This window comes from Microcoleus sp. T3_B1, from assembly GCF_036700445.1.
In the GTDB taxonomy this organism is placed as follows: Bacteria; Cyanobacteriota; Cyanobacteriia; order Cyanobacteriales; family Microcoleaceae; genus Microcoleus.
This window is the reverse complement of sequence record NZ_JAUBOX010000024.1, coordinates 1-57,671: the sequence shown is the minus strand read 5'-3', so window position 1 is coordinate 57,671 and position 57,671 is coordinate 1. Positions and strand designations below refer to the sequence as shown.

Annotated in this window: 43 protein-coding genes and 1 tRNA gene (1 of these 44 running past the window's edge); 17 read left to right on the top strand and 27 right to left on the bottom strand. The window is 46.2% G+C overall.

The genetic code is table 11. The features are described 5' to 3' along the window. From QT990_RS15300 to QT990_RS15280, 5 genes are all read right to left on the bottom strand, one after another. Positions 1–648, bottom strand: partial view of a ribonuclease III domain-containing protein gene (locus QT990_RS15300; protein ID WP_333465426.1) — the 5' portion only. 360 nt of this gene lie to the left of the window's left edge; only the first 648 of its 1,008 coding nucleotides appear in the window; its start codon is at positions 646–648; its stop codon lies beyond the left edge, outside the window. 350 nt (positions 649–998) lie between these two features. Beyond that, positions 999–1,691: a hypothetical protein gene (locus tag QT990_RS15295; RefSeq protein WP_333308490.1), complete on the bottom strand. Its 693-nt coding sequence runs from the start codon at positions 1,689–1,691 to the stop codon at positions 999–1,001. A gap of 151 nt (positions 1,692–1,842) precedes the next feature. Then, the gene (locus QT990_RS15290; RefSeq protein WP_333143202.1) at positions 1,843–2,511 is read right to left on the bottom strand and encodes a hypothetical protein; all 669 of its coding nucleotides are present in this window, start codon (positions 2,509–2,511) and stop codon (positions 1,843–1,845) included. A 167-nt stretch (positions 2,512–2,678) separates the two neighbouring features. Further along, complete coding sequence (locus QT990_RS15285) at positions 2,679–3,452, bottom strand: PP2C family serine/threonine-protein phosphatase (RefSeq protein WP_333143203.1); 774 nt, start codon at positions 3,450–3,452, stop codon at positions 2,679–2,681. A gap of 274 nt (positions 3,453–3,726) precedes the next feature. Then, the gene (locus tag QT990_RS15280) at positions 3,727–4,389 is read right to left on the bottom strand and encodes a VWA domain-containing protein (protein WP_333143204.1); all 663 of its coding nucleotides are present in this window, start codon (positions 4,387–4,389) and stop codon (positions 3,727–3,729) included. Positions 4,390–4,636: 247 nt separating this feature from the next. Here QT990_RS15280 and QT990_RS15275 point away from each other — a divergent pair, with 247 nt between their 5' ends. Together QT990_RS15275 and QT990_RS15270 are read left to right on the top strand one after the other, a co-directional pair. Further along, complete coding sequence (locus QT990_RS15275; RefSeq protein WP_333465425.1) at positions 4,637–5,239, top strand: Uma2 family endonuclease; 603 nt, start codon at positions 4,637–4,639, stop codon at positions 5,237–5,239. A 52-nt stretch (positions 5,240–5,291) separates the two neighbouring features. After that, entirely contained in the window at positions 5,292–5,546 is a 255-nt protein-coding gene (locus tag QT990_RS15270; RefSeq protein ID WP_333046688.1) for a DUF6737 family protein, read from the top strand. 547 nt (positions 5,547–6,093) lie between these two features. On the opposite strand, the gene carB is transcribed toward QT990_RS15270, so the two are convergent. Then, positions 6,094–9,405, bottom strand: a complete 3,312-nt coding sequence (gene carB / locus QT990_RS15265) for a carbamoyl-phosphate synthase large subunit (RefSeq protein ID WP_333143206.1) — start codon at positions 9,403–9,405, stop codon at positions 6,094–6,096. Positions 9,406–10,181: 776 nt separating this feature from the next. Between carB and QT990_RS15260 the strand changes: the two genes are divergently transcribed. The 5 genes from QT990_RS15260 (at position 10,182) to QT990_RS15240 (ending at position 15,184) form a co-directional block, all read left to right on the top strand. Next, positions 10,182–10,376 (top strand): hypothetical protein, encoded by a 195-nt coding sequence (locus QT990_RS15260; protein ID WP_333143207.1) that lies wholly within the window; start codon positions 10,182–10,184, stop codon positions 10,374–10,376. A gap of 1,347 nt (positions 10,377–11,723) precedes the next feature. Further along, on the top strand, positions 11,724–11,981 hold the full coding sequence (locus tag QT990_RS15255; RefSeq protein WP_333040861.1) for a hypothetical protein: 258 nt from the start codon (positions 11,724–11,726) through the stop codon (positions 11,979–11,981). After that, complete coding sequence (locus QT990_RS15250; protein WP_333143209.1) at positions 11,974–13,197, top strand: murein transglycosylase A; 1,224 nt, start codon at positions 11,974–11,976, stop codon at positions 13,195–13,197. The genes QT990_RS15255 and QT990_RS15250 overlap by 8 nt, the downstream gene beginning before the upstream one ends. Positions 13,198–13,350: 153 nt before the next feature. After that, positions 13,351–14,073: a tetratricopeptide repeat protein gene (locus tag QT990_RS15245; protein WP_333143210.1), complete on the top strand. Its 723-nt coding sequence runs from the start codon at positions 13,351–13,353 to the stop codon at positions 14,071–14,073. Positions 14,074–14,296: 223 nt separating this feature from the next. Then, on the top strand, positions 14,297–15,184 hold the full coding sequence (locus QT990_RS15240) for an ROK family protein (protein WP_333308486.1): 888 nt from the start codon (positions 14,297–14,299) through the stop codon (positions 15,182–15,184). A 205-nt stretch (positions 15,185–15,389) separates the two neighbouring features. On the opposite strand, the gene QT990_RS15235 is transcribed toward QT990_RS15240, so the two are convergent. From QT990_RS15235 to QT990_RS15225, 3 genes are all read right to left on the bottom strand, one after another. After that, a complete protein-coding gene (locus QT990_RS15235) occupies positions 15,390–15,812 on the bottom strand; it encodes a hypothetical protein (protein WP_333465424.1) in 423 nt (140 codons plus the stop codon). Between the two features lie 614 nt (positions 15,813–16,426). Next, positions 16,427–18,085 carry a CTP synthase gene (locus QT990_RS15230; RefSeq protein ID WP_333143212.1) on the bottom strand — a complete coding sequence of 553 codons (1,659 nt, stop codon included), beginning with the start codon at positions 18,083–18,085 and terminating at the stop codon, positions 16,427–16,429. 105 nt (positions 18,086–18,190) lie between these two features. Then, on the bottom strand, positions 18,191–19,147 hold the full coding sequence (locus QT990_RS15225) for an Rpn family recombination-promoting nuclease/putative transposase (protein ID WP_333143213.1): 957 nt from the start codon (positions 19,145–19,147) through the stop codon (positions 18,191–18,193). Positions 19,148–19,395: 248 nt separating this feature from the next. Here QT990_RS15225 and QT990_RS15220 point away from each other — a divergent pair, with 248 nt between their 5' ends. The 3 genes from QT990_RS15220 to cutA all read left to right on the top strand — a co-directional run bounded on the left by QT990_RS15220 (position 19,396) and on the right by cutA (position 23,612). Beyond that, entirely contained in the window at positions 19,396–21,960 is a 2,565-nt protein-coding gene (locus QT990_RS15220; RefSeq protein ID WP_333465423.1) for a VIT domain-containing protein, read from the top strand. A gap of 362 nt (positions 21,961–22,322) precedes the next feature. Continuing rightward, positions 22,323–23,219, top strand: coding sequence for a pentapeptide repeat-containing protein (locus QT990_RS15215; protein WP_333143215.1), 897 nt, complete (start codon positions 22,323–22,325; stop codon positions 23,217–23,219). A 72-nt stretch (positions 23,220–23,291) separates the two neighbouring features. Next, on the top strand, positions 23,292–23,612 hold the full coding sequence (cutA, locus tag QT990_RS15210) for a divalent-cation tolerance protein CutA (protein WP_333465422.1): 321 nt from the start codon (positions 23,292–23,294) through the stop codon (positions 23,610–23,612). A 67-nt stretch (positions 23,613–23,679) separates the two neighbouring features. Here cutA and QT990_RS15205 read toward each other — a convergent pair whose 3' ends face one another. Together QT990_RS15205 and QT990_RS15200 are read right to left on the bottom strand one after the other, a co-directional pair. Continuing rightward, entirely contained in the window at positions 23,680–24,219 is a 540-nt protein-coding gene (locus QT990_RS15205) for a DUF2231 domain-containing protein (RefSeq protein WP_333286056.1), read from the bottom strand. Between the two features lie 50 nt (positions 24,220–24,269). Continuing rightward, a complete protein-coding gene (locus QT990_RS15200; protein WP_333143218.1) occupies positions 24,270–24,548 on the bottom strand; it encodes a hypothetical protein in 279 nt (92 codons plus the stop codon). 211 nt (positions 24,549–24,759) lie between these two features. On the opposite strand from QT990_RS15200, the gene QT990_RS15195 reads away from it, so the two are divergent. Next, entirely contained in the window at positions 24,760–25,932 is a 1,173-nt protein-coding gene (locus QT990_RS15195; RefSeq protein WP_333465421.1) for an FAD-binding oxidoreductase, read from the top strand. 279 nt (positions 25,933–26,211) lie between these two features. Here the strand turns inward: QT990_RS15195 and QT990_RS15190 are convergent, their stop codons facing one another. The 7 genes from QT990_RS15190 to QT990_RS15160 form a co-directional block, all read right to left on the bottom strand. Next, a complete protein-coding gene (locus tag QT990_RS15190; protein WP_333286062.1) occupies positions 26,212–27,330 on the bottom strand; it encodes an ATP-binding protein in 1,119 nt (372 codons plus the stop codon). Positions 27,331–27,334: 4 nt separating this feature from the next. After that, complete coding sequence (locus QT990_RS15185; protein ID WP_333465420.1) at positions 27,335–31,042, bottom strand: PAS domain S-box protein; 3,708 nt, start codon at positions 31,040–31,042, stop codon at positions 27,335–27,337. An 83-nt stretch (positions 31,043–31,125) separates the two neighbouring features. Then, positions 31,126–33,912, bottom strand: coding sequence for an adenylate/guanylate cyclase domain-containing protein (locus tag QT990_RS15180; RefSeq protein WP_333143222.1), 2,787 nt, complete (start codon positions 33,910–33,912; stop codon positions 31,126–31,128). A gap of 168 nt (positions 33,913–34,080) precedes the next feature. Continuing rightward, positions 34,081–35,637 (bottom strand): PAS domain-containing sensor histidine kinase, encoded by a 1,557-nt coding sequence (locus tag QT990_RS15175; RefSeq protein ID WP_333143223.1) that lies wholly within the window; start codon positions 35,635–35,637, stop codon positions 34,081–34,083. Continuing rightward, complete coding sequence (locus QT990_RS15170) at positions 35,634–36,170, bottom strand: Rab family GTPase (protein WP_333305700.1); 537 nt, start codon at positions 36,168–36,170, stop codon at positions 35,634–35,636. The genes QT990_RS15175 and QT990_RS15170 overlap by 4 nt, the downstream gene beginning before the upstream one ends. 2 nt (positions 36,171–36,172) lie before the next feature. Beyond that, the gene (locus QT990_RS15165; RefSeq protein ID WP_333465419.1) at positions 36,173–38,872 is read right to left on the bottom strand and encodes an OmpA family protein; all 2,700 of its coding nucleotides are present in this window, start codon (positions 38,870–38,872) and stop codon (positions 36,173–36,175) included. Positions 38,873–38,878: 6 nt separating this feature from the next. Then, a complete protein-coding gene (locus QT990_RS15160) occupies positions 38,879–39,487 on the bottom strand; it encodes a hypothetical protein (protein ID WP_333143226.1) in 609 nt (202 codons plus the stop codon). 1,309 nt (positions 39,488–40,796) lie between these two features. Here QT990_RS15160 and alaS point away from each other — a divergent pair. The 5 genes from alaS to QT990_RS15135 all read left to right on the top strand — a co-directional run bounded on the left by alaS (position 40,797) and on the right by QT990_RS15135 (position 49,105). Further along, entirely contained in the window at positions 40,797–43,448 is a 2,652-nt protein-coding gene (gene alaS / locus QT990_RS15155) for an alanine--tRNA ligase (RefSeq protein ID WP_333465418.1), read from the top strand. A 403-nt stretch (positions 43,449–43,851) separates the two neighbouring features. After that, positions 43,852–45,660: a tetratricopeptide repeat protein gene (locus tag QT990_RS15150; RefSeq protein WP_333305692.1), complete on the top strand. Its 1,809-nt coding sequence runs from the start codon at positions 43,852–43,854 to the stop codon at positions 45,658–45,660. Continuing rightward, positions 45,587–46,939 carry a CHAT domain-containing protein gene (locus QT990_RS15145; RefSeq protein ID WP_333305712.1) on the top strand — a complete coding sequence of 451 codons (1,353 nt, stop codon included), beginning with the start codon at positions 45,587–45,589 and terminating at the stop codon, positions 46,937–46,939. The genes QT990_RS15150 and QT990_RS15145 overlap by 74 nt, the downstream gene beginning before the upstream one ends. 251 nt (positions 46,940–47,190) lie before the next feature. Beyond that, positions 47,191–47,562 (top strand): hypothetical protein, encoded by a 372-nt coding sequence (locus QT990_RS15140; RefSeq protein ID WP_333305690.1) that lies wholly within the window; start codon positions 47,191–47,193, stop codon positions 47,560–47,562. Then, positions 47,549–49,105, top strand: a complete 1,557-nt coding sequence (locus tag QT990_RS15135; RefSeq protein ID WP_333465417.1) for a hypothetical protein — start codon at positions 47,549–47,551, stop codon at positions 49,103–49,105. Before QT990_RS15140 ends, QT990_RS15135 begins: the two co-directional genes overlap by 14 nt. A gap of 47 nt (positions 49,106–49,152) precedes the next feature. On the opposite strand, the gene moeB is transcribed toward QT990_RS15135, so the two are convergent. From moeB to QT990_RS15090, 9 genes are all read right to left on the bottom strand, one after another. After that, complete coding sequence (gene moeB / locus QT990_RS15130) at positions 49,153–50,313, bottom strand: molybdopterin-synthase adenylyltransferase MoeB (RefSeq protein ID WP_333143231.1); 1,161 nt, start codon at positions 50,311–50,313, stop codon at positions 49,153–49,155. A gap of 79 nt (positions 50,314–50,392) precedes the next feature. Beyond that, entirely contained in the window at positions 50,393–50,872 is a 480-nt protein-coding gene (locus QT990_RS15125; protein ID WP_333465416.1) for a M67 family metallopeptidase, read from the bottom strand. A 101-nt stretch (positions 50,873–50,973) separates the two neighbouring features. After that, positions 50,974–51,582 (bottom strand): Uma2 family endonuclease, encoded by a 609-nt coding sequence (locus QT990_RS15120; protein ID WP_333465415.1) that lies wholly within the window; start codon positions 51,580–51,582, stop codon positions 50,974–50,976. Positions 51,583–51,763: 181 nt separating this feature from the next. Continuing rightward, positions 51,764–51,991, bottom strand: a complete 228-nt coding sequence (locus QT990_RS15115) for a ferredoxin family protein (RefSeq protein WP_333054336.1) — start codon at positions 51,989–51,991, stop codon at positions 51,764–51,766. A 144-nt stretch (positions 51,992–52,135) separates the two neighbouring features. After that, a complete protein-coding gene (locus QT990_RS15110) occupies positions 52,136–53,371 on the bottom strand; it encodes an ATP phosphoribosyltransferase regulatory subunit (RefSeq protein WP_333104609.1) in 1,236 nt (411 codons plus the stop codon). 733 nt (positions 53,372–54,104) lie between these two features. Then, positions 54,105–55,034 carry a DnaJ domain-containing protein gene (locus QT990_RS15105; protein ID WP_333143236.1) on the bottom strand — a complete coding sequence of 310 codons (930 nt, stop codon included), beginning with the start codon at positions 55,032–55,034 and terminating at the stop codon, positions 54,105–54,107. 102 nt (positions 55,035–55,136) lie between these two features. After that, complete coding sequence (locus QT990_RS15100; protein WP_333143237.1) at positions 55,137–55,952, bottom strand: inositol monophosphatase family protein; 816 nt, start codon at positions 55,950–55,952, stop codon at positions 55,137–55,139. A 233-nt stretch (positions 55,953–56,185) separates the two neighbouring features. Next, positions 56,186–56,701: a thermonuclease family protein gene (locus QT990_RS15095; RefSeq protein WP_333143238.1), complete on the bottom strand. Its 516-nt coding sequence runs from the start codon at positions 56,699–56,701 to the stop codon at positions 56,186–56,188. A gap of 34 nt (positions 56,702–56,735) precedes the next feature. Further along, positions 56,736–57,104, bottom strand: coding sequence for a 2Fe-2S iron-sulfur cluster-binding protein (locus tag QT990_RS15090; RefSeq protein ID WP_190743866.1), 369 nt, complete (start codon positions 57,102–57,104; stop codon positions 56,736–56,738). 214 nt (positions 57,105–57,318) lie between these two features. Between QT990_RS15090 and QT990_RS15085 the strand changes: the two genes are divergently transcribed. Continuing rightward, positions 57,319–57,403, top strand: a tRNA-Ser gene (locus QT990_RS15085). The last annotated feature ends 268 nt before the right edge of the window (positions 57,404–57,671 follow it).

Below are 57,671 nucleotides of genomic sequence, written 5' to 3'. Positions count from 1 at the left end.
CCAGTTTCCCCCACGGAAAAAATCGCGATTCAACTCCAAGTAAATCGCGCCAAACAAAGCTTCAAAAGCCTCCAAAAAATTCCTAGTCTGCTCGCTTTTGTCTGCTTCTTTCCCATTCCAGACGCGCCAACCGAGTTCGTTTAATTTCAGATTTTGTGCAAAATCCGCAAGTTTTTTCGGATCTGCTAAACGAGCTTTTAAGGTTGAGATAGCATCGGGATCGAGTTCTGGATATTCGCGGTAGAGGTAATCGGTAACAACAGCACCGAAAATCGCTGCGCCTAAGAGTGACAGCCGTTTGTACTTAACCTCTTGCCAAGCGGGAGACTCCTGGGGGCGATCGGAGTAATAGCTGGTAGAGTAACGGCAATTCAAGGCAATTTCCAGCAGTTTTGTCTGCTGAAAGCTGGAAAGGTCGATCGCTGCTTTGACTGCTTCAATATCTACCTTTTTATTTTTTATTAGCTCTAATTCTTCTTCACATTTTCCCCACTTTTCCAACCAATCACCGCCAGCATCTTCCACATACAAATCCACAAAATCTACCCCGTAATTCATCCAGTCATCCTGCATTTTTCGGGCTGCTTCCAGTTCTTCCCAGACTTTTTGCAAGTTATTTTCAACGATGCTCGTACCTTGTACAGTCATAGTATTTGATTTTGATGTAATTTGATTTTTTTTCCAACAATTCACGGCGATTAAATCAAATCTCAATTCAATTTAGGCCGAGTTGCTAGTTATTTAACAAGATTGATTGCTGCGGTAAATCTTCCCTGCTTAGCCTTGGTATCAAGCACCTGTTGTCGCCGTCTGGCAGACCCCTCCCGGAACCAGAAAAGGGGAGGAAGAATCTTGCTCCGCCTTCCCTTTTGCGGGAAGCTGTCTGGGGACTAGGCTTTTGCCATTGTCGAGAATTGTGCAATATGTGAGTTAGTCAAATTTTTTTTTTCACGGAGTTTGGAGCAGTCGAACTATTCTCAGCAGCATATCTGCTTGATTTACGGGAACTTGAGGTAACGACCTGCGGGCAAATTATCACTATTATATAATGCAATGTTAACTAACTGGTTCAGGAAATTTGCATCGTTTTTATCATAACTTAAGAATAATCCTCTGTCAATCCCCCAAGCTTGAAGAGTTTGTTGCCAATTTTGATATTTTAGTTCAGAAAACTCATCCGAAAGAGTAGTGACTTGAATGCAGAGGGGCTGTTGTTGGCGGTTGCTAACGATGGAATCGGTTGCCATAGAAAGATCTGCAACATATCGATACAAAACAGTGCCTTGCCGATCGACAATTCGGGCTGCGATCGCACGAATCACGAGATCATCTCCCGGATCGAATTGGCCGGCCTTGAGTTTTTGTTTCCAGATGTAAAATTTGCGATCGTTTTCGCTCAGCCATTTAGGAAATAGATAGCTGTACCAATACCTTTCTCCCGGCGTCATTAACTCAAACGCGGCTTGCTGTTCTCTTTCCGAAGGTAGAGATTGAACTGCCAGCCAAACCTGAGAATCTCGGATAAGCTGCAGCAAAAAAGCCATCACAAATTTTTTAGCAGTTAGCGAACCGGGTTTAATATCTTTCACCCAGCGATTGATTTCATCCAATCTTCTCGCTAAACTCGGATCTATTAGATCTGCGTCGCTAATTAGGGAGTTGAGCCGATCCTTAATCTCTTGTGCTTGCAAATGACGACCTACTGTACAAACTAAAGCAAAATTGTTGACACCTCGATTTTATTATAGAACCGCGCCAAATTTTCACCGCTCGCGAGACAGCGCTAACAATTTTTGTGGGGTAGGTATCCTGACAGCCCTTGACTTGATTTTTCGGAGATGTCTATTGAATAGTTGCTGCCGATTCCCGCAGGCGCAGGTACAATAAAACCAAATAAACATTCATCAACGGCCCGGCTAAAAATCCGAGTAGATTACTTGTAAGCTGATATCCTACGGATTTGGCCGTCGGATCGATTAATAGGGAAATCAATATTATTGGCACAAAAACAAGCAAAACAATCAGAGAAATCGCTCGAAATAGCAACCACCAGCGCCCTTTAGTTAATTTCCAACTGCTGCTAAGACTGTCCACCGCCGAAGAGTTATCAATGACGGTAGCGTACAATGAAAATGTTAAGCGATATGATACATAAAGACCGGGAATTATTAGTGCAATGAAGCCTGCAAACACCACCCCCACAAACAAAATATAAGCCAAAATAAGGTGCAGCAATCTTCTGCTTGCTTGATTGAAAGCCTGACCCACAGTTACTTGATTTCGAGTCAAACTTCGGTAAGTGTAGAAAATCATGGCTCCCGAAAATAAAGGAACTGCCACGAACGAGTAGATAAAGAAAAGAACACCTGCTGAACCGAGATTGCCAAAACTATTGAGCGCGACCAATATAAAATTGGGAAAATTGATTGTCAACAGGGGAGCGTATATAGGCCCCGTAGTAGCAAATGTTTCTCGCAGCAAGCTTCTGGCACTAATTCGTGGATCTGTCATAATTTTTTATCCGCTTTTTGTAAGTGGAGTTGAGATCACATCTTGCACCATTCTCAATAAGCCTTTTCTGAACAGGCAAGATGCCTGTTCCACAAGAAAATTTATCTTTTGTGGAACAGGCATCTTGCCTGTTCTTGAGAATGGTGCAATATCTCAAGTTGAACAGACTAGACATTGGTCGAAAAAGTTGCTAACAATAATGTTAAGTCATCATCGGTGCGTTCGGAAACGCGGGGCGATCGCAAAAATGACTCTAACTGCTGTTTCGCATCTTCTTCTTCTTTCCACTCGCCAGAAAACCGAAACAAAGGCGCAAAAAACGGCTTGTGCGGCGTGCCTTCTGGGATTTTGAGAGCTAGCATTTGCAAGCCGTCGGAAAAAACGGCTAAGTGCGGCAGTTTTTCCCGCAGTACCTGAAATTGCGCTGTTTCTATCGCATTCGGCGAAATCAAAAAGATAGTTTCGTTGATGTATTCGCCGCAGGGAGGTACTGTCAGGGCGATCGCATTTCCTGCACTATCACCTGCTACCGCCGCACCGTCGCCGATTTGAGCAACTGCGATTAATTCTGGTGTAGCAACAACCGCAATTAAAGTGCAGGCTAAATCTCTCGCAGCCACTTCCCGCACAGCCGCTTCTGCTTCCACCTGCGCCCGCGCGACTTGCAGCGATGCTGTCAAGAATACCTGCCATTCGTCGTCAGTTTCAGGCAGCCTTTCCTGTTGCTGGCAAATCGTTTCGACAACCGCTTCCACAGCAATTTTGGCCCCAACTTCTGCGAGTGCTGCCGAGCCCGCACCGTCGGCAACCGCTGCCGCTAAAACACCGTTTGGCAAGAGACGCCAGCAGTGGGCATCTTGACAAGGCTGCGCTCTTTTTTCGTGGCTCGTACCTATCACCGACGCCCCTACAACTTGCCAATTAAAGGATGAATTCTGCATTAATAACTCTTTAACTCAAAACTTCGTAAATTCACAACTATGCAAAGTCTGGACGGGTTTATTTATCCCTAATTACAGCACTTTTCTGGGTTCGTAGGTACTAGCCCTTGTAGGGACACGGCACTGCCGTGTCCCTACGGCACTCTCACTAATGACCAATGACTAATGACCAATGACTAATGACCAATGACTAATGACCAATGACTAATGACCAATGACTAATGAGCAATGACTAATGACCAATAACTAATGACTAATGACCAATGACTAATGACTAAACAGTTCCCCATCCGGGTGGCGGCAGTGCTACTTGTTCGTCAATTTTTGAGTGAGAAACTCTCTGCATACTAGCCGACAGCCAGATGAACATCTCTCTAAAGTCTAATCCTTTCAATTTTACAGGCGTGCGATCGACAATTTGCGCGAGACGGGGAATATTAGCACCTTCCACTCCGACTGCAAAAAATGCCACGCGCTTGTTAGTTTCTTCCTCTTTAATCCGCTGTGCTGCTATTTCCACAACATCGTCGGATTCACCTTGAGGTTCGCCGTCGGTAATCATAAATACCCACGGGCGGTAGTAGGTAATGCCGTTGTTGCGGTATTCGGATTTGCGGGCGGCAATGGTATCTAATGCTAGCTGAATGCCTGCGCCCATGTGGGTTTGTCCTTGAGCTGTCAGCAGTGGCGTCTCGAACTGGTCGGCGGTAACGAAGTCTTGCACGACTTTGATCTGATTGTCAAACGAAATAATCGCGACTTCGACTCGCTTTTTAGCTAGTTCGTCTTTAATTAGGTCATTCCTAAAAATTTCCAGCCCCTCATTCAAGGCATCTATCGGTGCGCCTTGCATGGAGCCGGAGGTGTCCAGCAGGAGGACGCAGGGACAGCGCGGCTCTGGGTTTTCGGCAAATTCTACGGCTTCGTCTAGTCTCATGGTTCGGGGTTGACCTGGGAGTGGCTCGATTTCTAGGTTTGTTACTTTCTACCCTAGCAACTAGGTGACATATTTAACTCAATCTGCCCGCTGGCGCTCGTATTTTACCATTTACCTGAATCGATTTGAGATTTTTAATTGTAGATTTTAGATTTTATAATTGGATGTCTGGGGTCAAAAAAACAAATTTCTTCCTGCCTGTGGTAATATAGACTAATAGTATTACTGCAAAATAAGGAAGAATCTTATGATTGCAACAGTCACGCAAAAATTAACCTTTGACCAATTCCTTGTAGAATGTCCAGAAGATGGACTCTATGAACTGGTAAATGGAGAAATTGTAGAGATGAATGCGACAAGAAATCATGATGATGTTGCTAATTTCATGTTATTTGGCTTCAATGATGAAATCCGGCGACTAAGTTTAAATTATGTAGTTAAAAATACCGCCGTTATCAGAACTGTAAGTAAAGCCGGCATCGAACAAGGGCGGAGACCGGATGTCAGCGTAATCGATCGCGATTTGTGGCGATCGAACCGTTCTGCTTATGCTGCAATGCGGGAACCAATTCAATTGGCAGTGGAAGTAACATCAACAAATTGGGAGGACGATTATATAGACAAATTGGACGAATATCGGCGCCTCGGAATTCCTGAGTATTGGATTGTCGATTATTTAGCAATTGGCAGCAGGGAATTTCTGGGAAATCCCAAAATTCCAACTGTATTTGTTCACCTTTTGGATGCAGATGGCAACTATCAAATAAGCGTGTTTAAAGGCAGTGAACGAATTGTGTCGCGAACTTTTCCCGAATTAACGCTGACAGCAGAAGAAGTGATGAATGTTTAACTTCGGTTAATCCAGCTAGCCCGACTATTCTCCATAAAAAATCACTGAAAATATGAAATCTATTTCTGATAAAAAACTTTCTAATCAAAAAGCTATTAGTCCTTGGAGTTACAAACCTTGGTGGTGTCAACCTTGGTCGATTCTTTTGACAGGCACGAGTCTGATTTCCGGTAGTTGGTTTTTGTTAAAAACTGTTTGGATAACGGTTTTAGTCGCGATTCCTTTATTAGCTTGGATGGGTTTTTTCTTGTTAGTTTGGCCGAGGTTGATGCTGTCTAGCGGAGTTTTGGATTCCGATGCAGATTAGGTTTTGGTGGCGGCACCTTATGTTTAGGGTAAGGTGCGCGACCATTGGTGTCAACTTAACGTTAAACCCTCAGTCCGGCAGGGGTTAAAACAATAGCCTCAAAGCGAAAGTCCTCGCTATGAGGACTAATGAGTTCTTCAGTCCTCTTCGAGAGGACTTTCGCTATAAGACAGGGAATTCATTCCCTGGCGGGCTGCCTGGTTAGCGAGAGGACTGTTTCATTCTCTTGTAGGGGCAATCCCCCCGTGGTTGCCCCGATGTCTGAAACCCCGACCCGCTCGTCTATGGGCTGGGCGGGCACGGCAGGGCGGTTTCATTCTCTTGTAGGGGCAATCCCACGCCCGGTTGCCCCGATAGTCTGAAACCCCGACCCGCTCGTCTATGGGCTGGGCGGGCACGGGGAGTAGGGGTCGCACCGCCCCTACAAAACCCTGGTTTTTCTGAGAATGAAACAGTTCTGGGGTGAGCGAGAGGACTGGCGGACTAAAAGCTTCAGTTGACACTAATAGTGCGCGCTGCACACCCTAAACATAGGGTGTTTCGCCCTCTAGGTTTGCGGGTAATAGTCTTGAATTGCTTTTACTTCCATTGGGTAGGATTTTAGCGATCGAATTCCCGCTGCTGTCGCTTTGGCACCGGCTATTGTAGTAATAATCGGGATTTTGTAAGTCAAAGCTGTGCGGCGGATAAAGATTCCGTCGGCGCGGGATTCTTCGCCGGAAGGCGTGGTGATAATTAGTTGAATTTTCTCATTCTTGATCGAATCCAACAAATTCGGCCGCCCTTCGTGCAGTTTCAATTCTAAATCTACCTGTAAACCTTGCTCTTGCAAAACTTTGCGTGTCCCGTGGGTTGCGACTACTCTGAAACCCAATTCTAAGAATTCCTTGACAACGGGTACAACTGCTAGTTTGTCCCGATCGCGCATCGAAACCAGCACAGTTCCAAACAGCGGCATCATTTGTCCAGCACCGAGTTGAGCTTTGGCAAATGCTTTGCCAAAATCGGTGTCAATTCCCATGACTTCGCCGGTCGATCGCATTTCTGGCCCTAACAAGGTATCAGCTCCCGGAAACTTAGCAAAGGGCAATACAGCTTCTTTTACCGAAACATGAGTGGGTATAATCTCTTCAGTAAAACCCAAAGCTTCTAGAGTTTTGCCCGACATGACTCGCGAGGCCATTTTTGCTAAGGGAACTCCGATCGCCTTGGAGACAAAAGGCACTGTTCGAGAAGCGCGCGGGTTAGCTTCCAAAATGAAAACTTCTTCCCCTTGAACGGCAAATTGAATATTCATCAACCCGATCACTTTCAGCGATTTTGCTAATTCTACAGTCCAGCGGCGGATTGTTGCCAAAGCTGCATCAGAAAGCGTTTGGTAAGGGATAGAACAAGCAGAGTCGCCGGAGTGGATTCCCGCTTCCTCGATGTGCTCCATAATACCGCCGATCGTCACATTGCCAGTAAGATCGGCGATCGCATCGACATCCACCTCGATCGCATTCTCCAAGAACTTATCAATTAAAATCGGATGCTCCGGTTCTACTAGCACGGCATAGGTCATGTAACGTTCCAATTCCGTATCGGAATAAACAATTTCCATTGCTCGCCCGCCTAACACGTAACTCGGTCGCACCACTACCGGATAACCGATGCGTTGAGCTACTATTAAAGCATCCTCAAAACTACGGGCTAAACCGTTAGCAGCTTGCTGAATATCCAATTTCCGCAGAATCTTTTCAAATCGCTCCCTGTCTTCAGCAGTATCAATGGAATCCGGCGAAGTTCCCCAGATTTTTGTTTGTACGTCGGGGTGATTTTCCAGAGCTTTTTGTAAAGGCAGCGCCAACTTCAGCGGGGTTTGTCCGCCAAACTGAATAATTACTCCTTCGGGATTTTCGGCTTCGATGATGTTGAGAACATCTTCTTTTGTTAGCGGTTCAAAATACAGGCGATCGCTCGTATCGTAATCCGTTGAAACCGTCTCCGGGTTCGAGTTGACCATAATTGTCTCAAAGCCATCTTCTCCTAGGGAATAGGAAGCGTGACAGCAGCAGTAATCAAACTCAATTCCCTGTCCGATCCGGTTCGGCCCGCCACCTAAAATCATCACTTTTCGTTTGGTAGAAGGCAAAACTTCCGACTCCGGCGCGAGACTGTGGCCTACAGGCGAAACTTTCTTTTCTTCATCGCCCAATTCCCAAATTGCCGCTCCCGCTTCGTAGGTGGAATAATAATACGGTGTAAACGCTTCAAATTCAGCGGCACAGGTATCGACGGTTTTGTAAATCGGAATTACGCCTAACTGTTTGCGGTAAGCGCGGACTTGATCTTCCGATGTTTTGGTGGCGTAAGCAATTTGGCGATCGCTAAAACCCAACTGCTTTACTTCAAACATTGTCTCTTTTGTGAACTGTTCCAACCGCGTTCGTTTCAAGAACTTCTCAGTTTCCAGCAATTCCTGCATTTTATCCAAAAACCAAGGATCGATTGCTGTGAACTCGAAGATATCTTCCACCGACATTCCCATCATCATCGCGTGGCGAACTGTAAAAATGCGATCGGGATTTGGCGTCCGCAATCCGGCGCGAATTTGTTCCAAACTCGGCAACTTTTCCGGTTTGTCGCAGCCGAAACCCGCGCGGCCTGTTTCCAATCCCCGCAGGGCTTTTTGGAAGGATTCATTGAAGCTGCGCCCGATCGCCATTACCTCCCCAACTGACTTCATTTGCGTTGTCAGAGTGGGTTCGGAACCGGGAAACTTTTCAAAGGCAAATCGGGGAATCTTCGTCACCACGTAGTCAATTGTCGGCTCAAAAGACGCCGGAGTTTTCTTGGTAATATCGTTGGAAATTTCGTCTAGGCTGTAACCTACCGCTAATTTTGCCGCCATTTTGGCAATAGGGAAACCAGTTGCTTTCGAGGCCAAGGCGGAGGAACGGGAAACCCTAGGGTTCATTTCAATAACGATGAAATCTCCGTTGACAGGATTGACGGCAAATTGAATATTGGAACCGCCGGTTTCAACTCCGATTTCGCGAATAATTTTCACCGAAGCATCCCGCAGGCGCTGATATTCTTTGTCTGTGAGAGTTTGCGCCGGGGCGACGGTGATAGAATCGCCGGTGTGGACGCCCATCGGGTCGAGATTCTCGATCGAACAAATAATCACTACATTATCTGCCAAATCCCGCATTACTTCCAGTTCGTACTCTTTCCAACCAATCAAAGATTGTTCGATCAAAATTTGCGATACTGGACTGGCGTCAATCCCGCCTTGTGCCATTTCTTCAAACTCTTCTTGATTGTAAGAAATGCCGCCTCCCGTGCCGCCCATTGTAAAAGCAGGACGAATAATTAACGGATAACTGCCGATTTGGTGACCAATTGCTTTGGCTTCGTCGAGAGTGTTGGCAATTCCCGAAGGGCAAACTGCGACCCCAATTCGCGCCATCGCTTCCTTAAATAATAGTCGATCTTCTGCCATTTCAATTGCTGGCAACTTAGCACCAATCAACTCGACGTTGTATTTTTCTAAAACGCCATTTTTAGCGACTGCTACTGCTAAATTTAGCGCAGTTTGACCGCCCATAGTCGGTAAAACTGCTTGAGGTCTTTCTTTAGCGATGATTTGTTCGAGGATGGCCGGCGTTAGAGGTTCGATGTAAATGCGATCGGCAGTTTCCGGATCGGTCATAATCGTTGCCGGGTTGGAATTCACCAACACTACTTCAAAACCTTCTTCTCGCAAAGCTTTGCAAGCTTGTGTCCCGGAATAGTCAAATTCGCACGCTTGACCGATAACAATTGGGCCGGAACCAATAAGAAGAATCTTTTTTAAGTCTTGACGACGGGGCATAGGTTCGTAATTAGTAATTGGACAAGGTGGAGGATTAATTTGATATTTTGCATCAGTCTTAGAAAGAGGGTTTCTAAGCTGTTCCCCCAAAAGCTTACTCAAAAAAGTGCAAGTTTTGTTGTTAATTTGAAATTGTGCACCATTCTCAGCATTTTGGAAGCAGAACCTCGGAACTCCGGCCCACAGACACCCCCAGCTAACCAGAAATATTGATGAGAAAAGGGTGCAGTCGATCGGTAAATCAAGACTATTTTAAGTGTTGCGGTCAAATCGTGTTCTAAAATACACAATCCCTGTATTCCGCCTGATTAATCATTGTAGAGACTTGGGCCAAGGCTTGTGTTGACTGTGGGGGGGAACGGATAAAATTAACCGGGTTGGATGATGAAATTTCCCGTAGCACGGGCGAGGGCGGGACGCCATCGCCCTCGGAGGATGTGACAATCACAGATCCAGCCATGTAGCCGCGGCGATGGAGGACACGGCAATACCTTGTGCAAAGCGTGTCAACTTAAGCCCATCGTCCGCCAGTCCTCCCACCCGCCCGTCAGTCCGCCAGGGAATGAATTCCCTGTCTAATAGCTAAAGTCCTCTCAAGAGGACTAATGAGTTTAAAAGTCTTCTTCTGAGTCCTCATAGCGAGGACTTGAGTTTTGAGGCAGGGGTTTCAACCCCTGTCGGACTGCGGGTTTAACGTGTTTGTTGACACGACGAAAGGCACGGTGTCGTGTCCCTAGCGTATTTCAGCCTATTTTTGGGCTTTGCGCGATCGGCGAATGAGTACGCTTATCACTTGTCCCGGCTGTGCGCCTCGCTGTGGCGGACTCCAATCCCCGACGGCGGCAAATCCCAGTCGGTACAAGGTGTGGATGGTTTCTAACACGGCTGCGCGGGAACCGACAACCGTTATCCGCACGACTTCCTGTTCCGATACTGCTGAGTCGTCATTTGGACGCGCGGATAAGTTATAAGGAATACCCTGAAAACCCCGTGACTTCAGTCCGGGGATGAAAGGGCGTTGCAGGATTCATCCTGCCTGCTCTCTTTACCCCAGTCTTAAATCTAAAATCTCATCTTTTCAATTCCACAAACTTTCGTGAAAAGTTTTGGACACGACAGGACAGCATGGTAAACTGAAACAGTCAGGGTTAAACTCCCTTGCCCGAAGTGAAACGGGACATGAGACACACTTTTAGGCATAAACCGGGGGACAAAGTGCGGCGAGAACACTCTAAACAGCCAAATCCAGCTAACCTAACTTTTTTACTGGGAATTGTTAAGTAGGGTAGGGCATACCCGAACTCTAGGCTCGTATCCTAGTACGCTTTTGGAGATAGACCCGCTGGGGTGTTTCTGAGTTAGGCTCATCAATTGGTGGTATCCCCACGGTTGAAAGGTTTAAGAATTGCCGCAAGGACAGAACATTTTAAGGTCAGTCGCTGAATTAAGAATCCCCTCGGCTTCAGCCAGGGGAGTGTCAACGTCAGGTACGAATTCCTGTGACATAATATGGTCTCCTGGTTTTTGGTTTTCCTAGAAAACCAAAAACCCAGCCGCCCCGCAGGTTAACACAGAGCAGGGCGGCTACAGAGAGTGTTAAAATTCTCAACTAGCCTCCATACTGCTTACTCAGTTTGGCGGTTAGCTGTCCATTGCTGTTGGTAGCAGCTTTGGGCAGTGCAACTAGATTTTTGAGCGACGTGGGCTGCTTCCTCTTTGAGGAAAGCAGCCTTATTTTCACAGCGTAGCCGCAGAGGGGGGCCGCCGTCAATCGATTTTAGATTTTAGATTTTAGATTTTAGATTGGGGTTTTCCTCCTGCAACTCAATCGATTTTAGATTTTAGATTTTAGATTGAGATTTTCCTGCAACAACTCTCTGGTCTCTCCCACCCTCCCCTTCTCCCCAGGGCTGCTTCATTCTCAAGAAAACGATGATTTTGACTCTTGTAGTGCTACCCCTACTCCCCGTGCCTACCCTCCCCATCCACGATTTGCTCGTGTTTCAGAGATTGGGGCAGCCACGGGGGGCTGCCCCTACAAGAGAATGAAACAGCCCTGCCCGTCTCCCCTTCTCCCACTCTGCCACTCTCCCCCCTCTCCCTCTCCCCGTCCCTCGACCCAGCCTACTAGATGAGGGAATGCGCCGAGGAAGATGTAAAATATGGAATCGTTCCAAAAGCTTAAAATCAAAAAACTAAAATACAGATATGCCTAGAACACAAGTGCGAATATTCCTTGCACCTGTTGCTTGAGGGCGACCACATCAATTTTAGATTTGAGATTTTAGATAGTCCTCCAACAACTCTCCCCATCTGCTATGCCTAGAACACCCAGCGAATATTCCGTGCACCTGCTGCTTGAAGGCGGCCATCGCGAAGAAGTACGTTTCGCAACGCTGCAAGATTTTCAAAAGTGGTACAGCAGTACGCTGGTGCCGAAACAAGATTCAAGAGAATTTCTTAATGTCCCGATTAAAAATATTCAAGGCGAATACATGGTAGTTCGGCCTACCAGCGTTCTCGCAATTCGCGTAGAACCGATATTTACTTCTAGCGTCGAACGATTCGATGAATAAGGAAAATAATCAATTCAGTAGGGAAGATTGGAAATTGAGCAAGATTTTTCGCTATCAGCTATTAGCCATTGCCTGTTGCGTTTTGGCGATCGCTTTTTCGGTGCCCGCCGTTGCAGTTCCATCGCTGCAACCAATGACTGTAAATCAATTACAAGCGAGTGGGTTGGAGTCGATCGCCTTTGACGCTCAAATCTGGGGCGAAAATGGCAAACCGGGCGATAAAGAATTGCTGTTAAGGTCGATCGACCACAGCCTCCGCTATCTCAATACATCGGCCGCCGCCAGCGCTTACAGCCGCTATCCAGTCGCAGGAGTTACGCGCGATCGAGTCCGCCGTTCCCTCGATCGATTCCGCCAATTAGTTGTCAGTTCCACAACGCCAGCACAACTTCAGGAATCAGTCAAGCGCGAATTTGTATTTTACAAATCCACGGGCAAAGACGGCAAAGGAACAGTAGCATTTACAGGTTATTTCGAGCCGACTTACGCAGCATCTCGCACGCCGAATTCCGAATACCGTTATCCCCTGTACCGGATGCCGCCAAACATGGCATCTTGGCCGAAACCTCACCCGACAAGATTGCAATTAGAAGGCGCAGATGCTTTGCAGGCAAGTAAAGGATTGCTGCGAGGATTAGAATTAGTTTGGTTGCGCGATCGATTCCAAGCATTTCTCGTGCACGTCCAAGGTTCTGCGAGATTGCAACTAACAGATGGTAGCGAGATGACCGTCGGTTTTGCAGGCAAAACCAGTCACAGTTATACAGGAGTCGGGCGAGAATTAGTTAAAGACGGAAAGTTTACTTTAGAAGAGTTAACTTTGCCGAAACTAAGGGAATATTTTACCAACTTTCCCGCAGATATGAACAAATATTTGCCTAAAAATGAAAGCTTTGTATTCTTCCGGGATAGTAATGGAGCTCCAGCCACAGGAAGCATTGGAGTGCCAGTAACTGCCGAAAGGTCGATCGCCACCGACAAAGCTTTAATGCCACCCGGTGCACTAGCATTAATTAGTACAAAACTCCCTTATCCGAATGCGGCGGGACAACTCGAACAAAATGCCGTGAATCGGTACGTTTTGGATCAGGATACTGGCGGCGCAATCAAAGGCGCGGGGAGAGTTGATGTATTTATGGGAACGGGGGATTTAGCGGGCGATAGGGCCGGTTATATCAACTCAACTGGAGAACTGTATTATCCGCTTTTAAAGTAGATTAATTCTACTTCACGTGATTGTTAGTTGTGCGTCGCAATCCCGGACACGGCACTGCCGTGTCCCTACAGACATCGCCGACAATCTCGATGTAATCCTACTTTTGATAATTGCTATAAAATAGAAAATACCCCACTCCTCCCAACCCCACAAATGCTAAACAAAATTCTGCAATTCTTCAAACGACTAATTCAGCGGCTGTTCGGAACCCCAACCAAACCCTCCCCGCCTTCGGAAAATACCGCCATCCGCCCAACATTAACTGACGCGGAATACGAATCGAAATTCATGGAAATTCTAGAAGGGGTGAATGCTGGCTGGAGTCGAGGGGATGTAGCGGGATTCTTAATCGCAAAACGCCTTAAAGATGGTGAAGTGGCTGCTTGGCTGCGACGGTTTGGGCAAAGATTGTTAGAGGGGGAAAACCTGCAGGGCGGGCACGGGGGCACCGCCCCTACGGATGCGGTGGCATCGCTTCAGGAATTGGCGCAGCGGCTGGTATTGTTAGGTAGAATTGGCAGCGGGGAATTGTCAGAGGTGGCGCGGCAAATTGGGCGGGAGATATTGACACGGTTTCCGCTGCCGGAGGTTGAGGAGGAGGATACAAAGGGGAGGGTGATTGAGGCGGTGTTTGTTGGGGATGGTTTGGGTTTTTCTGGGGAAGTGAATCGCAGAGGCGCTGAGGCTGCGGAGGCAGAATCGGAAGTTAATGTAGAGGCGAAAGCGTGGTGCGAGAGAGGGAATGAGCAGTATAATTTAGGAAGATTTGAAGAGGCGATCGCATCTTATAACCAGGCAATTGCTCTCCAACCAGATTATCACGATGCTTTGCACAACCGAGAGGTAGCGCAACGTAAGTTAGGCGAAATTAAATAGGCGAACTCGCTTGTCTCCCTAATTTTTGCTACGTATTGCGATCGGTATGATACTATTGAGAATTAAGCGCAGTTTTCGTCGCTAATTATTATACACTAAAATAGGACTTTTAGGACTTCAGTCCTCACTAAACACTGAATTTGTAAGGTGCCAAGGCGGATAACACAAAATATTTATCCTATTAAAATTAATCGCAAATTCTTCCATCCCAAACCCAAATTGAATGACACAAGTAATCGGCATTGACTTAGGCGGAACCGCCATTAAACTCGGCAGATTCAGCGAAGACGGCATTTGTCACCAATCCTTAACTGTTCCCACCCCTCAACCCGCAACGCCAGAAGCCGTTGTAGCTACAATGACCGATGCTATTTTACAACTTAATCCGGTCGAAAATGCTGTAAGTGCGATCGGCATCGGTACTCCAGGCCCCGCAGACGCCGCCGGCCGAATAGCGAGAGTAGCAATTAACCTCAAAAACTGGCATAACGTCCCCCTAGCTGACTGGTTGGAAGCTAAAACCGGACTGCCGACAATATTAGCAAATGATGCCAACTGTGCCGGATTGGGAGAAGCTTGGTTGGGCGCAGGAAGGCACTTTAAAGACCTAATTTTAATAACTTTAGGTACAGGAGTCGGCGGCGCAGTTATCCTAGACGGCAAACTATTTGTAGGTCATCAAGGCGCGGCCGGAGAACTAGGATTGATTACTATAAATCCCGACGGCCCGGAGTGCAACAGCGGCAATCGCGGTTCTTTAGAACAGTACGTTTCGGTGCAAGCAATTCGCCGAGAAACGGGTTTGGAACCCCTAGAATTAGCAAATCTAGCTAAGTCTGGAGATGCCAAAGCTTTAGAATTCTGGCAAAATTACGGGCGCTATCTGGGTATCGGTTTGGCAAGTATAATTTATATTTTGACGCCGGAAGCTATTATTATCGGCGGTGGAATTAGTGCAGGTGCAGAATTTTTCTTGCCGCAGGTTCGAGAAGAAATTCAGCAACGTGTACTGCCGACTTCTCGCGAAGATTTACAGTTATTGGTTGCTGAATTGGGCAATCAAGCAGGGATGGTAGGGGCAGCAAAATTAGCTTGGCAGCTTGTTCAATAGTTAAAATTAAAAAAAGCAGCGCATTTTACTGCGCTTTTTTAATATCTAAAATTATGGTGCAACCTAAGCACTTTAGCTCAAAAAAAATAGAATGAAGGTGAGGAGTTACTAAACATAGTCTCCTTCATTGTTCATGCTTCTAAATTAATGACTAATGACTAATGACTAATGACTAATGACTAATGACTAATGACTAATGACTTCTTCATGGCAGAGATTGTCCAGTCGTCTTTTTAATGTATTCCTGAATTTCTTGATAAGCGTCCGGGTTGCTTTGGCGCAGGATAATAATATTAGTTGCGCTGTCAGGCAGGCAAAAGCTTAGCCGACCGTTCTGTTCGCAAGCAAAAGAGCTAATTCGACTCATATCGATCGCAAATTCTTTGCGGTCATAATTAATTTTAATCCACGAACCTCTAGAATTGCGATCGATGGTTTTTTTTAGGTAATCGAGAACTTGCTTGTAAGCCTCAGAATTGCCTTGGGGATTGAGGATAATCGGCTGACTGCTATTAGGCAGCCAAAAGGTGATACGCTTGTTATCCAGTTCGCTAGAAAAAGCACTAATAGTGTCAAGGTCAATTATGTATGTACTTTTCTCATAAGTAATTTTGCTCCAATAAGCCACAAAGCCTCCTCAAACCGGTGTTTCCTGGTATTTTAGGATAATTTGACAACTCCTACCATTTTAGATTTTAGATTTTAGATTTTAGATTGGGCATGACTGATGACTATCGGGGTTTGGAAGTTGCCTACAGTTGCATTTTTTTTTTGAAACTGGTATCACCCTTGAAATCCGTAAAAAGTTAAGTAAAAATATCAGCATTTTTACCCAATACGGTTCAGTTAAAACTATTTATTCCTCGGAGATCCCCCTAAATCCCCCTTAAGAAGGGGAGTAGGGGTTGACTTTGAGTAAGTTCTTGTCCCCCCCTTTTTAAGGGGGGTTAGGGGGGATCGAGCTTAACTGAACCGTATTGCATTTTTACCTTCTGCCTTCTGCCTTCTCCCTTGTGGTACTAGCCCCCCAGCCCTAGCATAGGGGTTGGGGGGGAGGTTTTTCACTCGTTGAGAATGCTGCCCGATATCTAGTCCGGTAAGTGCGACCCCTATCAAATCCTATTGGTCTGTTGGGTGGGTTTTGTAATGTCGATTGTCTGGGCGATTTGAATATTGTCTACTCGGAACCGCCCCTACAGACATCTAATATATCAGAACTAATCGATCGCACATGATATGAGATCAGTTTGCGACAACTTTCCCAGCCACCAAGTCGCGACCCTCATCTTCTAAAACATCCTGCTTTCCCTGGATGCTAGCGGCCTGGATAAACCCTTGAAACAATGGGTGGGGGGCGCTAGGTCGAGATTGGAATTCGGGGTGAAATTGGCAGGCTATGAAAAAGGGATGGTTGGGAAATTCGATCATTTCTACCAATCGGCCGTCTGGAGATGTACCGGAGACTGCATAACCTGATTCTAAGAAAAGATTGCGGTAGGCGTTGTTAAATTCGTACCGATGGCGGTGCCGCTCGTAAATCACTTCTTTCTGATAAAGTTTGAAAGCTAGCGTGTCTGGGTTGACACGGCACGGATACAAACCCAGTCGCATTGTACCGCCCAAATCGACTACATCTTGCTGTTCTGGCAATAAATTAATTACCGGATTTGCTGTATCTGGGTTAAATTCAGCGCTGTTGGCATCCTGTAGTTGGGCGATGTTGCGCGCCCATTCAATCACAGCACACTGCATCCCCAAACACAATCCCAAAAATGGAATTTTGTGGTGTTTAGCATATTCGATCGCCGCTATTTTGCCGTCAACTCCCCGAACCCCAAAACCTCCCGGTACAACAATGCCGTTGATACCTTTGAGATAATTATCGAGGTTTCCCGATTCTAAATCTTCTGAGTTAATCCAGTGTAAATTCAGGTCGCAGCCGATCGCAATTGCCGCGTGCCGCAAAGCTTCGACCACCGAAAGATAAGCATCGTTCAACCGCACGTATTTGCCAACTAAAGCAATATCAATTTTGTGATTGGGACTGTAAAGCCTGTTGACTAAAGTTTGCCACTGATGCAAATCTGGCTGGCGATGTTCGAGTTGCAGCAAATTGAGGGTTTGTTGGGCCAAACCTTCCTGTTCCATCATCAGCGGCACTTCGTAGATACTTTTAGCATCTTGAGCGGTGATGACACATTCTTCGGGGACGTTGCAGAATTCCGACAATTTCTGTTTCATGCCCAAAGACAGGGGGCGATCGCACCGACAGACTAAAATATCTGGTTGAATGCCGATCGATCGCAATTCCTTCACCGAATGCTGAGTCGGTTTAGTTTTCATCTCCCCAGCCGAAGGAATCCAAGGTATCAGCGTGACGTGCATATACACAACATTTTGCCGGCCGACATCCTTGCGAAACTGGCGAATTGCCTCCAAAAACGGCAAAGATTCAATATCTCCCACCGTTCCGCCAATTTCCGTAATCACCACATCGGGATTAGTATTTTTTGCTACCCGGTGAATTCGCTCTTTAATCTCGTTAGTGATGTGCGGAATCACCTGCACCGTGCTCCCCTGATACTCACCGCGGCGTTCTTTGTTGATCACCGCTTGATAAATGGAACCCGTGGTGACGCTATTGAGGCGAGACATGGAAGTATCGGTAAAACGCTCGTAGTGCCCCAAATCCAGGTCAGTTTCCGCACCGTCTTGCGTGACAAAGACTTCTCCGTGCTGAAACGGGCTCAGAGTGCCGGGGTCAACGTTAATATAGGGGTCTAGCTTCAAAATCGAGACAGAATAGTCCCGCGACTTTAATAGGCGGCCCAAGGAAGCACCGACAATTCCCTTGCCGATGCTGGAAACCACGCCGCCAGTCACAAACACAAATTTGCTCATAGGATTTTCGACTTTAGATGCTTCAATGTCAGGTCAGACTCAAATGTGACATAGGTAATCCATAAGGGCAACCACGGGGGATTGCCCCTACACCCATTTGACCCATCATTGACGATTGTTATGTGCTTGCAACCAAGTTGTCAAATCTGACAAGGTGGCAAAGTCTAATACAGCCTCTCCTAAACTCTCTAATTCCTCAACGGATAACTGACTTATACAGGCTTGGATCTCCGGCGACAGTGCGCCTACACTACGTTCCAACTGGCGAGTAATTAATCGCAAATTCCCTTGTTTGATACCTTGCTCGATACCTTGTTCGATACCTTGCTCGATACCTTCTGCAAGGGCTATTTTGGTAGCTAGACTAATGGAGCCACGCTGGTCTTGAATGAAGATTTCTCGCTTCTCTAAATCATCTAGTTCCTGAGCATTTAGATTCGCTCTATTGGCAATTTTAAAAGCCTGTTTCAGTTCCTGTACATTTTCCAATTCTTCTGGAACAGACTGTAAAGCTTGAGCTGTTTTCATGAAGTATATCCACTTATCTGTCAAGGTTTCTAATTCATCTAGTCCCTTGTTGAATTTTGGTAACTCCACAAATACCAGCTCAAATTGATCCGCTAGATAATCTACTAAAAATGTCTTTTCTTTGAAGATGAAGTGCGAAATCACTGTGTCCATGTTCTCAAACATTTTAAAATCTGTAATTGTCAGAGCAATCACAGGGTTTAAATTGCTGTAGCCACTTCCTGTGCTTAGCTGCATTGAATAAGTTTTAGTTGCATTATACAAAACCCGCTGCTGAAAGTATTCTACATTCAAAACCTGCATTTCAATAATCACAGTTTTGTCACCAGTAATCTTGGCTTTAACATCCAAGTAAGTATCTTTGATGCCTTTAATGTTTGGAGCTAAATAGGGGTCGATAATTTCTAAATCTTCGATAACGGGCTGTGCTTCGTAGAGGAGAGCATTTAAGAAACTAATCAAAATGTCTTTACTGTCATCCGAGCCGAATATTTTTTTAAAGGCAAAGTCGGTTTTGGGGTTGATAAAATTCATGGTAATTACAATTTATTAGGGTTTCAGGGGTTTCGGTTAGAGCTATTTAACTGTCGTCTAACTTAATTATACAATCTTGCAGGTTGGGCTCGATCGCCCGTTGGTGAAGCCCTCGAAGAGGATCGACCAAACCTGCTCGTTTGTGCAGCCCGTTTCTTCATTTTTCCCAAAAAGCTAACTCAGGAACGTTTTGCAAAGGGTAAAGTCATGGTAAACAAAGCACCTCAAGTCTGCTAAAAAAAACAGCTATGAAGTTTGTCTGCGTTCTCTCCCCTCAACGGTTGCTTTGTGCTGGTATCGCATTGCTCGCTGCGATAGAGTGTGGCGCGTGGCTTGCTCCCCATGCAGCGCGGGCAAAAGATCCTGGGGAAAATTATTCGTCTGTGTCGCCGAAAATCCTCGCTAGTAACGATGTTAATTGCAATGGCGGACGATCGCCACAAAATCGGTGTCCTGTCGGCGGTTTGTTCGTCAAAACTCCAAATACGGCCCCAGAACAAGTCTTTCCTCTCAAGCAGACGGAAGTTAAAGCCAAAATAGCTGGCAATATCTCCCGCGTCGAAGTTGTTCAGAAGTTTGAAAATCCTTTTCCCGAATCTATAGAAGCTGTTTATGTATTTCCTTTGCCCGATGAAGCGGCGGTGGATGATATGGAAATTAAAATAGGCGATCGAATTATTAAAGCTGATATCAAACGCCGCGAGGAAGCTGTGGAAATGTACGAACAAGCCAGAAAGCAAGGCCGGAGTGCTGGTTTGTTGGAACAAGAACGCGATAATATTTTTACTCAGTCTCTGGCTAATATCAAACCGGGAGAAAAAATTGAAGTTACGATTCGCTACACCGAAAGTCTCAAGTTTGTCGGCGGCGATTACGAATTTGTGTTTCCAATGGTGGTAGGGCCGCGCTATATTTCGAGAAATTCGACCCCCCCCAACCCCCCCTTACTAAGGGGGGGCGATGCTCAATCCCCCCCCTTAGCAAGGGGGGGGCAGGGGGGGGTTAATACCGATGCCGATCGCATTAACCCGCCTGTCTTGCCTCCAGGAACGCGATCGGGTCACAATATTGCTGTTTCGGTAGAAATAGATGCCGGAGTTGCGATCGGCGATGTCCGCTCTACTTCCCATCAAATTACAACTGACCGCAGGGGAAATATTGTGCAAGTCCAATTAGCCAATTCTGACACAATTCCCAATAAAGATTTAATTTTGCGCTATCGAGTGGCGGGCGAAAATACACGGGCAACTATTTTGACTCAATCCGACCAGCGGGGCGGTCATTTTGCTACTTATTTGATTCCGGCATTAAACTACCAAACTAATGAAATTGTACCTAAAGATGTCGTGTTTCTGATGGATACTTCCGGTTCTCAAAAGGGCGAACCACTAGCAAAATCTAAGGAGTTGATGCGCCGCTTCATCCAAGGACTGAATCCCAACGATACTTTTACTATTATTGATTTTGCCAACACTACGCAAGCGCTTTCAACTACTCCTTTAGCGAATACGGCAGAAAATCGACAAAGCGCAATTAATTATATCGAAAAGTTGCAGGCTAACGGAGGCAGTGAACTGCTTAACGGCATTCAAGCAGTGATGAATTTTCCGGCGGCGGCTACGGGAAGGCTGCGGAGTATTGTATTAATTACGGATGGTTACATTGGTAATGAAAATGAAGTGCTGGCTCTGGTTCAGCAGAGTCTGAAACCGGGAAATCGACTTTATAGTTTTGGTGTCGGCGGTTCGGTGAATCGGTTTTTGCTCAACCGTTTGGCGGAAGTGGGAAGAGGCACGTCTCAAGTAATTCGTCAAGATGAACCGTCAGCCGAAGCAGCAGAAAAGTTTTTTAGTCAAATTAATCGTCCGGTATTGACTAATATTCAAATTAGTTGGGAAGGAATGGGGGAAAAACCGGAGATTTATCCGATCGCACCCCCAGACTTGTTTGCGAGTCAGCCGCTGGTTTTGTTTGGCAAAAAGACCGATCGAGCCCCCGGCCAACTTCGCATCCGCGGCACTCTTGCGGGCGGCAAAGCTTACGAGCAAGTTTTACCGGTTAATTTTGCTCAATCCGGCGGGCGGCAGCGGGAGTCTACTTCAGTCGCAGCAACCGCTACGGATTTTGGCAATCCTGCGGTAGCTCAACTTTGGGGGCGATCGCGCATTAAAGATTTAATGAATCAAATGTTTGGTGGCGAGACTAAATCTCTAGTGGAATCTGTGACTAATACTGCTCTGACTTATCGCTTGCTGTCGGAATACACGGCTTTTGTGGCTGTGAGCGAAGAAGTGCGAGTCGAAGCAGATGGAACTCGTCGTCGAGTGCAAGTGCCTGTAGAATTGCCGCAGGGTGTCAACTATGAGGGTATTTTCCAGTCGGAGGGGGCAGAGCCAACTAGAGGCGGCACTCGCAGCGTTACCTCGAATCGCAACTCGGCACCGGTGAGTCCAGCTCCTGCTATGGCGCCGCCGCGAGGTTACGGTGAGTTGCAACCATCGCAGCCAAAGGCTTCTCGCCTGCAAGTAGTTAGCGTCGAAGGGTTGGATGCAGGGGCGATCGCGGATTTGACTCAATACCTGCAATCTGTTAATCTCCCGGCGGGGGTTAGCGGTGAAACGGTATGGAAGTTATTGGTACAAGACGGCCGCGTTGCCCGATTGGCTATCGACACTAAAACCTCGACGCTGCAAGCAACAGACGCCGTAGAGGATCTCAAGAGGGCCTTGAGTTCCTGGCAACCTCCCGCAGGATTCAAGGGCACGCTGCGCCTGAAGTTGCGAATAATATCATTTCCGGTTACACCGGAATGATGTTGACGGTTGACGGTTCACTGTTGACAGTGAACAGTCAACAGTGAACAGTGAACTGGAATTTACTATTCCGATGCTAACGGATTTGATATAACGGTCGATCGTTAAGCAATGACTATCTATGTCAAGAAACATTAATTTTTAATTCAAAAATACCGAAAGCGGGATCGCTACCCCGTGGAAGATATAAAATCTTTATTAAGAGATTGCCTTTAAACAGAAAGTGATGTTATTGGGATTTATACCGTTTGAGGCAAACGCTGGAACAGTCTAATTTCTGAAACAGTCTAATTTCTGAAACAACCTTAAGATTAGAGATTTCTCGATCGAAACCCCCCCAATCATAGAAGGTATCACGCCCTATGGAAGTTAGCGAACTGCTCAACAATTACGAAAAAGGAGAAAGAGACTTTACTGGAGCCGACCTCAGCGGGAAAGACCTCAGCGGAGCAATCTTAATCGGAGTCAACCTTTCGCGAGCTAATCTTTCCGGGGCCAACCTCAGTAGAGCGTTTCTCACCAAAGCAACACTCAAAGGTGCACTGCTGCACAGAACTAATCTGAGTTTTGCCAAAATGGGTGAAACCCAACTCTCAGGTGCAGATTTGACAAAAGCCAATCTCAGCGGTGCTTTTTTGGTAAAAGCAAAAATGCCGAGAGCAAAGTTAAGCGGCGCAACTTTAACTGGCGCCAACCTGCGGGGTGCTGTGTTGTGGAATGCGAATTTGTGCAGCGCCGACTTGCAATTAGTTAACTTGCTGGGCGCGAATCTGACTGCTGCTAATTTTAAGTGGGCAAACCTTTACGGTGCAAGGCTCAATAGTGCAAAACTTTTTGGAGCTCAATTAACAGGAGTCAGTTTGCGGCGAGCGCAGTTGGCAGGGGTGAATCTCTGCGGTGCAGATTTAAGCGGCGTTAACGTGAGCGAAGCTAAACTAATGGGAGCTAATTTGGAAGGCTCGAATTTGGCGGGGGCGAATTTCAGCGCGGCTCAGTTGCGGGGGGTGAAGTTGGCGGGTGCAAACTTAACCGGGGCTAAGTTGAGGGGAAGTTGTTTGAGAGGGGCAAATCTGAATTGGGCAAAGCTGTGTCAAGCAGATTTGATGGCGGCAGATTTGAGCGAGGCGACGTTAATAGGAGCTAATTTAGATAATGCTTTGTTGGCTGGAGCTATTTTGCCGGAATCTACTAGGCGCTATTTTTCTTTAGCTGGGGCGGGCAGAGTCAATTCTTGGGAAGTTAATGAGATTAACGGTTGATTGTTGACTGATGATTGTTGACTGATGACTGTTGACTGTTCACTGTTCACTGTTCACTGTTCACTGATGGCTATGACAATTAATTTTGGGGTGGTGCTGGTAACTGCAGCATCGGAGGCGGAGGCGGAGAATCTCGCTAAATCTCTAGTTGAACACAAGCTGGCTGCTTGTGTGAGTTTGTCACCCATTCGCTCGATTTATAGTTGGCAAGGCGAGATTCATTGCGAGTCAGAGTGGCAGTTGCTGATTAAAACTGATATGGCTAAATTTGAGGCTTTAAAAACAAAAGTTCAGGAACTCCATTCCTATGAAGTTCCCGAAATTATTGCTATTCCTATTATCGCTGGCAGCGATGCTTATCTGAATTGGCTGGGACAATCTTTAAGTTTGTAGTCAAGACTTTAGTCCTAAATTATCCAATGAAGAGGGAGTGAAGTCCCTACTACAAATGGTCAGACACCTAGGAATTATGACTCGTAGGGCCGATGACGCCGATTTTGTGGCGAAAACTTAGTTCGCCGCCGAACCAGCCTGTAATGCCCAGCAAGGCTGCCACGACGATCGATATTGCTAAACCTGTATATACGATCGGCTCAGCCGGATTTCCTTGTCGCAACACCAGGTTAATCAGGGTAAGTACCATAACCGCCACATTGCCGCCCATGTGCAACCAACCGGCACTGCGATCGCGCACTCTTTTAACTTTGAAAAAATCTAAAAAGCCTGTGATTGCGGCCAAAATCCCCGCAGCAAAACCGACACCCATCAGCCAAACCGAAGCTCTCGCCCAAAACGGATCGCTTGTCAGCCAATAACCGATGTCCGTGCCCGCTGCTCCTACTAAAAAGGCTACCGGAAAGATGACGATGATGGGGTGGATGGGATGGCCTGCAATTGAAAGCGTACTCGTAATGCCGGCGTCGCGGTACTCTGCGTCGTCACTTTCGAGAATCGGCGGAAGATTGGGATAGGGCGTACTATTTCTGGGATTTGTTTCCATGATTTCTCTGATAACTTTTGTACAACAAAGCCGTTTTTATTGGATTGAACTTAATCCCAAACCCGTTCGCCATTTTCGTCAACGCGGGCCTGCCGAATTACGTCGGAAATTTCGTCGGCGTCTTTGACGTGGTGCAAAGCTTTCTTTTCCCCATCCGGTTCTTCTACGATCACATAAGTTGGAACTGTAACAACATCTCCCGTGATGTCGGGTACGTGGTCAACTGCCAGTTGCTGGGCTTTTTCTTCGATGGTTTGCGGTTTGTCGGAAATGCGATCGCCCGGATTGACCGTGCGCTCCATATCTTTGCCTGGTTTGTCGATACTCATAAAAACCTCTCTGGTATTTCTAATTTTTTGCTGACTCTAATTCCTACTATTGAACGAAAAATATCTCTACCTAAACATCTCCCGACGGGTGGAAGTTTCAGTTAGGGCGATCGCAGGCAGCCTCTTCCTGTAGGTAGAGGTTTTTCGATTGGTTCCGAAAAAACGTAAGCTAAAATCTAACCATGATATTTTGATTCCCTTTGAGTTGCCCATGAAAAGTTACGATTGGATTGTTGTCGGCGGTGGCATTACTGGTGCATCACTGAGTTACGAACTGGCAAAAAAAGGTTTTGCTGTGCTGCTTTTGGAACGAGATGCTACCATGCAAAATGCTACTCGTTTTAGTTACGGCGGCTTGGCTTATTGGTCGGGAACGACTGATTTAACTCGGCAATTGTGTCGGGAAGGTATCGAACGCCACCGCCATTTATCAGCCCAATTAGATGCTGATACTGAGTTCCGCGAGTTGGATTTGTTGCTGACAATTGATGCGGGCTCCGATCCCGAAAAAGTGGCGGCTAATTACGCGCATTTTGCGATCGTTCCGCAGCTTTTGAGTGTTGCAGAAGCTGGCGAGTTGGAACCTTTGCTGAATAAAAGTGCGATCGCCGGAGCTCTGACTGTGCGTCACGGTCACATTTCGCCAACAGCCACAAATAAAGCTTATTGTCAAGGGTTTCTGCGGTTGGGAGGAACTATAGAATTTGCTGAAGTAATTGGGTTTATAGAAGAGGGAAATCGGATTTCGGGAGTCCAGACGGTACAGGAAAGTTATACCTGCGAAAATACGGTTATTTGTGCTGGAGGTTGGAGTCGGAGTTTACTGAAAGCCGCTGGTGTTTCTGTGGGAGTTTATTTTACTCGCACGGAGATTTTGGAAACTGCACCTGTGGATTTGAAACTCAGGACTTTGGTGATGCCTGCGGTATTAAAACGTTTTGAATTGGAAGCAGAATCGAGTAGAAATGAGGTGGATTTTCTTTGGGATGAACCTGGTAAAGAGTTGCTGTCGCCGATTTTAGATTCGGGTGCCATTCAGTTTAATGATGGCAGTTTGCGAATCGGGCAATTGTCTCGCACTTTGAGCGATTTGAATGCTAAAGTCGATCGCGAAACCAGCGAAACGGCAATTCGTGCAGGAATCAGCAAAGTTTTGCCTGATTTGGCAGGTTTACCTGCAACTTGGCACGAGTGTAGTGTGGCATTCAGCGCTGATAATTTGCCTGTAGTGGGGCCGATTGCCGATCGCCCTGGATTGCACGTTTTTTCGGGCCTCAGCAATCCTTTGACTATTGTACCTGCTTTGGCTGAGCGATTTGCGAAGGCGGCGGGGGGAGAAGAAGATAGGGCGATCGAGCTTTTGTCTCCCGATCGATTTGCTTAAAAATGATATCATGTCCGGCCTGATTGAGACTTGTATGAATTTTGTAGGGGCGGGTTCACTAACAATAATTGCCTGTAATCTACAATCTCATAAACCCGCCCCCCCGATACTTTTATCTCCTCTCCGTTGAATTGTCCGCGATGAAATTCTGTCGCGTGGTGGGGGCGGGTTTATGTAGATTGTTAGTCTGGATGATAGATTGTTGGTGAAACCCGCCCCTACAAGTATTGTGCTTATTTTACCGGACATGACTAATGACTACTGACGACTGACTACGGACTACTGACTACTAACTAACAAAGGCAGCGTGACAATAAATGTAGTACCTTTGCCGATCGCACTTTCCACACTTATTGTACCGCCGTGCAGGTCAACTATGTGTTTGACAATGCAGAGTCCCAAACCCGATCCTTTAATGTTGCCTACATTAGCACCCCGTTCAAACTGCTGAAATAGTTTTTCTTGATATTCCGCTGTCATCCCAATTCCCTCATCTCGAACGCACAAAATTATTTGCTGGTTTTCGCAGCTTAATTCTAAACTGACCTTGCCGCCGTTTGGAGAATATTTAATAGCGTTTGAAAGCAAATTAGTCAGGAGGTGGTGCAGTAGTTTGGGATCGAGATTGGCGTGCAGCGGATTTGTTTTGCTGCGGAAAGTTACGAGGTGTTTGTCGGTGACAATGGGTTGCAGTTCTTCTAAAATAGAATTGCATAAATCCGTCGCATTAATCGGATTTAAATTTAAAGAAATTTTGCCGGATTCTGCTTTGCTAAGCATTAAAAAATCTTCCAGCAACCCACTCATATTACTGACGGCTTTTTTAATGCGAGCGACATTTTTATTGGGACTTCCGGGGGTTCTATTCAAGTCGCTATCTTCTAGCATTTCAGCAGATAACTGTATGGTAGTTAAAGGAGTGTTTAAATCGTGGTAAGCCATTGAAATAAAGCGCGATCTATTTTCGCTTTTTTCTGCTGCTAACGCCATTATTTTTTTCAGAGTAACCGCTTCTTGATGTTTGCTCAGTGCTATCTTGATAGTGGCGTGCATTTCTCTTTCTTTAAAAGGTTTGAGCAGGTAGCCATAAGAACCAGTATTTTCGGCTCGCTGCAAAGTTTCGTCGTCGGCATAGGCAGTTGTATAGATAATTGGTATATCTAATTCTTGATTAATTACTGCTGCTGTTTCTATGCCGTCAATGTCGCCTTTGATAACTATATCCATTAAAATTAAATCGGGTCTTAGTTCGCGGGCGCGCTGGATGGCATCCGCTCCTGAAGAAACGATATCGGCAATTTGATATCCCAATTTTTCTAATTTAGGGGATAAATTTTTAGCAATTAACAGTTCGTCTTCGACAATCAAAATATTAATTGGTTTTTCGGAAAAACTCATATTCTTACAATCTTTGAAAATACTTTAATTCGTTAAATCTTAAGTGAAATGCTGTACCAAATTCTCTGGATATTTCGATGGTTCCTTCTAACTGCTCGGTTAAAGTGCAGACAACTTGAAACCCCATTGACTGAGTTTTCCGGAAATCTAAGTTTTGAGGAAAGCCAATGCCGTTGTCCTTAACTAAGAGGTTGATTTCTCGATCGCCCTTTTGATAGCATTCTACACTAAGTGTACCAGTTGTGCCATCAGGAAAAGCGTGTTTCAGGGTATTTGAAACCAATTCATTGGCAATTAAACCGCAGGGAGTAGCGGTTTCAAGATTTAGGGAAATTGGCTCAGCTAATACCTGCAACTGAATTCGGTTGTTGCTAATATTGTAAGAGTGAAACAAGTTACTTACCAAATCTTCGAGATATTCGCCAAAATTAATTTGCGCTAGGTTAGTCGAACGGTACAGTTTTTCGTGAATCAGAGCCATAGAATAAAGGCGATTTTGACTTTCTTCAAACATTTTGCTTACTTGCGGGTCGGCAACTGTGTTCGATTGCAATTCTAACAGACTGGCAACTACGCAGAGGTTGTTTTTGACGCGGTGGTGAATTTCTTTGAGCAAAATTTCTTTTTCTTTGAGGGAGTTTTTCAAATTTGCTTCTGCTTGTTTGCGATCGCTCAGTTCAGCTTGCAGTTGCTGGTAAAGTAGAGATTGCTGAATGGCGATCGCCAATTGATTCACCAACTGCTGGAATAAATTGATTTCCCATTCTTTCCAATCACGAGGGCGATCGCATTGGTGGGCCATCAGCAATCCCCAAAGTTGGCTGTGCTGAATAATCGGCACTACTAACTTTGCCCTAACTTGAATCTGTTTCATAAACTCCGCCACACAAGGTTTAAGGGAGGGATCATCTAGTGCGGAGATCGCAGAAATTCGCCCTTGCAGATAAAGCTGATAACTTTGGGCCGGAAAAGCCTCTTCGCCAAAACATCTATCCACAAGTTGGCTGCATCCTTCTGCCACGGCTTCAGCAATGACTCGGCCGCCGTTTTCGGGTAAAATTTGATAAATCAAAACTCGATCGGCTAATAATACTTGCTGGAGTTCGGCAACGGTAGTGTTGAGAATTTCCTCTAATTGCAAAGACTGCCGGACACGACGGGCGATCGCCTCCACAAGCCGTTCTTGCTCGAACTGCTGCCCCCTAGCGAGTTCGGCGTATTTAGAATTGCTGATATCAGCGGCATAACCAATAATTTCGATCGGAATACCCCTGCTGTCAACCAATAGTTTTAGTTCCGTCCTTAGCCAGCGGTAAATTCCGTCTTTGTGTAGAAAACGGTACTCGCAAATGCAATTTTTTTCGTCTGACAAATCGGAAAAGTTTACTAGAAATTGTGACCGATCTTCAGGGTGAATTCGGCTCGACCAAAATTTAGAATCAGCTAACACTTCTTGGGGGTCGTAGCCAACGATTGTCTGAACGTTGTCGCTGATGTAAGTAGTACAAAAGTCCCCGGTAGGTGCGACGGTAAAAATTACCGCCGGATTAGAACCCAGTAAAAATTGCAGGCGTTCTTTTAACTGGTGGAATTCGATTTCTGCCCGCTTACGATAACTGATATCTTCGATCGCCCCCATGCTGTAGAGAGGAATGCCCTCGCGATCGCGGATCAGCGTCACCGTCAAGTTTGCCCACATCAGCTCGCCATTCTTCTTAATCAAGCGTTTTTCCCTTTGGAAGCGAGAAATATTGCCACACATCAACTGCTTGACTTCCTCTACATCTGCTTGTAAATCTTCTGGATGCGTGAGTTCACTAAAAGTCATGGTAGCCAACTCCGAATCGCTGTAGCCCAACATCTGGCGGTGAGCTTCATTCACTTTGATGGTGCGGTAGTCGCGCACGCTTGCCAAACCAAGCGCGATCGGAGCATCGTCAAATAAGTTGCGAAACTTTTCCTCGCTCTTTTTCAATGCAGCTTCTGCCTGTTTGCGAGCCGTAATGTCTCTGGCGACCCACATCACCCGATCGAGCTCCAGCGGCGAAATACTGGCATCAAACCAAAATAACTTGCAGTCAATTTCCATGCTGTATTCAACTCTGTGGGTTTCCCCAGATGCCAATGTTTGGCGAATGTGGCCGAGGGCAAAATTAGCTTCCGCTTCTGGGAAGATTTCGGCGAGGGTTTTGCCCAGCACTTCAGGAGCCGGTTTGTACAGCAGTTCGGGAGCCGTGGGGGCGATTTTGAGGTAGCGGCCGCTTGCGTCGAAAACCAGCACGATATCCGTCATGGCATTAAACAGCGCTACCAGTTCGGCTTCGGATTTTTGGAGTTTTTCTTCGGTCAATTTGCGATCGGTAATGTCGGTGTCAGTGCCAGTCAGGCGGAAGGCCTTGCCAGAAGCCGATCGGATCGCGCTGCCGCGGGCAAGTATCCAGCAGGTGCTGCCGTCTTTACGCAGCATCCGGTGTTCTACTTCATAAATTTCTGTCAAACCCTCTAGATAAGCATTTACTGCTTCGGCGACTGCAACTCGATCGTCGGGATGAACATGAGACGCCCAATTTTCCATGCGGTTGGGAATCTCTGCGTCCTGATAGCCCAACAAAGCTTTCAAAGAGGGAGCAATGTAGATTTCGTCGGTTTCCAAATTCCAGTCCCAAACCCCCACTTTGCCGGCCGATACTGCCATTTCGTACCATTGTGTCCGCTGCTGCACTCTCCGTTCTAACTCTGCATTGAGCTGCTGCAAAGCGATTTCTGCTTGTTTGCGATCCGTGACATCCCGGCCTGCTGCTTGATACTCGACGATTTGTCCGCTGTCGTCGAATATCGCCCGATCGATCCACTGCTGCCAGCGAATTTCCCCGCTCGGCAAAATTACTCGGTGTTCGCAGGTAAAAATAGGGTTTTCGGGAGACACAGAAGTATATTGCTGTTGAAAAATTTCTCGGTCTGCTTCTGGCAGCAGCGACATGAAGCATTTGCCGAGTAAGTCGAACTGCTGCAGGCCGAAATAACGGCAGTAAGCTTGATTGACAAATGTGATTTTACCGTCTGGGAGGTAGCGGCAAATCAGTTCGGTTTGGTCTTCCACAATCGCCAGGTAGCGCGCCTCGCTCTGCCGCATGGCATTTTCGGCATTTTTGCGATCGCTGACTTTTTCTAGTCCACAATTGCCCTCTAACAGTTGGCATTGTTCCTGGAGTTTTGCCACTTCTTGATGCAGTGCCTCGATCCAGCTATACATTGCTGGGCGAATCCTTTTTTCGCTGACTAAACCTACTGGCTGACCCCGTTCATCTACAATTGGCAAGCAATCGATCGAGTATTGACAAAATAGCTTGAATGCGGTAGTAATATCGGTAAATTCTGATTCTTTTAAGACAATTAAATTCCGCGTCATTGCGTCGGCAACTTTCATGCCTTGCCATCCGTATTCGGCCGCGGCTAAGTTCAGCACATCTTCCGGGCTTAGCAGTCCGACTAGCTGATTTTCATCGACAACTAAGAGGCAACTAATCGATGCTTTTCCAGTTTCGTTTGAGTCGGGAAATGCAGGTGAATTAGGCAGTGGGCAAGGGTCGATCGCCCGACGCATCAGGGCGATCGCATCGCCGATGGAAGTTGAGGGCGCAACCGTCACAGGATGGCGATCGACAGCTTCGTCGGGCGATCGTAAATTGGCCGACAAATTAGCAAGTTCCATTAGTCTTGGTCAAAAAGTATTGCTAATTAACTTTAGCAACACTTGTAGTCATCAGCCAGATGACTGATGACTGATGACCGGCCTTATATTTTGCCAATGAGCAGATAAGTTTTCATGGCCCCTTTGCCTTTAACTTGAATAGTTCCCCGCTCCTGAAATACATATTTGTGTTCTAATAACTTATAAGTAGTTTCGCTGACTTGAATCCGCCAAGGCAAACCGTGAGATTCCATGCGGGAAGCAATATTTACTGTGTCGCCCCACAAATCGTAAATAAACTTTTTGATGCCAATTACTCCGGCAACAACCGGGCCACTGTGAATGCCGATGCGGATGCTAAAATATTTATTATGGCTAGCATTAAATCTGGCTATTTCTGCTTGCATATCTAGTGCCATTTGGGCGATCGCCTCTGCGTGGTCTGCCCTGGGTTCAGGCAGCCCTCCAACCGCCATGTATGCGTCGCCGATGGTCTTGATTTTCTCTAGACCGTGCTGTTCGCACAAAAGGTCGAATCCTGAAAAAATCTTATTGAGGAGCTCCACAAGCTCGATCGGATTCATGAGGGCAGACAAAGGTGTAAACCCCACAATGTCTGCGAACAAAACAGTCACTTCAGGAAAGTATTCGGCAATAGTAGTTTCGTTTTGCTTGAGGCGTTCTGCTATTGCCTTGGGCAGGATATTTAACAGCAGCTTTTCGGATTTTTCTTGTTCTTCCCGCAGGGCATCTTCTGCTTGCTTGCGTTCCGTAATGTCGTGATAACTCCAGACTCTGCCGATAATTTTATCTCCCAGCCGCTGCGGTTCCGAATAGCGTTCAAAAAATCTGCCGTCTTGAAATTCCAACAAATCGTAACTTTCGGCTTCGGGCTGATCGTCAAGCGATTCTATTCTCTCTTGAAATGCTTGGGGGTCTTTGAGTTGGTTCAGGACAAAGGCGATCGTTGTGGCGTCGTCTCGCAGTGCCATCACTTCGTTAGGTATGCCCCACATTTCCACAAATTCTCGATTGAAAGTGACTATTTTTCCGCTCCTGTCAGTAGCTAAAATACCATCAGCAGTAGAATCAAAAGTTGCTTGCAGCAGGGACACAGATTTTGCCAGGGCGTCTTCTGTCATTTTTCGAGCAGTAATGTCTCGCAAAATAGCGCGAATCGCTACTAGCGAACCATCCGCAAACTTACAGCTTATGCTGCCTTCCAGCAAAATTTGTTCGTGATATTTAGTGATAAATATTACTTCAATCGATTCTGGATACAAGGTATTTTCATTTACCGTTTTTTGGGTAAAAGCTTGATAGAATATATCCAGAGACTCTTGGGAACTGTTGGGATGAATAATATCAAAAACAGTCATTTGAGCAATTTCGGCTTCGGTGTAGCCCAGAGTTTGCCGCCAAGCCCGATTTACATACAAAAAATGACCGTCCGCTCCTATACTTTGAATTAAGTCAGTAGCATTTTCAAATAAGTCTCGCAGTTGTTCTTCGCTTTCCCGCAAAGCTATTTCCGCTTGCTTGCGCTTGATAAATTGACCGATTTGGCTACCGATTGTCGCCATTGTCTGGAGCAATTCTTCATCAAAACACTGCACTTCGCGGCTGAAAAAAGTCATCACACCCAACACATATTTTGCAGAATTATCCTGATCGTAGTCGCCCACAATTGGGAAACCAAAAGCTCCGTGCAGTCCTTCTTCGGCCGCAAGTTCTCGGCGCAGACAACAGTCGCTTTTTGTGACATCTGCAATCCACTGAGCTGAACCGCTAGCCCAAACGAAACCCGGCAATCCTTCGCCAAACGCACAAGTCATTTGTTCGGTAAATTCGGCAAATTTGGGGATAGAAACTGAGCGTTTTGTCCAACTGGCGACGCACCGAAGCAAATTGGGGTCGGAAACCGCAGTTATTCTCTTAGTTTCTGACAGCAGTTTTTCCCCGGATTCTGGCATCCAAAGTTCGACGGTATCCCATCCCAAGCTGTCACAAATTACGGGGAGAATTGCTGCTATAGCTTTTTTGATTGTTTCGGATGCCGACAGGATGCGAGTGGCGACGTACTGAGTTATTTGTCGCTTGCGGGCGCGCTGTCTATCTGTGACATCGCGGCCGATGTACACGAAATCTTGAACGGCAGGCAAAGGGCCAGAAATGCCTTTAATGTCAGTCGAAATCGCCGTACAGGAAAACGAAACTGTGAGCTTTTCTCCGGTTTTTGCCGTGCAAATTACTTCGACGTGAGTTTGCAATTGTTGAGACTCCTCTTGGCTGACTGCTTGCAAAGAGGAGCCAAAAGCAGCAATAGCGTCTATTTGCTGCCCTACTAATTCTGATTCGCTGTAACCGAACAAATCTTGAGCAGCTTGATTGATTTTTTTAATTTTTCCCGATGCTGTTGTTACCAACAAAACTTCCGCCATTGAAGTAATAATTTTTTCAACATAATTATTAGTAGCAGCTAAGGTACTCAATAAAATATCCATTTCATTGGTAGCTTGGACGAGAGTTTGTTCTAAAGCCATCCTGTCGGTTACGTCTTGAAAAAATATAATTAATCTCTGATAATTCTCGTCATTGGTGAACTCCACGATATACATATCAAAATAAAGCCGCGAACCATTTTCTAATAGTCGCGTCATCGCTTTTAATTCAAAATTTGGCAAACGTTTTTCAAAAATATCGATTAAAATTTCTTCAGTTCCCACCAATTCTGGAAAGGGAATGCGAACATCGTTGCCGGCGACTACTTCGTCGGGACAGTCGGCAAACCGCTGCACTTGCAGAGAGATTTCTTGGATTAAAAAGTCTTGATCCAGTGCTAGGTACTCCAAGTGGTGCGGAACTAACAGTTTTTTTAACAAGGTTTTCATGTGAGATTCTTAGTAGTGAATGCGCCCTGTGTATCGAATTATCGAAAATCAATCTATAGCGGTTCTCCATCTTGGTGAGGTATGCCCACGGAGGCCTATGCCCTATGCCCAGGGAGGCCTATGCCCTATGCCCGCGAGAGCACCTCATGTTACTGAGAAAGGCTATATTTATCTCTGTTTCTCAAAGGGAATTCTGACTATAAAGGTAGTGCCTAACCCTATCTCGCTGGAAAATTCGATTTGACCTCCGTGCAAATCTACACACTGCTTGACTATGGATAAACCCAGTCCTGTACCGGGTATTTTTCCGACATTTTTCGCTCGATAATAAGATTCAAAGAGTTGTTCCTGGTCTTCGAGAGGAATGCCAATGCCTGCATCTTTAATTTTAAATATAGCTTCTTCATTATTCTGACAATTTAATTCAAAATAAATATTGCTGTCGAGGGGCGAATATTTGACAGCATTTGACAGCAAATTTGTCAATATGTGCCGCAGCAATTTTGGATCTAGTGCGGGCAACTGTTGCGTTTCCTGCGAGTCGCTATCATCTTTTTTCGCTGGCGTAACTAATTCTTGATAAATAAAGTTAATTGTATGATTTTTTCCATAACTAATTGTAATTGATTCTACTAACTCGCTGCAAAATTGTTTTAAGTCAACTGGTGCGGGATAGAATTCGAGTTTTCCTGCTTCGGCGCTGCTGAGCAACCGCACGTCATCTAATAGCTGAGCCATGTGTTTAGATGCGGATTTAACGTGTGCGAGGTATTCTTGTTTTTCCTCGTGGGTGATTTCGTCGCCGTAGTCTTGGAGGATTTTAGTAGCAAATAATATTGTATTTAAAGGATTGCCAAATTCGTGAGCAATCATCGAGAAAAAACGAGATTTTACCTGTCTGAGTTCTTGCTCTTTTGCCAAAGAGCGGCGAATTTCTATTTCTTGTTGTTTGCGTTCTGTGATGTCCCTGCCTATATAAATTAAATCGTAAAGTCCCTCTAATTCTGTCTGAATTGCCGAACAGGAAAATTCTACCCAAATTTCTTCTCCTGCTTTAGTAGTGCAGACTATTTCTAGTTCTCTACGCAGCTCTTTATGAGACAAAATATAGCGGTGGCGAGCTTGGGAGATTAAGGTTTCTTCTAGTAATATTAAAGACAGGGGCTGACCGATTAATTCTGCTTCGCTATACCCAAATAACCATTGGGACGATTGATTGATTCTTTTGATATTTCCTAATGTTGTTGTCACCAACAAAGCATCGCCCATCGAACGAATAACTTTATCTATATAATCTTTAGAAGCGGCTAAGGCACTAACCAAAAGATTAGCTTCATTCGCCCTCTGAATCAAGGATTGCTTCATTACCATCTTTTCGGTGGTATCTTCAATCAAAATTAGCAATTTACTTGGCACATATTCTTGTTCTTCTTCATATTTGATAGCCAACATATCAAAGTATAAAGGGCGGTTCGGGTCGGCAAACCGAGCGATACCTTTGATTTCAAAACCAGGGAGCCGTCCCATAATGATAGACATGAGGATATTTTCAATGCCAATCAGTTCGGGAAAACTCAGGCGAGCATCTGCACCTGGTATCGCGTCGCCCGGAGTATCGGCATAATTCTGCACTTCGGCGGAGGTTTCCTGAATGATGAAATGGTGATTTACTAGAAAATACTGTGTTTGTCGCGGGCCTAACAGCTTTCTTAACAGGGGGTTCATACTTGTTCTACCATTGTGTAAGCTAGTTTGTAGAAAATTTCGTCAACGTCTTTGCCGGTTTTAGCAGATGTCGTGCAAACTGCTATTACTTTGTCTTGACCTATCGCATGGGACATTTCCACTAGCAGCGCCAATTTTTCCTCGTCAATTAAGTCTACTTTGTTCAAAGCGACGATAATTGACCCTTTAGGATTGACGGAAGAATAAAGCTGAATGTGTTCGGAGATTCGCTCAACTGTTTCGGAGCGGCTGACATCGGCAACGATTAAAGCGCCACTAGCTCCCTGCAAGTAAGTCGGTGCTATTCCTTTGAATTTTGTATGCCCTTCTAAGTCCCAAATCAGCAACTGTGCAGTCACGTTTTCCCGCTGTTTTACGTTTTCTAATTCTACGTTTTTGCGAGAAATTTTTACTCCCACGGTGGAGAGGTATTGGTCGGTGAATTGCCGATCGACAAAACGGCGGATCAGGCTGGTTTTGCCCACGCCAAAATCGCCGATCATACACATTTTTTTAGATATAGTAACTGACATAATTATTTACTGTTTATGGTGTTAGTTATTGGTTCAAATACCACGCATCTGCTTAAAAGTCGTGGTTGATTGGGCTCCACGTCGGCAGGAGGATGGGGGATGCCAACCGTTTGGAGGCGCTTTGGGTCAGCACCCTGCCGCACTAAAGCATCTCGCACTGCTGCGGCACGCCTCAGCGACAACTGTTGATTTGTAGAAATTTCCCCAGTTCGATCGCTGTGTCCAATTATCTTAATCTGTTTTTGAGGATATTGATCCATAAACTTTTTGACACTGGCGATGATTTCTCCATGTGTAGAGTCTAATATTGCCGTTCCTTGCTGGAAGTAGATGCGGGTTGTAATTTTCAGCGGATCTAATTTAACTGTGCTAATCACCGATTGAACACCGGGTATTTGCTTCAGGGACTGAGCTATTTTCTGTGCGTCTGCACCGTCTCTAACGGTACCCTCTACAGTCACTTTACGATCGCCATACCGCGTAGAAATAGAAAGGCCCTCTTTCTGATTCAAAACAGCGGTAATCCGCTGCACCTCCGCCGCCGTCAAAACTGGATCTGGGGGGACATCTACAGCTACAATTCTATTATCTAATTGCAATTTTGGTGCAGTAGATGCGGCTATTTTTTCGGCTTGTGCCCGCAATTCTTGATTTGGCAACTTTCCGGTTAGCTTTAAAGTTTTGCCCTCAACTGCAACATCTAAGCGGTAAACTGCTAATTCGGGAGTCGAGGCTAAAGCTGCGATGGCATTTGCTTCGAGGCGACGCTCAACGCTGCTGCGGTACTGATAAATTCCCCAAGGTACTAAGATTAAGCTCAAGGCGGCTAAACTGATAGCGGCTAGGGCGATCGGGGGTTTTGTTGATTTTTCCGTTTGTAGCGGATCGAATAAACTTTTTATGTACGGGTGCAGCGACTCCGGTATAGTACCGGGGTCGCCGTTAAACTCGTGAATTACTTTAGCATAATTAAGGATGAGATTAGTAACGGTTTGTCGTATTTTTTTGATGAATAAGTGGGGCGGTTCTCCTTTAATCACGACGGCCATGTAGCAATATCCCGCTACTTCTAGGATAATTTTTGAGTCGCCGTATTCAATTTGATTGAGTTCGGAAGATTCTCCCGGCTGCACGATGCACTCGTTAACAAAGCTGCGAATAGCTGTGAGCATTCCGGCTACCATTTCTGATTCTAACTGGTAGCTTTCTGAGTTTTGAACTTCGGAAATAATCAAGCCTGATGCTTTATGAATTAAGAATGCTGCTTGGACGGTAAAGGGTATTGATTCTTTGAGGATTAATTCAGCTTCGGAGACTCCTTGTACTTGGGAGCGAATTTTTCTTTTGAATCCTTCGACGCTGATGGCATTTGACACTTTTTCATTGATTGTCTTGATAGCTTCTGCCATGTATCGGGAAATTGTACTGCCAATTACGGGATAGAGCGCATCCACCATAGAGTCGCGTTCGAGTCTTATTTGGGCTGTAATCGCTTTGCCCATTTCCGGCGCGAGGGCTTGAGCGATCGACTCTTGGTCAAGGCGAATTTGCTCTTTAATTGCCAGACCGATTTCTGGGGCGATCGCGTTAGCAATATCCGCTGGGGAATTCACGATTTGTTGAGCCAGTGCGTCGGGAAGTAACTCAGCTATTGCCGCACTCATTGCCGACTTGTTTTCCTGAGTTTTTGCCCTAATCACTTCGTCAATAATGGGCACGATCGCCTTAACAACTTCTTCCCTGGAATCGGCCACTTTGCGGCTGAGAATTTCTGCGATCCAAGGCAGCATCAACTCAATCAACTCTTGGGGCTCGTAGATTTGGTGCTCCAATTTTCCTAATTTATCGTCGATTGTGGCCATCAGGTGGCGCACCCCCGGCAAATCGTTTTCTGCCAGAAGATTTTTGACTTGCTCGATATCCGACATTTTTGAGCCGAACATCAGATTTTGCAGCCTTTCCATCGCGGTGTCGGCTTCATGTAAATCCTGTTTAATTTGACCTAATATTTCTGCTGGCGGTTCTAGTAAGTTAGGGCTTTCTAGAGTCGAAGCCACCGCAGTATCTAAATATCCCGTTTCTGGTGGATCTGAGACTGTGGAAACTATGGGATTATGGGGAATTTCCGAGGGTTTTGACTCGGTTTCGGGAGGGGAAACATCCTGTAAATGCCGATCGAACTTGTGGGATTTTTGAGCCTGTACGTACTGTAGAGAATCTTTCATTGTCAAGTTAGACAATTCTTCGACAGGCTGTGATTCCTCCTCCAAATCCGGCTGGGCGATCGCGGAAACATCTATAGTTTTAGCTGAGGAATAGTCTTTTTCCAGTTCTGAAGTGTTGAGTTTGTGAGTAGCCCACAGCAAACTTTTGAACTCGTCTGCAACAGGCGGCGTATCGCCAGACTCCGGTTGGCCAGATCCAGTTTCGGGTACACTCGCTGCAACTTCCTCTGGCGCTTGCTCAGAAATACCTAACAAATCCATCAACCCGCCGAGGGCCCCAGCTTGATTATTGTCGCCACTGCTGTCACTTTCTGGCTCTGCATTTTGCTGGTTTGAACCCGCAATAATTTTGAGATCGACTAACAGATTCAGCAAGGGTTCTAGCTGGGTTGCTGCATCTGCAGCAGACTCGTCAGGTTGAGAAACAAAACCCTCTAACTCATTTTCGTCAGCCGGATTTTCTTTCGGTAAAGCCATGCGTTATTATCCGTTATGGTGGCGCTCCGGCAACAGAAATTCGGTATTTAACTTATTATCCGCAACGCCTTTAAGTTCGGGTACAAATTCTGTTCCTTTGAGCCTCATGCCGAGTTCAAACAGAATTTCTGCCATGTCGTCTCTAGAAACTTTAACATCTCTGAGCATAGAAAAGCGACGATCGAGTTCTTCAAACACTTGTGTTTTCAAAGTGCGGCTTTCTTCAGATAGTCGATCTCTGGTTTTGGAGAGTTCGTCGCGAAGCGAACTGGTTTGATTGTCTATAGCCTCGTCGAGGGCTTCCACGCTGCTGGAGAATTTGCGGTTAATGCGATCGACTTGCTGACGGATATCGGCGCTTTCTTCTTGGGTGTTTGAGGTGAGCGATTTAACTTTCTTTTCTAACGAATCAACTGCAGCCCTCATTTCTCCTGAAAGAACTGTTCTTACTTGTTCGATGCGAGTTTGCATATCTTGCTGCATCATCGACAAGTCGGAATCTATTTTATCGAAGCGATTGTCGTATTCTCTAAGCTGCGCTCCAAAAATGATATCGCGGATCTGGTCGATATTTCCCAGCCGTTCGCGCATTTCTTCTTTAGTTATTTCGGGCATACTTTTACCTGGAATCTCTGGACATTGTGAGTTTAAGAACTGTGCTAGTGATTTACTACCGTTGTGGGTGGCACTAGCTTTTTTGAGTGGGCGGGCTTTTATTGTTTGAACTCTAACCCCTGCGTCGGGGATGGGATTTTTTAGAGTTTTGACTCTAAATATCCTGAGATTCAAATTTTTGAGCCTGGTCTTGTCACCAAAAATGGCGGTTGGCTATCCTTGGCTTGCAGCAAGCTAATAGAAGCGTAGATTTTGCTGCGATACAGCACAGCGGGGAAGGTTTTAAGGTCTTGAGTGACATCCTCAATGATATCTCATCTTGACAGTGGCTCCTATCACTGCGCTGGAGTCCCGGCAAAAAGCGGGTGGGCTTGCTCCACGTCCCCTTATATATAATATAACTCAAAAGCTGCACAGATCGCTCGCCGATCGCCTCACAGGGAAGTTTTCTTTCAGCAGAAACCACTTATACAGCCGAACTCGGCCCCTCTGTGCTCCTGGAAGCCCAGGGCTGTTTCGGGGCAACCACGGGGAGTAGGGGTCGGATTGCCCTTACGGAAAACGATGATTTTGACTCTTGTAGTGCTAAGAGTGCCTACCCTCCCCATCCACGATTTGCGCTCGTGTTTCAGAGATTGGGGCAGCCACGGGGGGCTGCCCCTACAAGAGAATGAAACCGCCCTGCCTGGAAGCCTCTTCTCCTGCGAGGCCCTCTAAAAATTCATAGGGCCCGATCGACAGCGACCAGACCCAATAATATGAGAACTTTGTTTTTTCTAACAAACGAGATGTGTTTCCGGTTGAGAACTGTTACTTACTAGGGTTTACAACTTATGCAGCTTTACTTTTAATCCGCAACCACAATAAGTCTGACTCGACTGCGGTTTGGCTTGACTGCTCGATCGGCAGTTCGCCACTATTCCAAGTTGTGTTCGGTTAATTTCTGCTGCGCCTCGGAATCTAGACCGGAGACACCATGCCTATATCCTCGAACTTTCTTTCTAAATATAGCGACCTCCTTTCTCTTTCTGTCCCGGTGTCTATTATTAAGTTAGCATGGCCTTTCGGAGGAGTAAAGCACTATTTGCAAAACTTGATAGGTCTTTACATTACTAAGTATAATGATATGAATATCCAAATAGATGTAAGTTAGCACTCACGCACTCCGAACAAAGAAACCGGGTTTTTTCACCGAGATTGAGGATTTTAAGCAAGTATTTTGGTTGAAAAACCCGGTTTCTGGACACCCGTGCAAAAGTCCTATAAATTCTATTGTTGCTACATCTTTACATTCTTAACAGTTCTTGTCATGACTATTTCTCCTAAGTTTCTCAGTGGCAGCCAAATCCGCCAAACCTTCCTCGACTTTTATGCTCAGCGGGGACATAAGATATTGCCGAGTGCTTCTTTGGTGCCCGAAGATCCGACGGTGTTGCTGACGATCGCCGGAATGCTACAATTCAAGCCGATATTTCTCGGACAGCGCACCGCCGAATCACCGCGCGCCACGACTTCTCAAAAGTGCATCCGCACCAACGACATCGAAAACGTCGGCCGCACCGCCCGCCACCACACGTTTTTTGAGATGTTGGGTAACTTCAGTTTCGGGGATTATTTCAAGAAACAGGCGATCGCCTGGGCGTGGGAACTTTCCACGGAAGTTTTCGGTTTACCAGCGTCCAATTTGGTTGTTAGTGTTTTCCGAGAAGATGACGAAGCTTTTGCGATTTGGCGCGATGAAATTGGCATTCCGGCCGATCGCATTCAGCGCATGGGAGAAGATGACAATTTCTGGCAATCCGGCCCGACAGGCCCCTGCGGCCCGTGTTCGGAGATTTACTATGATTTTCACCCAGAAAGAGGCGACAATATTGACCTCGAAGATGATAGCAGGTTTATTGAATTCTACAACCTGGTTTTCATGCAGTACAATAAAGATGCAGAGGGCAATTTAACACCGCTGCAAAATCAAAATATTGATACTGGCATGGGACTGGAACGGATGGCGCAAATCCTCCAGAAAGTCCCCAATAATTACGAAACAGATTTGATTTTTCCGATCGTTCAATCGGCGGCGGAACTTGCCGGGATTGATTACCACAATAGCGATGAAAAAGTCAAGGTTTCGCTGAAAGTAATTGGCGACCATATTCGGGCTGTGGTGCACATGATTGCGGACGAAATTCGCGCGTCGAATGTTGGTCGGGGTTACATTTTGCGCCGGTTGATTCGCCGGGTGGTACGCCACGGGCGGCTGATTGGAATTCAGGGCGAATTTACGGTGCGGGTGGCTGAAAGTGCGATCGCCCTTTCGGAAGCTGCTTATCCGAACGTGCGGCTGCGGGAAGCTCAAATTAAGGCGGAATTGGCAAGGGAAGAGGCGCAGTTTCTCAAGACTTTGGAACGCGGAGAGAAGCTGCTGGAGGAAATTGTCGATCGTACAAAACAGCAAGCAAACCAACAAATCAGCGGTCAAGATGCTTTCACTCTTTACGATACCTACGGTTTCCCCTTAGAACTGACTCAAGAAATTGCTGAGGAACAGGGAATTACTGTGGATTTGGACGGCTTTGAAGCGGCGATGAAGGAACAGCAAACTCGCGCTAAAGATGCTCGCCAAACAATCGATTTAACGGTGCAGGGTTCTTTGGATAAGTTGGCTGAAACAATCCAGGGGACTGAGTTTGTCGGTTATGCTGAATTGTCGAGTTTAGCTGAGGTGGAAGTTATCTTGGTTGACGGCAAATCTGTGGAAGAAGCAGCCGCCGGTACCGAGGTACAAGTTGTTTTGAACCAAACGCCGTTTTATGCAGAATCCGGCGGACAAATTGGGGATAAAGGTTATTTGAAAACCGGAGATAATGGTGATGGTTTGTTAGTAAGAGTTGAGGATGTGAAGAAGGAATCGGATTTCTTCGTGCATTTCGGCTTTGTGGAACGGGGAACGCTGAGAGTTGGCGATAGTATTACTGCGAAAATTGACAATAGCGGTCGCCGCCGAGTTCAGGCTAACCACACAGCAACTCACTTATTACAATCAGCTTTGCGAAAAATTGTGGACGATTCGATTTCGCAAGCTGGTTCGCTGGTATCGTCTGAGAGATTGCGGTTTGATTTCAATTCTCCGCGCGCTGTCACAGCAGAAGAGTTGCAGAAAATTGAGGATTTAGTTAATAGTTGGATTGCTGAGGCGCACGCTGCTGAGGTTGCAGAAATGCCGATCGCCCTTGCGAGAGAAAAAGGCGCGACTGCGATGTTTGGCGAGAAGTACGGCGATGTGGTGCGGGTTATCGATTTTCCCGGCGTTTCGATGGAATTGTGCGGCGGAACTCACGTCAGCAATACCGCAGAAATCGGGCTGTTTAAGATTGTTTCCGAAGCGGGGGTAGCGGCGGGAACTCGCAGGATTGAAGCGGTTTCCGGTCAAGCTGTTTTGGATTATTTGAATGTGCGGGATAAGGTGGTGCGCGATTTGGGCGATCGATTTAAGGCGAAGCCTGAAGAATTGCCGAACCGGATTACTAATTTGCAGAATGAGTTGAAGGATACTCAGAAACATTTGGCTGCTGTGAAGTCGGAATTGGCGATCGCGAAATCCGACCAGTTGCTGAGTGCGGCGGAGGCGATCGGCGAATTCAAAATCATTGTAGCTCAATTGGGTGATGTGGATACAGAAGCGCTGAAAACTGCGGCGGAAAGATTGCAGCAAAAGTTAGGAAATGCTGCGGTTGTTTTGGCCTCAATTCCTGAACCAGACAAGGTAAGTTTGGTGGCAGCTTTTAGTCCTGAAGTCAATAAGAAAGGATTACAAGCTGGCAAGTTTATCGGGGGAATTGCTCAAATTTGCGGCGGAAAAGGCGGCGGGCGGCCGAATTTGGCGCAAGCTGGGGGACGCGATGCAAGTAAGTTGCAGGAAGCGTTGGAAAGTGCTCGCAATTTGTTAGTTGAAGGGTTGGGTTAATTACTCGGATCAGGTGATTTCGGGGAAACTGTAGGGGCGGGTTTTACCAACCATAATCGTCAATTATAGACAATCTGATAAACCCGCCCCCACCCAACCATAAATCACAATGTACATGGTGCCCGTAGGGGCGGGTTTCACCAACCATAATTGCCAATTATCGACAATCTCGAAAACCCGCCCCCACCCAACGAAAAATACCAACCTACATTTTCCGATGCGATGCAAATTCCAGGTTGATGTGGGTTATCGGTGGTGGGGGGCGGGTTTATCTAGATTGTTGGTATTCCTTAGATATTGTTGGTGGAACCCGCCCCTACAAAATCTGGGTAAAGGTATTGTGCAAAAATCCCTGGTTTTTCCCGCGCAAAAAATGTACAATATCCCAAACATGGGTAGTGCAATGAAAAGCAAAAAACAAACCTATTTCGACCTGATCGAATCCCTGATCAACTCCCCAAGGGACGAACAAATCGCTATCCTGCAAAACAATCTCGAACTAATCGACGATAACTTCACCTCAGTTTTGCGCGATTGGGCTACTCAAACTCTGGCAGAAATGGAGTTTCGCCAAGCTACAAACATTACTATTAATATTCTTAACTTCAGTGACTTGATTCAAGAGTTTCCGCTGGGAAGCAAAAGCAGCAATATGGAAATTGCCATTGCAGGCTACGAGGTGGGGCTGCAAATTTTTAAGCGAAATTTTTCGGCCGAATTTTGGGCAGCTATTCAAAATAATCTGGCAAATGCTTACAGTGACAGAATCAAAGGAGAACCGGGTGAGAATATCGAAAAGGCGATCGCATTTTATGAAGCAGCCTTAGAAATTTACACCCGCCCTGCTTTCCCGGAACAATGGGCGATGATTCAAAATAATTTGGCAACTGCTTACAGTAACAGAATTAAAGGAGAACGGGGTGAGAATATCGAACAGGCGATTGCATTTTATGAAGCAGCTAGTGAAGTTCGTACCCGCCATGCTTCCCCGGAACAATGGGCTGGTACTCAAATTTGTTTGGGAGTTGCTTACAGTTACAGGATCAAAGGAGAACGGGGTAAGAATATCGAAAAGACGATCGCATATTATGAAGCAGCTAGTGAAGTTTACACCCGCAAAGCTTTCCCGCAACAATGGGCGATGACTCAAAATAATTTGGCCAATGCTTACAGTGACGGAATCAAAGGAGAACGGGGTGAGAATATCGAAAAGGCGATCACATTTTATGAAGCTGCTTTACAAGTTTACACCCGCGATGCTTTTTCCCAACAATGGGCGATGACTCAACATAATTTGGCAAGTGCTTACAGTGAGAGAATCAAAGGAGAACGGGGTGAGAATATCGAAAGGGCGATCGCATTTTATGAAGCAGCTAGTGAAGTTCGTACCCGCCCTGCTTCCCCGAAACAATGGGCGATGACTCAAAATAATTTGGCAACTGCTTACTATAGCAGAATCAAAGGAGAACGGGGTGAGAATATCGAAAAGGCGATCCAACTTTTTCAAGCAGCTTTAGAAGTTTATACTCCCACCGGTTTGCCAATTGACTGTCTGCAAACAGGGCGAAATCTAGGCTATTTAGGATTTGCAGAAAGTTTGTGGGAAATAGCCATTTTCGGCTACGAAAAAGCCATCGAAGCAGTCGAACAAAGCCGCGAGTGGATTGCCTCCGAAAACCGCAAACGAGAAATCATCGAAGAGAACCTCAACGTCTACGAAAAAATGATGCAATCCTGCATCAATCACCAACAATATGACAAAGCCCTGCAAACAATCGAACGCAGCAAATCCCGCTACCTAGTCGAACTCTTCACCAACAGCGAAATCTACCCCAAAACAGCCACCGAAACCGAGAAACAGCAACTCCAAAACCTGCGCCGCCAAATCGCCGCCTCCCAACAATTCCTAGAAACAGAAACCCCATCTCCTCCCCCTCTTTCCCCCCCCCGTTGTAGGGGCGGTGCCCCCGTGCCCGCCCTCTCCCTCACAACGCACAACCCAAACCCGCAGCCTCAGCCCCGAATATTTCCAACAACAAAAAGCCAAATTAGAAACAACCTTGCAGCAACTAACACAACTGCTAGAACAAATAAAACAGCGAGAACCAGAATTCTCCCTAACTCAAAAAGTCGAACCCATCGACATCACCAAATTCCAACAAACCTTAGACACCGAAACAGCAATCATAGAATGGTACATCGGCAATTCTAACTCCCTAGAGGGCGGGCACGGGGGCACCGCCCCTACGGGTGGTGTCGCCTTCATCATCACCCGCGACAGCATAAAACCAGTCACATATACCACAACCGAAATAGGCGAATTAGAAACCTGGAAAAACAACTATCTCGACGAATACCGCAACAAAAACACCAACAAAACCTGGCAAAACACCCTATCCCAAAAACTCCAAAAACTCTCAGAAATCCTGCGACTAAACGAGATAATCGCCCACATCCCCCCCAACAGCAAACGACTAATCCTAGTACCCCACCGCTACCTGCACCTATTCCCCCTCCACGCCCTACAATTCACCTCAGAGGGCGGGCACGGGGGCACCGCCCCTACGAGGTACTTGTTAGACTGCTTCCCCGCAGGCGTGAAATACAGCCCCAGCTTGCAACTACTGGAACTCGTAAAAAATCGCATCACCACCAGAAACTTCCCCCCACCAAATCAGCAACAACTATTTGCCCTCCAGAATCCCACCGAAGATTTATTCAACGCCGACATGGAAGTAGAAACCATCAAAACCCGATTCAATCCCCATCAAATTTTACTCAAAAAACAAGCCACAAAAACCGCCCTCAACGAAAACCGAGAAAACCTCTCAAACGCCAACTACCTGCACTTTTCCTGTCACGGCGTATTCAACTTTGACTATCCGCTGCTGTCATCCCTAGTCTTAGCCGATTCCCTGGAACCATTACCCCCCAAATCCGTAGGGGCGGTGCCCCCGTGCCCGCCCGAACCCCCGCCCCCAGAGTCAAATCAGCCCGCTAAAAAACAGCGCTATGTCACCCTACGCAGCGGCAGAAAAGCCATCCCAGAAAAATGCCTCACCCTGCGAGAAATCTTTGCCGAATTGCAGTTACCGCAGTGCAGTCTCGTCACACTTTCCGCCTGCGAAACCGGGTTAACCACCTCAACCGCAATGACGGATGAATACATTGGTTTACCCAGCGGTTTTTTGTATGCGGGTAGCATGAATGTTGTCAGCAGTCTCTGGGCTGTCGATGATTTTGCTACGGCAATTTTGATGATAAAATTTTATCAAGAATTGCCGGATGCAGATTCAGTAGCCCTCGCTTTGAATGCGGCACAAAACTGGATGCGCGGGGTGAGTATGGAGGATTTTCGAGTTTGGGTAGGATTGTTAAATTTAGATGAAAAATCGAGCGAAAGTGTGGAATTATGGTTAGTGTGTTCGAGTGAGAAACAGCCGTTCCGCGACCCGAAATATTGGGCGGCTTTCTGTGCAACGGGATATTAAGTTAGGTGTGCAAACATAATTTTGTAGGGGCGGGTTCACCAACAATATATAACGATGACCAACCATCTAAATAAACCCGCCCCACCCCACAGACAACCTGCACCAACCCAAAATTTGCATCAAATGTTAAAATGTAAATTGTAATTGTTCGTTGGGTAGGGGCGGGTTTTCGAGATTGTTTGTTTCAGGCAATTATGGTTGGTGAACCCGCCCCTACGAATCTATTGTGTTTAATTACCGGAGGAATTACAATGGAACCTGACAAAATTATCAATGCTTTTCTCCAATGGCTGCATGAAAATCCGAGTATTTTCATGCCGACAGCATGGCAAGATTTACTCGAATTAAAAACAGAAATGGGAGAATTCGCAGACGATCAATTGTTTCCTATTGCTATGGCTATCAGCAAGTGGTGCGCCCGTCATCAATTGGGAGAGGAATTAAAAATTGCTGCCGCCAAAAACAAAAAAGATTTCGAGGATGCGGGCGAACCCACCCCAAGTACAACACCGCCGCTAACCAATATCACTCAAACTCTGCGTACCAGCATTGAAGATAGCTACAAAAAGCTTCAAGAAATCGCAGCAAATAATCAATCAGATACCAGCAATGACTCCAACTAGCAAAATCTATGCCCCCAACGTTTATTTATTTGCCTTTCACCTCTGCAACGCCATAGAATCAGAGTGGAATTCCCCTGTGGAATCCGCCAGTTTGTGGCAGAAGTGCGATGAGATTTTGCAAACTAAATTAGCAGTCAGTACAAAATTTAATGACAGCTATTTGCACAAAAAAGAGGAACCTGTCGGCTTCCGAGTTAACCTGATTAATAAACAAGTTGTTGGCAACCGCAAGTCTCTACCCTTTGATAAGGAGATTTCGGTTGAAAATCAGCAAATTCCTGTCAAGGGTTTTGCCCAACCGCTGCGAATTGATGACAGCTATGCCCTGGGTTTAAAAATTTTTGTCCCTGAAAAAGTTAACGGCATTAAAACACCTGCTGTCGATGTTAGCATCTTCAAGGAATTTAATCCCGATAACTGCTTGCTGCCGGATTTCGTGCAGAGTTATTTCGGGCAAACTCTGCTGCTTACAGCTTGGCTGAGTGTCGAACAAAATCAAGCGGCGCGGGCAGATTCGCAGTTTCTCCAAGCTTTAGGCAAACAGTGTCTCGAAAAGTTGATTTCTGGTCAAAATCAGCCGGATTTTTACCGTAAAGGCGAGTTATTCGGCAGTCCGATTTTGGAGTACGGCAATCCGAATCAGCCCGATAGTTACTGTCACATTATTATCTGGTTTTTCAACAGCCCGACAACTGATGAAATCTGGGATGAGACGCGGTACAGCGATTTTATGGATTTGTTTCTGTACCGAAATAAAATTATTCGCGCTTATCACGACAGCCGCAAGCTTTACGCCGTGACTCGCGAGGAATACAAGCAAATTGAACAGGATATTGACAAGACTTTTAAGTATTTGCAGCGAGATCAACCTCAGCAGAGGCAATCGAAAGGTGCGGGTTTAAAGGAGGAAGAATTAAAATATCTGGAAACTCAGATGATTGAGATGCCGCCTCGGGCTGTGAAGTATGCCCGAATGCTGATTGATTTGGAATTTCGCCAAAATACGATCGCAATTAACGCCCAAAATTACCAGGATAAATTAAATCAAATAAGTCTTGACATCAAAGCAGCTAAAAAGTACAATGATAGTGATGCCAATTTAAGTTTCCTCGAAACATTCAGCAAAGAAACTTGCCCGCAGTTTCAAAGGCAGATTCAAGCAGATTTAGGCTATTTCAAACACGGTTCCGGCTTGCTAGACCAAGCAACCGAGGCAATTAGAGCTATTGTGGCGATCGAAGAAGCTTATCGGGATGCCAAACTAGAGGTCACGATTCAAGCTGTCGGCTTTGGTTTGGGAGTAGCCGGGGTGGTGGCTGGAAGTGCTCCTTATTTAATTAAACAAGACCCTCCGAATCAAATTGTTGCTTTGCCTTTGCCTTTCCTGAAGGGGGGAATTAATTCTTTTGCGTTGGTATTGTTGATTAGTATCGGTGCGGGGGTAGTGGTTTGGGGTGTGGTTATGTTGAGTGCCAATTCCAAGAATCTACTAGGTAAGTTCAAGAATCTACTAACTAGAAATAAACAGTTCCCGCCGTCATAATCGCCGTTCTGGGCGGGCAAATCGCCCGCCCCAGAAAAAGATTAGCCTTAATATTGAGGTACAGACGGGTCTACTTCTTCACTCCAAGCAGTAATTCCGCCCTTAACATTAATCCCCTCAATTCCAGCTTCCTTCAAAATCCCCAAAGCCTTCGCAGAACGCCCGCCCATTTTGCAGTGTGCAATCAAGCGGTGGCCGTTCACCAATTCCTTGACCTTAGCGACACCTGCGCCCTGTTCGATATCCGGCAAAGGAACCAAAACCGACCCAGGAATTTGACAAATTTGATACTCATTGGGATTCCGAACATCCAACAAGACAAAATCCTTCGCACCGCTGTCGATTAACTCCTTAAGTTCTTTGACAGTCATCTCAGGAATTTGCGGTTGCTCTGCTGGTACTTTACTAAAGCCGCAGAATTCTTCGTAATCGATTAACTTTTCAATTACCGGGCGCACTGGATTCGGCCGCAATTTCAATTGCCGGAATGTCATATCTAAGGCATTGTAAAGCAACAATCGGCCGCTCAAAGTAGTGCCTTGACCCAAGATAATTTTGATAGCTTCCGTTGCTTGAATGCAGCCAACTACTCCAGGCAATACGCCTAAAACGCCGCCTTCTGCACAAGAAGGAACCATGCCAGGAGGCGGGGGTTCCGGGTACAAATCGCGGTAATTCGGGCCGCCTTCGTAGTTGAAAACTGTTGCTTGTCCTTCAAATCGGAAGATGGAACCGTAGACGTTGGGCTTGTTTAAAAGCACGCAAACGTCGTTCATCAAATAGCGAGTCGGGAAATTGTCCGTACCGTCGATAATGATATCGTAAGGAGTCGCAATGTCGATCGCATTTTCCGAACTAACGCGAGTTTCGTACAAATCAACTTGACAAAAAGGATTAATTTCTAAAATCCGATTTTTAGCCGACTCAATCTTCGGTTTCCCAACCCAAGAAGTGCCGTGAATTACTTGCCGCTGCAAATTAGAATGGTCTACAACATCAAAGTCTACAATCCCAATGCGGCCAACACCGGCGGCTGCTAAATACAGCAGCAGCGGCGAACCGAGGCCTCCCGTACCGATGCAGAGCACGCTGGCAGCTTTGAGACGCTTCTGCCCATCCAATCCAACTTCTGGCAGGATCAGGTGGCGAGAGTAGCGTTCGTATTCTTGTTTGTTGAGCTGGATCTCCTCCAGATTAGGATTTAGCATGATATTGTGTGTAGCGCAGATTTTGAATTACATCCTATCTGAATCTTTCGCATTTTTACGTGTTTGTTATTTTTACTAATTATTTCTTAATCTCAGTCGGTTCCTGTGCGAGAATTTCCTCTGCTTGAAAGTTCCCCTCTCCGTCAAGACTCCAACTGCGGATGTCTTCCCAACAGCCTTGTCGGACGGACACAATGATATAAGAGTATTGGGCCCAGGCCAATGTCCGATCGCACTCTGAGGGCACTGCGGGAGAATCCGTGTGAGAATGATATATACCGATAATATCCAGAGTGCGATCGCGCCCATGTTTCATCGCCCGCAACATATCTTCGGGCTTAATAGCATATCTGCGTCGTTCTGTCAATCCCTTTTCTTCAGGCCAATTCTCCTGGGCCTGTGCACTCCAAGCATTCTCAGTCGGCCAAACTTCCACTAAAGTTTTAACATCGCCAGTAACTCGACCCAGCAACAAACCGCAGCATTCTTCAGGATAAGCGCTTTCGGCGTGGGTACGCATGGATAAAATATGAGAGTCGGAAAGTGCGATCGGCTGCATGAGATTTTATTGTAGATTTTATTGTAAAGTGCGATGGGCTTTTTTTAAATTGTGGAACAGGCATCTTGCCTGTTCAATACTGGCTTTTCTGGAGATGTCTATTAATTTGAGGTTGGTGTAGCTGTTTGCAAAACAGTTCTATAAGCAATCACAGCTTCTGTTTGGTTAACATATCCTACATATTGACTCAATACAGAAAAGTCTAACTCAGGCAAAAATTCACTCCTCGAAATTAACTCATAACCCGACTCCCGCAAGTGGTAAATAGAAAATTGATCGTTAGCCCAAAACCAGACTTCAGGAACTTGCAAACCGCGATACACTTCTAGTTTGTCAACTCCACCGCTAGTCAGAGCAATTTCGATCGCAATATCAGGGATTTCTGCAAGTGCACCCAAGCAGTAACACTCATCTGGTTCCGCACCCCGTCTCACAGCTTCGCGGCGAAATGTAGCACTACCGTAACCGTTGAGATTAATTAGCCTTTCCACTGCATAAGTTTCTATCAACCGGGCAATAATTGTTTTAAGCCTTTCATGTTCGGGCGAATTTGTCATAATAATTTCTAACGTTCCTTCCAAGTAAGTCATCCTGGGGAATTCATCGACAAACATATCGGAAAGCTGCTCGTATTGTTCCCAAGTCACATCATATAGAATGACGCGCTGTTCAGTCGCTGGAGCGAGAGTTTTTGGATCTAAAAGTAGCATAATTAATTACCTGCACTTAAGATATCTCAACGTTAGATTTTTTCCTTCTTTCTCAACTTCTTCTCTGTGTCCTCTGCGGCCTCTGCGGTTCGTAAAAAAAGTTCCTATATAAATTTAACGAACCGCGAAGACGCTTATGACACAAAGGAAGAGAAGAGAAGGGGAAAAACAGTTAATTCAATCAAGTCGGAGTTTGCTGCAACTCAGGTCGCTCATCTGGAACGATCGCACCTTCGACAGGACACACCTGCAAACAAATACCGCAGTCAATACAGGTATCAAAATCAATCCAAAACCAATCAGTACCCTTGACATTTTTGCCGGGGCCGGGGTGAATGCAAGCAACCGGACAAGCGCCGACGCAATCAGCAATTCCCTCGCAAATATTCGTAACAATAGTGTGTGCCATAGTGTTCTCTCAAAAGATTTTAGTTAGATAGGGAATTAGCAATTAGCAATTGGCAAAACCTTCTCTCAATCAGCAGGATACATAATATCATATCGGGTGATTTTTAACCAATTACCAACTACCAATTACCAATTACCAATTAGCCTAATTTACCGTTTCAATTGTTGGCAATCCTTCGGCATTTACCCAAGCAATTTGAGCAATTCGTCGATCGCGCGCATATTCCCGCGCCGACTCTGCTGTCTCCCGACTCTCCAAATCTATTTCCACCCGAACTAGGTGAGTAGAGTCTCGGAGTTTGCGAGCGTAAGCAAACGCGGCGGCACTAGCTTCAGGAGTTTGAGCCACCACCAACCAGTCGCTAGCTGGCGTCTCCGTGGGCAACTGCCCCTCTGTCAGCAAAACTTGGTGCAAATCTTCAATATTCAGACAAAACCCGATGCCGGGGGAATTTTGCCCTTGGGGGTCGAACAGTCCCAACAGTTGGTCGTAGCGTCCCCCTTGTCCTAAAACTCGCTGTCCTGTCTTGCTGCTGCTGACAACTTCAAACACAATTCCAGTGTAGTAGTCAAATGTTTGAATTAAGCTCAAATCGAGGTGAATGTGGGATTTTAGATTGGGAATTTTTGACTGGCATTGGTGCAGCAATTCGATCGCAGATTTGAGATTATTTAACGCGGCTTGCTGCGGCAAATCTAAATCCAGCTTGGCAACAATTGGCAACACCTCTTCTGGCCGGCCGCGCAAGTCAAATAACAGCAGTGCTCTTTCTCGCAATTCGGTTGACAGTGGCAAAGTTTCCAAGGCAATTCGATCGAGATTGGCGATCGCCCCCCGAACTTTTTGGCGCACATTTGGCGGAAACGGTTCTAGCAATGTTGCAGTCAAGCCCGCTTCTCCCAAAACCAAATGCCAGTCATCAATTTCCAAGCTCTGCAAGCACTCAGACAGCAGCAGCAGCACTTCCGCATCCGCAACCGCCCCCCCCGCGCCGAGCAGTTCTACCCCAGCTTGATAGAACTCCTGTTGCCCGCCTGAGCCAGTATCTGGGCCTTTGCGGAACACGTTAGCGTTGTAGTAGAGGCGCTGAGGCTGCCAGCGAGTCCCGGCCATCCGCATTGCAGCCGCGCGGGCGATGGATGCTGTCAATTCCGGCCGCAAACCAAGTTCTCCATCCTCGGCGTCTTGCAATTGAATTAAGGTCGATCGGTCGATCGCGCCCCCAGCCATCAATGTCTCCAGCCTTTCTAGAGTAGAGGTAATAATCCGGTGATAGCCCCAGCGGTGAAAAACCTGCTGTAAGCGCCGTTCGATCGAAATTTTTTGAGCAACGTCAAGGGGCAATAAATCTCTTGCACCGGATGGGGGTTGGTGAACCATATCAATTTTAGATTTTAGACTTTAGATTTTAGATTGGGCTTAGAAGCTTAGCTTTATGGACGGTGTTAAAGTCGAAGGAGGCCAGCTTAACATTCGACTTTAACAAATTAACTACCAGCCGGGAAGTCCCTCGTTATATTTAGAGGGGATTAATCTGAGCGCTGCGCGAATTACCCCGTTGGGAATTACCGCAGGGATGTCCAGAAGCGTCGGATGTCGCGGACGGAAGCCGACAATTATTTCTTTATACCCATTGATAGTCTGGAAATACTCTGGTACTGTGTTAGTAAGTGGGGGTGGAACTACCTCACTATAAAAAGCCTTTGCAAAAAAGGAAATACGAAGCCTGCGTACTAACGGTACTCCGTTGAACGCCTGGTTTGTTCACGGTGTCATCTCAATTTTAGATTTGAGATTTTAGATTTTAGATTGGCCTTAGAAGCTTAGCTTTAGGGGACGGTGTTAAAGTCGAAGGAGGCAAGCTTAATCTTCAACTTTAACAAATTAAGGCGTGATAGCGTTTTCGTTTGCATCGCAATTATCATTTTCCCCGTCAGTGCGATCGTCCCGTTCTTTCTGGAGCATCCGCGGTCGCGGGACGATCGCACTGATGGTATAATTCCGATGTCACCGGCGTTGATATCACCAAGTCTTGATTTTTTTGAGCTACCTCACTCCACTGCTGAGCAGTTCACCCGTTTCTAAATATTCAAGACTCACAACTCACAACTTCTCACTTCTTCTTACCGCCAAACAAACTTGCAAAAAATCCTGGTTTCTCGTCACCTTTTTTGGCTTTTGCTGCAGCTTGTTCCAGCTTTTTCTTAACCTCCAAAGCCGTTGGTTCTTCAGGATTTGATGCCAAAGCTTTGTTCATCTCAAGTTTCGCCATTGTGGCTTGATTTTGTTCAAGGTAACACATTGCTGACAAAGCGTGGGTCTTGCTGTGTTTCGGATCGCGCTTCAGGCCTTCTTTCAACTCTAAAATTGCTTTGGCGTAACTTTTGCTGTCCATGAATCCTTGAGCTCGGCGGCAATAGGCTTCGGCCGGCGAGTCTTTTGCCGCAGTTGTGGTTGTGGTTGTGGTTGGGGTTGGAGTTGGAGTTGGAGTTGGGGTTGGGGTTGCATCTTTTATTGGGGTTCCATCTTTTATGGATGAACCGGGTGCAACCGCACCACCACCCATGCGCTCTTTTCGCAGCAGGTAAACCATGTTGAGTTCGCTAATTTGATCGATCGCCTCTTGCGTTTCCTTAACTGATTCGTACTGCTTGAGAGCGAGTTTGCTAACTGCTGTTTTGTAAGCTTCTTCCCAATTTTGAGCGGTAGCTAACTGTTTGGCTGCTGCGCTTTCAATTTGCATTTTTGCCTGTTCTTTAACGACGCGCTTGGCGATGGCTGCTAAGAGTAGCGTGTATTCTTTGCGATCGCTTTCCTTGGAAAATTTGTTGTAAGCCGGATTGACTACTTTTGACAAAAATTGGTTAGCCCAATCTTTATCGGCTTGGCTTTCAAAAGAGCAAGTATCCGAATGCAACCGGCGGGCGATTTTCATGTAGCGCTTGCGGATGTCGTTAAACTCGGCGTCTAAGGGAATTCCCAAAATTGCGTGCTGATCTGTAAAGTCGTACTTGAACAGCCCTTTTGTCATTTCAAAAGACATAACTTTTACTCTTCCTTTCCTGGCTTTTCACTATTCTTTAATGTAGCTTGAGTCAAGGGGTTCTGACCCCCGTACTACCCCCGATCTCTTGCTGCGGGTAGATTACCCCCAGGAAGATAACGGAGGAACTGCTAGCAGTGCGCCACTGAGTTCGGCGTGTATTTTGCCGTTTGTGGCCAAAATCCGACCCGAGTTCATCTCAAAGGCACTGCCGTCATAAGCTGTAATTTGACCTCCGGCTTCGGAGACTATGACTACACCTGCTGCTACGTCCCAAGGGGCGAGTCCCCGTTCCCAGTATCCGTCCGATCGCCCCATCGCGAGGTGTGCGAGGTCTAGGGATGCGGAACCGCTGCGCCGCACGCCTTGGGTGAGGTGGGTGAGGTGACAGAATTCGGCATAATTATTGTCTGCTGTTTCGCGCCGATCGTATGCAAAGCCAGTGACTAGCAAGCTGGTTCTCAATTCTGAGATTTGGGAAACTTCGATCGGCGATCGGTTGCAGGTTGCTCCCAATCCTTTGCCTGCCCGAAACAATTCATTATGAAAGGGGTCGTAAATTACTCCAATTTGTGGTATACCGTCGATTAAAAGTCCGATCGACACGGCCCAAAAAGGATATTGGTGAGCATAATTTGTTGTGCCGTCCAAAGGGTCGATCGCCCACAGGTATTTGCTGCTAGCATCCCCTAATTTGCCGGATTCTTCGGCGAGGATGGCGTGGTCGGGTACGTGGCGGCCCAGAATTTCTAAGATGACGACTTCTGAGGCTTTGTCGGCTTCTGTGACTAAATCGCCCGATCGGCCTTTTTCTTGAATTTTTTCTAATTTTCCGCAGAAAGATTGCAGGACGGAACCGGCGGCTAGGGCTGCTTCGGTGGCTATTTCTAAGAAGTTTTGCAGTTGATTGTCAGTCATTTGTTAGTTGTTAGTTGTCAGTTGTCAGTTGTCAGTTGTCAGTTGTTAGTTGTTAGTTGTCAGTTGTCAGTTGTCAACAATTCCCAACTGACCGAAAGCATCCACGATACCCGCCACGTGATTCATCCGTCCAGAAATAAAAACCTGTACCCGATGAAACTTGCCGAACGTATTTATCGGTGGGGTCAATGCTTCAATCTAAAATCTAAAATCTAAAATCTAAAATCGATTGACTATTTCCGATTTTGCTGGCGGAATTCTGCAGGAGTTTGGCGCAAAGCTCGTTCTGGATTCCACAGGCCTTTACCCATGAGTCTCGCCCATTCTTGAGCGTTCACGAGTCGCTGCTGGTATTTGGTGTTGGGCGATCGCGCTGAGGCCAGGGCATAACCTTCTTTGACTAGCAGTTCGTTGAGCAAAATTTTATCTTGCCACAAGTAGGCTAGTTTGCGATCGAACCGATCTTTCTCTTCGATGTCTGATTCTAACAATACCTGTTTTCCCCCAGTTAGCTGTTCTAGTCTTTGTTTGGCTGCTTCTCCCCAAGGCTGCTGTTTTAAATCCGGCGCATCAATACCAATCAGCCTGATTTGTTCTAATAAGGCTATTTTGTCGGCTGTACTGATAACTTCGATTGTTTGGCCGCTGATGGCCCTTTCTACTTTGGCGATCGTACCTTGGGGCATTTCGGGTTTTTGGCAGCTAGCTAACAACAGACAAAGGGCGATCGCACATAATCGATAAAGCATGGATAATTGGTAGTTGATAATTTATCAAATTGCCTTATTCTTCATCCAACGGCAAACCGGCTCTAACTTTTCCTTTGCCGAAGTAACGACCGAATTGCAGTTCGTACACTTCGTCTTCGTCTTGCGTCTCTACCTCGATGTTGGAACGGGGATAGCTGACGCACAGCAGGGCATAACCTTCTTTTTGCAGTTCCACCGAAAGCCCCATTGCTTCTGGCTGGTGCAGTTCTCCCGACTTGACGCGCACCGCACAGGCGGTACAAGCGCCGTTGCGGCAGGAAAATGGCAATTCTACTCCTTGGTTTTCGGCGCTTTGCAGGATGTAGCGGTCTTCGGGTACTCGCACGGTGTGGCGATCGCCTGTCTGTCTGTTATGAATTTTAATTGTGTAAGAGTGAGTCATGGAATTTTAGATTTTAGATTTTAGATTTTAGATTGGGGTTTGGCGGGCAAACTCCTTTAGATGAAGGGGTTTGCGACACAGCTAGGAGAATCCAAGCCCGCTCGTTTGACACCCTACCCACATTAAACAGTAAATTTATGCCGTTACCCCTTCCCAAATCAGATTTGTTCTGCTAAGATAGTTTAGCTGTGGCTAAATGAATGAATTTAGCCCTGGAGAGGTGGCCGAGCGGTTGAAGGCGCACGCCTGGAAAGTGTGTTTAGGGCAACTTAACGAGGGTTCGAATCCCTCCCTCTCCGTTAAACAAGCTGTTCAGGCAAAAAAACAGCTTGCAACAAAAATCTCTGATGTGAGATAAATACTTTGATTATTAGCGATCGCCCTTGAATTCTTTTAGAAAAATCAAGGGCGATCGCTTTTCTAGGGTCAGATGCCTCTGGCATGGGCATCGGGCATCGGGCATGGGTAATAGTTAGTGGTTACTGGTTAGCGGGACTTAAACATAAAATACGATAAAAATAGGTTATAATGCTTACATAGCAAGCATATAACGTTAAAAAATGACCC

What these genes read in the sequence shown, in the direction of transcription:
- QT990_RS15290 (WP_333143202.1), bottom strand. Translation starts at nt 2,511, where the DNA reads ATGACAGATCCACGAATTAGTGCCAGAAGCTTGCTGCGAGAAACATTT.
- QT990_RS15285 (WP_333143203.1), bottom strand. Translation starts at nt 3,452, where the DNA reads ATGCAGAATTCATCCTTTAATTGGCAAGTTGTAGGGGCGTCGGTGATA.
- QT990_RS15280 (WP_333143204.1), bottom strand. Translation starts at nt 4,389, where the DNA reads ATGAGACTAGACGAAGCCGTAGAATTTGCCGAAAACCCAGAGCCGCGC.
- QT990_RS15275 (WP_333465425.1), top strand. Translation starts at nt 4,637, where the DNA reads ATGATTGCAACAGTCACGCAAAAATTAACCTTTGACCAATTCCTTGTA.
- QT990_RS15270 (WP_333046688.1), top strand. Translation starts at nt 5,292, where the DNA reads ATGAAATCTATTTCTGATAAAAAACTTTCTAATCAAAAAGCTATTAGT.
- carB (WP_333143206.1), bottom strand. Translation starts at nt 9,405, where the DNA reads ATGCCCCGTCGTCAAGACTTAAAAAAGATTCTTCTTATTGGTTCCGGC.
- QT990_RS15260 (WP_333143207.1), top strand. Translation starts at nt 10,182, where the DNA reads ATGAGTACGCTTATCACTTGTCCCGGCTGTGCGCCTCGCTGTGGCGGA.
- QT990_RS15255 (WP_333040861.1), top strand. Translation starts at nt 11,724, where the DNA reads ATGCCTAGAACACCCAGCGAATATTCCGTGCACCTGCTGCTTGAAGGC.
- QT990_RS15250 (WP_333143209.1), top strand. Translation starts at nt 11,974, where the DNA reads ATGAATAAGGAAAATAATCAATTCAGTAGGGAAGATTGGAAATTGAGC.
- QT990_RS15245 (WP_333143210.1), top strand. Translation starts at nt 13,351, where the DNA reads ATGCTAAACAAAATTCTGCAATTCTTCAAACGACTAATTCAGCGGCTG.
- QT990_RS15240 (WP_333308486.1), top strand. Translation starts at nt 14,297, where the DNA reads ATGACACAAGTAATCGGCATTGACTTAGGCGGAACCGCCATTAAACTC.
- QT990_RS15230 (WP_333143212.1), bottom strand. Translation starts at nt 18,085, where the DNA reads ATGAGCAAATTTGTGTTTGTGACTGGCGGCGTGGTTTCCAGCATCGGC.
- QT990_RS15225 (WP_333143213.1), bottom strand. Translation starts at nt 19,147, where the DNA reads ATGAATTTTATCAACCCCAAAACCGACTTTGCCTTTAAAAAAATATTC.
- QT990_RS15220 (WP_333465423.1), top strand. Translation starts at nt 19,396, where the DNA reads ATGAAGTTTGTCTGCGTTCTCTCCCCTCAACGGTTGCTTTGTGCTGGT.
- QT990_RS15215 (WP_333143215.1), top strand. Translation starts at nt 22,323, where the DNA reads ATGGAAGTTAGCGAACTGCTCAACAATTACGAAAAAGGAGAAAGAGAC.
- cutA (WP_333465422.1), top strand. Translation starts at nt 23,292, where the DNA reads ATGACAATTAATTTTGGGGTGGTGCTGGTAACTGCAGCATCGGAGGCG.
- QT990_RS15205 (WP_333286056.1), bottom strand. Translation starts at nt 24,219, where the DNA reads ATGGAAACAAATCCCAGAAATAGTACGCCCTATCCCAATCTTCCGCCG.
- QT990_RS15200 (WP_333143218.1), bottom strand. Translation starts at nt 24,548, where the DNA reads ATGAGTATCGACAAACCAGGCAAAGATATGGAGCGCACGGTCAATCCG.
- QT990_RS15195 (WP_333465421.1), top strand. Translation starts at nt 24,760, where the DNA reads ATGAAAAGTTACGATTGGATTGTTGTCGGCGGTGGCATTACTGGTGCA.
- QT990_RS15190 (WP_333286062.1), bottom strand. Translation starts at nt 27,330, where the DNA reads ATGAGTTTTTCCGAAAAACCAATTAATATTTTGATTGTCGAAGACGAA.
- QT990_RS15185 (WP_333465420.1), bottom strand. Translation starts at nt 31,042, where the DNA reads ATGGAACTTGCTAATTTGTCGGCCAATTTACGATCGCCCGACGAAGCT.
- QT990_RS15180 (WP_333143222.1), bottom strand. Translation starts at nt 33,912, where the DNA reads ATGAAAACCTTGTTAAAAAAACTGTTAGTTCCGCACCACTTGGAGTAC.
- QT990_RS15175 (WP_333143223.1), bottom strand. Translation starts at nt 35,637, where the DNA reads ATGAACCCCCTGTTAAGAAAGCTGTTAGGCCCGCGACAAACACAGTAT.
- QT990_RS15170 (WP_333305700.1), bottom strand. Translation starts at nt 36,170, where the DNA reads ATGTCAGTTACTATATCTAAAAAAATGTGTATGATCGGCGATTTTGGC.
- QT990_RS15165 (WP_333465419.1), bottom strand. Translation starts at nt 38,872, where the DNA reads ATGGCTTTACCGAAAGAAAATCCGGCTGACGAAAATGAGTTAGAGGGT.
- QT990_RS15160 (WP_333143226.1), bottom strand. Translation starts at nt 39,487, where the DNA reads ATGCCCGAAATAACTAAAGAAGAAATGCGCGAACGGCTGGGAAATATC.
- alaS (WP_333465418.1), top strand. Translation starts at nt 40,797, where the DNA reads ATGACTATTTCTCCTAAGTTTCTCAGTGGCAGCCAAATCCGCCAAACC.
- QT990_RS15150 (WP_333305692.1), top strand. Translation starts at nt 43,852, where the DNA reads ATGAAAAGCAAAAAACAAACCTATTTCGACCTGATCGAATCCCTGATC.
- QT990_RS15140 (WP_333305690.1), top strand. Translation starts at nt 47,191, where the DNA reads ATGGAACCTGACAAAATTATCAATGCTTTTCTCCAATGGCTGCATGAA.
- QT990_RS15135 (WP_333465417.1), top strand. Translation starts at nt 47,549, where the DNA reads ATGACTCCAACTAGCAAAATCTATGCCCCCAACGTTTATTTATTTGCC.
- moeB (WP_333143231.1), bottom strand. Translation starts at nt 50,313, where the DNA reads ATGCTAAATCCTAATCTGGAGGAGATCCAGCTCAACAAACAAGAATAC.
- QT990_RS15125 (WP_333465416.1), bottom strand. Translation starts at nt 50,872, where the DNA reads ATGCAGCCGATCGCACTTTCCGACTCTCATATTTTATCCATGCGTACC.
- QT990_RS15120 (WP_333465415.1), bottom strand. Translation starts at nt 51,582, where the DNA reads ATGCTACTTTTAGATCCAAAAACTCTCGCTCCAGCGACTGAACAGCGC.
- QT990_RS15115 (WP_333054336.1), bottom strand. Translation starts at nt 51,991, where the DNA reads ATGGCACACACTATTGTTACGAATATTTGCGAGGGAATTGCTGATTGC.
- QT990_RS15110 (WP_333104609.1), bottom strand. Translation starts at nt 53,371, where the DNA reads ATGGTTCACCAACCCCCATCCGGTGCAAGAGATTTATTGCCCCTTGAC.
- QT990_RS15105 (WP_333143236.1), bottom strand. Translation starts at nt 55,034, where the DNA reads ATGTCTTTTGAAATGACAAAAGGGCTGTTCAAGTACGACTTTACAGAT.
- QT990_RS15100 (WP_333143237.1), bottom strand. Translation starts at nt 55,952, where the DNA reads ATGACTGACAATCAACTGCAAAACTTCTTAGAAATAGCCACCGAAGCA.
- QT990_RS15095 (WP_333143238.1), bottom strand. Translation starts at nt 56,701, where the DNA reads ATGCTTTATCGATTATGTGCGATCGCCCTTTGTCTGTTGTTAGCTAGC.
- QT990_RS15090 (WP_190743866.1), bottom strand. Translation starts at nt 57,104, where the DNA reads ATGACTCACTCTTACACAATTAAAATTCATAACAGACAGACAGGCGAT.